The organism is Flavobacterium taihuense (assembly GCF_019351435.1).
GTDB lineage: Bacteria > Bacteroidota > Bacteroidia > Flavobacteriales > Flavobacteriaceae > Flavobacterium > Flavobacterium taihuense.
In genome coordinates, this window is sequence record NZ_JAHWYN010000021.1 from 1 (window position 1) to 57,671 (window position 57,671).

Consider the following 57,671-nt stretch of genomic DNA (forward strand, 5'->3'; position numbering starts at 1 on the left):
AAAAAAGTAGTTTTTAATGAAAAATGGAGGTGGTCATTTTGCTCCGGAATTAGGTGGTCATTTTGAATTGGAATCAGGTGGTCACTTTAAATTGGAATTGGGTGGTCAATATCACTGGAATTTGCACCCTTATCCCATCTACTTTTACTTCCTCCAATTTTTTTTTGTAATTTCCTTTATCGATAATTTGTAATATTTTCTACTAAATTTCTTCAAATTCTACATTTATTATAGAATCAGATTTCTTATACCATTCTCTAATTTTTTCTGACTTATATTGAAAATCCGTAACTTCTTCACTCAATGCCTCTCTACTTTTTAAAGTATTTTCAAAACTAGGAGCAAAGTTTTTAATAAAAGACTCATCATCATTAACATATGATAATAAATGCGCCTTATAGGTATTTAGGTATTTAGTCAATTCTTTTTTTGACTCTTCTAGTTTTTTATTTTTTTTATGTAAATCGTAAGTTTCCCATGCTTCAAAAGCAACAGCTATAAAAGCTAAGCCTCCATTCAAACCTTTCGCAAACTTAGCTGCTCCCCAAGGTTTAAATTTCATACCTGCCTTAATGCCAACTTTACCTAATCCACCTCGTAATAAATTTCTTGAAGCGAGAACAGTAGTGTTGTTTATACCCATTTTTGACAATACTTTAATACCATTCTTAGCATGAGATTGTAAAAAGGATTTATCTAAAGAATCTCTGAAATCAAACTCAGTATTGATTTTATTGTCTAAGGTAATTATAGATGAATTCGTACTTTCTGCATATCTATCAAATAAGGTATTCATTTCTGATTCAATATTAATTCCATCTTCACCTATGTTTCTAGTATAAAACTCTTGAAAAGTTCCTAGGTCTACTGCATTCAACTGTAGCAGCATTCCATCAAAATAAGAAGTTATATCTTCCCTTAATCTTATTTTATTTTCATTAAATTTAGATTTCGTGTTTAAAATTTCTTTGTCAATATCAGAGAGTGCCTCATCTCTACTTTTCAATTGCTTTTCATATAAAGAATAAATCTCGTCAGCTTGTTTAGACTGTTTAATGATGGATTCAGAAATAATGCTATGAGATTGTTTCTTTACAAGAGTTTCTTTTGAACTTTTCAAAAATGACTCCGTTAAATCTTGAAGTTTATTGATACGAGATAATTTCAAATACAACTCTTTGTTACTAAGCCAATTTTCCACACCTCTATTAAAAGGATTAGCAGAAATTCCAATAATTTTTAATTTGTTTTCTTCTATAATATCTAATCCAATTATTGCTTTTAACCTGTCAATTACTGCTTGTTTCTTTATCTTAAACATTTCTTCATAATCTTCATCATCTTCAATATCACAAACAGAATCAAAATGATTTATAATAAAAATAGTGCTGTCTAATTTTTCCAAATCCCTAAACAACCACTTTATCGTTTCTGCGTGACTATCTTTAATTGAATTTACAGGATTTAGGACATATAATACAAGATGTGCTTCGGAAACATATTTTTTAGTTATATCTGAATATTTAATTCCAGCCGAATCTTCTTCTACTTTTTCTTTTGAACCAAATAAGCCCGGAGTATCCACAATTTCACAGTTATCTTCAAATCCTTCTGGTCGATAAATCTCAATACTATCTGAAGATTCTAATGGATCTATCTTCATGTTTTCTACTACTTTGCCTAACCAACTTGCAGCAACGGTCGTTTTTCCTTCTGAAAAAGCACCTACTAATGCAACTTTAATTTTTTCAGATTTCACACCCTCTATTACATCTAATATTTTTCGCTCTGTATCCTCAACATCTAGATCCAAACGTTCTCCTTCTCTTACCCAATGAAGCAATTTTTCTAAATGAGATATAATTTGTTTTTTTTGTTCTGAAAAATTTTTTAATGGTTCCATCTTTAATTTTTAGTTTTTTTTAATTCTTCTAATAATATTTCTAGTTGATTTATTTTTATATCTAATATTGTTTGTACGGTTTTAATGCCATTTATATTGTTATAAAGCATAATTCCAATCTTATTAATTATATTTTCTTTACAATCATCAATAATCGTTTTATTAGAAAATACTAATTTGGCTTTAATTTCAGTTTTTATACTTAACAATTTTTCGTCTATTTGCTTTTTTGCCCTTGATTCAGGAGTCTCTTTATTCATAAACCATTTAATCCCGGCAAATATTATTCCTAAAAGAGCACCAATTGCGACACCCCATGGTCCGAAAGGTAGACCAGCCATTGCTAATCCACCAATTGAAATTACAGAATCACCAATTTTTTCCAAAGGGAAACTAAACAAAATATCAAAACTTCCAATTGTTTGATTTTCAAAATTAGACGAAAATTTAGCCACCGTAATTTGCTCGATATTATTTCGCATTTTATTTATATTGTTTTCCACATTTTTTTTAAATGTAGTAACAGCTTTCTTGGTTGTATCAACATAATCTTGAGATAATTTATCAAAAACATATGTATTATAACATTTTGCAATAAATTCAATCTTTTTCTTTTGGTCGGAATAAAAAGGAGATAGCAATCTTTTTGCATCAGCAACATTCAATTGAGAATTGTTTTCTTTATTATCTACTAAATGGTAAAGTTTTATACGCAAATCTTCTACTACCGTATTTGATAATCTGTATGAAAATTGATTAAGTTCATTTTCTAATTGTCTGTATTCATTATCATTTTTTTCTTTTACTACTCTAATTTCTCTTTCTATATCCTGAATAAATTCATTACTATATTCTGTGCTTCGAATTTCTTGAATATTAGTTTTAAAATCAATTGTAGCGCATATTGCTTTTTGAACATTTGCATTAATGATTTTTCTTTCCATTCCATTGAATTGAGATCGAATCAATTTTTCAACTTTTTCTAATTGTGAAATAGAATAAAGGTTTTCGTGTGTTCCAAATTTATCTAAAAATTTTTTTTGAACTTTAAAATTTCTATCATCTTCTTGAATTTCTGCTTTAGAACAAAAAGCCATCAAACCTTGCAAGGAATAACAGTCTTTATAAAAATCTCCTAATTCATTTTGCATTTGAGTAGAAATATTGGTTCTAAATTCTGCTGCTTTTGAATGCATTGCTTCAAAGCTGGAGTCATTTTCGTAGTTGTAATTATGCTTTTTCTCATTTAGCAAGAAATAAACTTCCGTTTGCTCTTTTAAATATTTTTTGATTTTAGAAACCGTTCCGCTTTCTGGTAATTTTTCCGCTGAACAAACATAAAAAACACAATGTGCCTTAGAAACTGCGTTCATAATTATTTCTTCATATTCATTCTCATCTCCTTCAATACCCGGAACATCAATTAATGTAAATGGTTTTTCCTCTTGATTAAAATAATATTCGACACATGATTGTGTAAAATCTGGAATACCTGTACCAATAATTTTGCCATCAAATAATTTTTCTCTGTCTTTTTTTAGCTCACCTATCTCTTTATAAAACTTTTGAACATCAATATCTTGTTCTGGTATAATCGAATTTATTTCAAAAATTTTTTCTTTGAGTGATTTTATTTTTTTTATAAAAAAAAGTATTGGAAGTAATCCAAACCAAGAGCGAAAAACATTCAACCATTGTACCCAAAAAGTATCTTGCAATCTTTTTGCTCGTTCTTTTTTAATTTCAATTTCAGAAGTTATATCTTCTATTTTTTGTTTTTTAGATGCTTTTTTTGAGATAATAACATTTTCAGATTTTTTACCTAATTCAGAAATTCTTAAATCCAAGGATTGTTTTAAAGAATTGTTTTTCAGCTTTTCAACCTCTTGCATTGAAATTCTCAACGATTCTATAATTGTACTCTTTCCGGCGTTTGTTTCACCAAAAAAAGCAATAGTAAACCGATCCCAAACTGCATTTTTATCTAATTTCTCAATATCATTAATGAAAACATTTCTTATTTCTTTTAATTTAGATTGTGTTTCATTATTTTTTTTCTTTACATCAATATGTTGTATATCAATTTGAGAAATATCATTTAATACTTCGTCAACATTATCTATTAAATTTGAATAAACACTTTTATAATCGGAATAATTAAAATTGTTTTGAGGCCTATCTACACTCAAGGTATCTTTACTCATTGTTTTTTTCTATGAAATTTTCAAAATTATTATTTAAAAGTGTCAATTACTGTCGCTCTAATTTTATTTCACTAAACTCTTAACCATTTTTTCAATCGCATCATCCGCCTTTTTCAAGTTGGCTGCTGTCAATTTTAAATCAATATTATTATTAATAATGTTAGTAGGATTATTTAACCAGTCTTCCATTTTTCTTTTACCCTTGGATTGATTGATACATCTTAAGGTAACACAAACATTTTCGGGACAATTAACAACTAAAGCTATTTGTTCATCTGTTAAACGAGATTTAAATTGAGTATGGATAGCTTCCGAAGAACGCAAATGTTCGTAGTCGTAAGCATCACCACCTCGAAGTGTTTTCCCTGTATAAACATCTATATAAAGTGCTAATCCGTCTCCACCTCTAATTAAGGCAGCCTTTTGCATTAATGCTTTGGTTTTGGTAAAAATTAAATCTATTGCTAAGCGGCTATACGGGCGGTTAGGGTCAATCATATTATTGTTTAAGTTACCTTTTGTGATATTTTTTGCTAAAATAGAATAATTATTTCTTTATAATTAATGATCGAATTAACATAATTAAAAGATTTATCCGTAAAAAAACCAGAAAAAACAAATTATAAATAACACTTTTATTAAAAAAAAATACCCAAAGAAATATAAACAAACTTTTAAAGCTCTTTGGAAAGATAGTTCGTATATTATAGATTTGATAACAAAAAGCGGAGTAAAATAGAAAGGTGGTTTCCTGTACATTATCAAGAAGGCTTTTGATCTTTAGGTACAAGGAAATCCCACCGCGTTTAGAATGTTCGTTAACTAAACTGGAGTAAAGTATCTGTCCGTTCTTAATATACATGGAAACTAGGATCTGGAAATGGTTTGAAATGCCAGATAGATTAACAATGGCCAGCTTAAGATAAATTGTAGAAAATATTAAAGACAATCAAAAAGAAGAAATTAAAAGGTGGTCAATATTGAGCGTCTTTTGTGGACTATATAAAAATTGTGTTTTTCTGGTAATAGAGAGCCATAATGAGCCAAACGTGGACAGTTTTACTTTTTTAATTTCCTCATGAGTTTATTTTGTAATGGTTTGTAAAAACTACCAAAATCTGAGTTAGATATTATTCAATGAAAAAGAGAGAATTATGAATGTGGATCTTATTACCAGGGATGACCTTGATAGATTTAAAAAAGAATTGCTAGAAGAAATCCGAAGATATCAGCAATATCCTCGTAAACAAGGCCAGGAAGCGCGGGTATGGCTCAAGAGCTACGAGGTTCGAAGAGTCTTAAATATTTCAGCTGGCACTCTGCAAAACCTTAGAATAAACGGCACTCTTCCCTATAATAAGATTGGTGGTCTAATGTACTACCGCTATGACGACATTCAAAAACTGATGGATGGAACGAGGAATGTTAGGTGATTTTTTTAGATTCGATGCCCAGATTGGAAACAGTTATAAAAAACAAAGGCACTCCCTCCTATTTAGTCGGGAAAGCCTTCATTCTTTTAAAATGGTGCAGCCAATTTGATGAATCACTCCTCTGTCGTGAATCAACAAAAAGGCTAGTGCTTAAAATTGATAGTATGCACTATCTTTTTTTGCGTCTGGCTTTCTTTTTCATTTGGTTGTCAAATAATCCTTCATCATAGTCATCTCCTTTAGCACTAGGTAATAACCCTCCAAAGACTTCAATAAGACTGTTTTCTTCGTGGCTATAGGACAGATCTTCCTTAACCAAAAAGCCAAACAGATTGTTTGGTTGTTTGAGCTCTTCATTTATAGTGGCATCGTTCTTTGAAGCAAGATTTCCCTGTACAGGCTGCTCAATTTTATTGCCATTATTCCACCAGCCATTGAATACGTTGGCCGAAAAGTTTTTGCCTAATTGCGAACCATTCCACACGGATTTCGAACTATGGTCAACAAAGGTGATTCCGTAAACTCTTCCTTCACTATTTCGTCTTACAACGGTATTAATACCTCGTTCCAACAACCTTTTTTTGAATTCTTTTTCACCCGATGCCGTCTGCAGGGACATCTCAATGGTTGTCTTAAGCAAAACTTTGGATAGCTCATTTTTCAACAATTCTTTGGACTTCCCATAATGTTGTTGAAGCTGAACATATCCTGCCTGTTTACCGAATAGCGAAGCTTTAAAGGGATTGCTTGCTTTTTCTCCCTTGTCATTTAATGCAAAATACACCAGCCCCTTTCTTGGCATTCCATTATATTCGCCCTTGACTTCTTCGGCGGTAATATTGAAAAGGGAAAGCAGGGCATTGTAGGTGCCGAAACCCTCAAATTTATAATACTTTGGCAAATGACGGATTACCGAAGCCATCTGACTCTTTATATCCCCAGTTTTATAATCAACTGGTTTGAATATTTGACTTTGTGGGTTCTGTTTTTTTTCCACAGCTGATATCAGGCAGAATTCTTTTTCTAATTCTCGACAGACGTCCATTGAACGCCTTTTTTCAAATTTATCAGATATTTTTCTTCCCTCTTCATCCACACAAACCGATACGATATGGATATGGGTACGGTCTATATCAGTATGCTTGAATACCAAAAAAGGCTGGTTGCCATAACCCATTTCATGCATATACTTTTGCGACAGTTCTTCAAACTGTTCATCACTTACCTTATCCTTCGGATCAGGATTCAGCGATATATGTAATATTGGTTTTTCAGTCTTTCGATTGGCCAGCAGATACGGTTCAAAAGAACGCACCAACTGGCTGACGGCATAACTGCCATCAGGAGTTTCAATTATTTTATTGGTATACAAAACCTGCCCGTTTTCCTTTTCCACTTTGAGCTGATTATACGCCAATGCACCATATAGATTGCAACCTCTTCCGATTTTCGCTATCATTTTTTCAGGTGTTTTGCTTCAAATTCCTCGGTCAGCTGAATCATTTTTTGACACAATACCGCCATTTCAGCGGTCTGTTTTTCCAGTTTGTAGAGATAGGCTGAAGCTTTCTTTTCAGAAAAATTACGGTACAGTACTTTCACCACTTGGTTGTAATTTGTTCCTACAGCCCTGAACTGTCCGAATAAGGTAGTCAGGCGCATATAGTAATCCATGGCTGCCTTGTCAACCGTTATGGTCGTAATTCCTTTTTGGAAAACACATGCGGTAATAAAATGTGCCATTACACCCATGCGTGAAGCTTCATAGAGGGAAAGAAAAAGGGCATTTTCTTCAGAAGTAAGACTTATGGAATAGCGGTGAACGGCGGGATCTTTCTTGGGATGCCTGCCACCTTTATGCGGGGTGGTTTTGTCGTTGCTTTCCATAACTATTACTACTGGTTTCGTCTAAAGAATTTTAAAACCAATATACTTTATCATTAGTGATGACATCAAAATATTGGTGAATGTGGAAGCACTTGGCGTACTGTTTCTGAATGTGAATTTATACGTCTTGCGACATTCATAGCCTAATACAGCCATGACAGGACAATCTGTAAAAGCCCTCCGCTTTTGGGATTAATTTCATGAAAAACGTGAAATTATGCTTTACAAAGAAACAGTTACCAAAGAGATGTGGGAACTTCTTCAAAGACTCATGAAAGATGAAAAATTGAAAGATTTTAACCTTGTAGGAGGAACAGCTCTCAGCCTAATGATTGGCCATAGATTAAGTATCGATTTGGATCTGTTCACCACGAAAGATTTTGACGAGCAAGCCATACTTACCCATTTAGGAAATCAGCATCCGATAAAAATCAGGCAGATTCTTGAAAATACAATGCTTTTGGATATAGGCAGTGTCAAGGTAGACATTCTCGCCCACAAATATCCATGGCAGGAACCTGTTCAGAATGAAGAAGGAATACGGCTGGTATCTTTATATGACATCGGTGCCATGAAGCTTCATGCAATCTTTCAAAACGGTACAAGGATCAAGGATTTTGTAGATATGTATTTTCTTTTGGAACACCATTCCCTTAAAACCTATTTAAAAGCTTACCAAAACAAATATAATGGAAATCCTGGACTCGCAGCTCATGCATTACTGGATCATAGCAATATAGACAAAGAAGAAAAAGTCAAACTCATCAAAGGAAAAGAAACCAATTGGAACAAAATGACTCAGCGGCTAAAAAAAGCAGTTTTCAATCCTTCCATTTCATTTTCTGAATCAAAAAATCAAATTCCTCTACCCAATAAAGGTCGTGGATTTAGACGGTAAGCGTTTGAATAAGAAGATAAAAAATCGTATATTTACTACATGGTACGAGTTAAAAAAAATAAGGCAATCCCAAATCTAAACCCAGTATTTTTTTGGGATTTCGACATAGATGCAATGGACTTTGAGAGAGCCTATAAAACTATTATTGCCCGTATCGTAGAGCGTGGAGGACAGGAAGAAATCAACGAAATTGTTCGTTTCTATGGCCTTGAAAAGGTGGTAAAAGCGATTCGTGACGAAATTTATTTTCTTCCTAATTATGCCATTGACAAGGCTTTAAAATTGTTTCCTGAACTTAAAAAGGAAGAGATGTACTGCTATCTTAACCGTAAGGATAAACCATACCACTGGATCTAGTTTTTAGACTATAAGCCATTCTTACGAACAAATAAATAAAAAGAAAACGAAGTTAGGCCAGGCATTAAACTTAGCAAAAGACTACGGCATAATGTCTTGCTCGTTCCTCACAAGCCACCCTTACGGGACTTATTCCGTTTCCTTTTGCTAAGTTTACTGCCAGCCCTTTTAAATTGCTTTCTTTTTCTTTTTTACGGTTTTTCTGTTTTCTTTTGAATTTATATTTATGACTTTAAATATGCACATACAGCAATATTTGAAAGCTTAAATATTTACTTATGTCCACATTCATATTTATATGTAAAAGCGTATGTACATAAATACAGTTTTAAAAGCATATGTATATATTTCAATCTGTAGCTATCAACAACCATGCTTACATATTTACTTTTGTAAAGTAGTGCGTGGCTACATAGCTTTATGCTTATGGGTTTACAAGCTTAAATACGTAAATACATAATTAGGTAGGTTTGATCTCCAAACTTGAGTGTGATAAACAATCATAATCCTTATACTTCGATAATTATACTGGTCTGAGATTTGAAATCGAACGCTTTTTAAATTAATTTATTGAATTAATTTTGCTCCCAGTTTAACTATATCAAAAAAAGGGCATCAGCCCTTTCAATTAAAACCATCTGCAATAATATTTTCGCAGGAAAATAGCAAGTTGTGTTTTAAGATGCTTGAAATGAATTCAGCATCTCAAAACTACTTGCCCCTGCAGGGGGCTGAAAAACGCCTCCAAAGTCGGCGTTTTATTAAAATTACAATTGGAAACAGGTTAATTGGAATCACTCTTATTTTTTTCATTTAAATGTTTTAGATAAAGCATATCCAGTAATTCTGACTCTTCCAAAGGGATTAGCATTTCTATTATTCTTAAAAGACTTCCAACATATCTTTCAGTATTTATAGTACTCTCAGTACTGACTTCAATTCCGTCTAAGGCAAATTTTGCTGTTTTAAGTAAATCCATTATCATACAAAACAGGTCTCTATATCCTTGCACATTTATTTCAATAATGTGTATATCATTTCTTGTTTCTAATGCCGGCTTGAGCAATACAAAATAATGCTCTGGATTCTCTATGAACTCATTTAATTTGATTTTATCTTTTTCCATGATTTCTAATTATTTTATTTTATCAGGTTCGTTTTCAACTTCATTTTGTCGATTGATTTCATTTTGAATCAAAATTTCCGCTTGCTTTTTAAAATTTTTACATCTTTCTTCCACTACCTGATAATATAAATAATCAACATCGTTGGCCTTACTAAAGCGTAACGTGTTGGGCTGTTGCTTAAGAAGTTTAAATATGGATTTATCTTCCCGAGTTTGTCGGGGGAAAAAGTCTGTCGTTATGGTCGTAAAGTATTCGCAGAGATTAAATAAATACTCCAATGCAAAATGATTAGGAGTATAGCCTATAAAGACACGGATCAAAGACAAACAGATTTGCTCCACTATTTGATGAAGAGCGGACATTTTTACTTCATCCGAACTAGAAGCATCATCATCATTATATACCCAGCCCCAGATTGTAGCAATATTATTCTTCCTCCATGCTATATAATGAGATGTGGATTTTAAATTTCTTTTTGGAGTTTCGCTAATATTTAAATAAGGAGGCTTGTTAATATCTTGAAATAACAACTCTGCGTTCTGCATGATCTGCCAAAAGAAAAACTGCTGGTCTTGGCAGAGGTCTTTAAGACTCTGTACGTGGTGTATAAGAACAGTAGCGGTCAAAGAACCCTGAGTCTTTGCTTTTATCTTATCACTTATATCACTTCCCGCATTTTCTTTGGTTTCATCTACAAAAACTAAGAGGTATAAATGACTATGTTCTTTTTGCAGTTCTTTATCAGGATAAATTTTCCTGCTCGAACGATAAGTTGTTTCCTGCCTGCCAAAACAATAAACAGCAGATGTTTTAATATGGTCTGAAATTACTTCCTTCAATTCTTTTAGCTGTGAAAATTCAATTGCATTCATAATTTTAAATTTTTAATTAATAATTATCCGAAAAATTGTATTTTTGTTTAGTACATGCAAGTAAATCAGAATGAGTATTGTACCGAATCATTTTGGTCTGTATCATACAGTACTGAATATGTTTTTTACGGATTGCTTATTTTTTTATTCCTAATTATTATCTTTGAACTATGAGCACATTGACAAAAACAAATCATATAGGGCGAAAAATCAGCCGTATTCGTGAACTTCGAGACATGAAACAAGAAGCATTGGCGCAGGCTTTGGGAACAAACCAACAGGCGATATCCGCTATGGAAAATAGTGAAACGATAGATGAAGAAAAACTTATGGAAGTTGCGAAAGCTCTTGGTGTAACACCTGAAGCAATTAAAAACTTTTCGGAAGATGCTGTGATTAATTATTTCAATAATTATTACGACAATAAAGGGCACATATTAAATTCTTGTAGTCATCTTACTTTTAATCCTCTTGAAAAAGTTGTAGAACTTTACGAAAGATTAGTTCAGGCTGAAAAAGATAAAGTCGAGTATTTGGAAAAATTACTAAAAGAAAAATAACCTTTATAGAAGGCAAATTAATTCCAAAATTGAGACTCTAGACAGGGTCTCTTTTTTGTTTCAGAATATTTTTATTTTATGGTGCAACAATAATAAAAAACCAACAAAATGGACAAGACTATTAAACTCCGTGTGAGAAAGGAAATTGGCAACGGTGACGAGCTTAAAGTATTGAAATTAAAAGGCGCATTAATTGCTAAGAAGTACACTGAAATAATTCACATTGCTGATGAAAATGAAGACTTTTATCTTAACTCATTTTCTACTTCTCCTGAGAATAAAAAAGAAGCAGAACATTTTGTTTTGGATTACATTTCAAACCATAATCTTAAAGATACTATTACTCTCATTAGCACAAAGAATTAAACTGTTTTTGAATACGATTATCCCCCAGACATCCAAATCTTCCTTAAAAAGTTAATAATTTTGTTTATTTAAAATATAATTCTTGAATTAGTACGCTTTTCCATATTATTTACAATGGATTGCCAAGCATTTTTATTGTTTAATTTATAGGTTTTTATTTATAATATTTAAGTCCATCTTACAACAATCCATACAAATAACAAAATGGTTTTGGATTACATATTTTATGCAAAAATGCTTCTTTTTATAATTATTGAAAGTCGTGTTATTTTGATATTTAGATAATTTAAATTAGTAAGCTATAAATTTTTAAATGTTCAGTATATTCGCAAAAAAAGAGAAAATCTTACTTAAAAGTTCTGATTAGTGTATTTCACTTTTAGATCTTTATTTTACACCCCACGCATGTGACCTGATTATGATACACAATAAAATTCCGATAATTGATTTATTTGCGGGACCTGGAGGACTAGGAGAAGGTTTTTCCTCTGTGTTTGACAATGATCAAAGAATTTTTGACATTAAACTCTCTATAGAAAAAGATGAAAATGCACATAAAACCTTAGAATTTAGAGGCTTTTTCAGGAAATTCGCCAAAGGACAAACACCCCTAGAATACTATGAGATCCTGCAGGAAAAAAATCTGGACAAAAGAGAAAAATTAATTTCAGCTTTATATGAAAAATATCCTCAAGAAGCACACGAAGCAAAAAAAGAAGCGTGGCTGGCTGAATTAGGAAGTGAAAATTATTCATCAGCTAAGGTCGATAAAAGAATTAAAGAATCTTTAAACGGACAAAAAAATTGGCTTTTAATTGGGGGCCCTCCCTGTCAGGCATTTTCATTAGTTGGAAGATCCAGAGTTGGGGGAATAGATGATGAAGATCACCGCGTTTATCTTTATAAAGAATATCTGCGGATTATCGCAGTTCACCATCCTACGGTTTTTGTAATGGAGAATGTCAAAGGGCTTTTATCAGCTAATCTTAATGGAGAAAAAGTATTTGACTGGATCTTAAATGATTTAAGAGATCCGTCGTCTGTATTTAAAGATACTAATGCCCCTAAATATAAAATTTATTCACTATCTACCGAACCTCAAAGTATTGATCCTTTAGGCAATCCAGCTTACAAAGACGATCGTGATTTTTTAATTCAGTCTGAAAAATTCAGAATACCTCAGAAAAGACACAGAGTTATATTACTCGGCATAAGAGAAGACGTTGATGTAATACCAGGAACCTTGACCCAAGGCCTGAAGGAAACCGATCTAAAAAGTGTAATCGGCGATTTACCAAAAGTCAGAAGCGGTTTAGGCAGATCTATAGTTTCAAGTGAAACAATAAACGGAGCAAAGAAAAGAATTTACAAAAATGAAATCGATTCAGATCTGAATTGGGAACAGAAAATAAACTCCATGAAAGAGGAAATATTTTCGTGGAAAGAATTTAAAACCAAATCACCAATTAAAAAAGTAACAGCCTCTTCTTTTAGTACAGGCTCTGAATATATAGAATGTACGACACCTGACAGCTCAAATCCACTGTTTGAGTGGTATTATGATAAAAATTTGAATGGCGTCTGCAATCATGAAACAAGATCTCATTTAATGGAAGATTTAAGACGATATCTTTTTGCCAGTATCTATGCTGAAAAATTTAAACGATTCCCAAGACTAAAGGATTACGAAGCATACAGTTCAGAATTAATGCCTGATCATGTGAATGCTTTGAGCGGGAAATTCGCAGATAGATTCAGGGTCCAGATGCCGGATTGTGCAGCTACAACTGTAACTAGTCATATCTCAAAAGACGGTCATTATTTTATTCATTACGATATGGACCAGTGCAGAAGCCTTACTGTAAGAGAAGCTGCAAGAATTCAGACATTTCCCGATAACTATTTATTCTGTGGTTCAAGAACAGCACAATATCATCAGGTCGGCAATGCAGTGCCTCCCTTCCTTGCTTACCAAATATCACAAATCGTGTTCAATATTTTTAAAAAAAATAAACATATAAAATCTAAAAACAAGAATCCAAAAAAAGCAGTCACTTATACTAAATAAATCACCAACTTACACTATTAATTGAGCCATCTCTATGACAGATCCCAAAAATATAATAAGTGAAGATGCTTCACCAAATCCTGAATACTTAATTAAATCGATAGCTGAACAAGGTTACAGCCTTGAAACCTCTCTTGCAGACCTTATGGATAACTCTATTTCTGCAAATGCTGATAAAATTGAAGTATTGATCGATGTGGAAACTGAACCGTTTCGATTATTTTTAGCTGATAATGGTGATGGAATGAGTGAAAAAGCACTGATTAAAAATATGCAGTTCCCGAGTAATTCACCCGAAAATAAAAGAGAGGAGGAAGATCTGGGGCGATTTGGATTAGGAATGAAAACTGCTTCATTTTCTCAAACAAGAAAATTTACAGTACTCTCAAAACTTAAAGGCGAAAAAACATACAGAGGCCGAACATGGGATGTTAACTTTTTGAAAGAACATGGATGGAAAATTATAGTTAATTCACAAGTGGAAGTTGACATTCTTGTACTGCAGTACACCCAATTGTCAAATGTACATTACAATGGATTTGACAGTTTTGAAGCAAATACCATTATAATCTGGCACGGGCTTTACAAATTTGAAAAATATCTCGAAGAGAAAAATAGAAATACTGCTATTAAAAAAGAGATTAACGAAGTAACTGCTGATTATCTTGCTCTTGTATTCCACCGGTTTATGGAAAAACCAGTAAATCCTCTTAAAATTAGAATTAATAATTCCCAGGTCACCGCATTTAATCCCTTCCCTGTAGAAGAAAAAGATTTTAGACAAATAGAACCTAAACAAAGTCAATTTAAATCCGATGTGATAAAAATTGAAGGGTATGTTCTGCCCTCACGCAGTATAGAAGAAAGCAGACAGGGATTGTCTAAATGGACAACAAGATATAGAGGTTTAATGGACATGGAAGGGTTATATATTTACAGAGCTGATCGAATTATACTTTTTGGAGGATGGAATGGACTTATAAAAAAAGCCCCAAGGCTGCAGCTTGCAAGGCTGAGGGTTGAAGTAGGAAATAAAGTTGATCATCTTTTGCATTTAAATGTCGCTAAATCCCAAATCTCTGTTCCCCATGAACTGCGGGCAGCGTTTGAAAAATACATCGATGAATTAAAAGGAGAAGCTGAGAGAGAATTCTACAATAGAGGTATTAGAAAATTCTCGGGTGCCAAATCACAAAACAGCAGCCAGTTATTTGAGAGAAGCTCATCCGATAAAGGATCAATTCTTGAGATAAATAATAATTTTCCGCTCTTGAAAATATTGACAAAAACTTTAGATAAAGATCAAAATTCAAAGCTTAATTTAATATTAAGAATGATCAATACCCGTGTAAACAGCATCAGGCAGGTCCACGAAGAAAAAGAGTTTTTAAATATCGAATCTAAAGACGGCATTACTACAGAGGAAATCAGAATAAATATTCTTGAATTATTGAAAAATGGAGTTTCATCAGACATGATCAGGGAAGATATACTGCCGCATCTAGGCTTTAAATTTTCCTCTCTTCCAGATGAAATTAAAGTACTAATTAAATAATTAAGCGCCATAATGAATTATATAGACATATTTAAAAACAGAATTGAACAGGAAGTTTCAAGGACATCTGGAGATAAAAACTTTGTATATCAATTATTTAAAAGTATTAAAGAGGATATCACAAATGCCGGCATTTTAGTCGGACTGCCTCCTGTTGATGAAATCACCCTTAACAGCTACTTTGAGACCGCTAAGAAAGAATATCTTTCCGTTAATCCAATTGATCCCGGCATAAGTCATTCCCTGCAGAAAAAAGGATTAAAATCTTGGCTCAAAGATGACAGAGAAGCGGATTTAAGCTGGGACTATTCAGAAAGATATTTTAAATACCTGTTAAAATCGGGAAGATCTGAAAAAGTAGTTGAGGGAACCAGAAAATCCAGCCTATCGATTTTAAAGAAAATGGCTGATCCTAAATCAAAAAATGCAGTCTATAGAAAAGGACTTGTTGTCGGTGCCGTCCAGTCTGGAAAAACAGGTAACTTTAATGCTGTTATAAACAGAGCAATTGATTCGGGATATGTCATAATTATCGTGCTGTCGGGAATCATGGAAGACCTGAGAAGCCAGACACAAAAGAGAATTGAATCCGATGTAATAGGAGAAGGTGCTGATGATTCTACACAAAATTCAGGAAAAAAAGGTGTCGGTGAAATCAGAAGATTTGGCCAATTGGGAGGATCTGATATCATTCAGGTCAAATCAATAACTTCCGAGCTGAAAGATTTTGGAAAAACAACCAAGGAACTGGACTTTACCCTTAATGACAAATATGTTCTGGTCTGTAAAAAAAATGTCAGTGTCCTTCGGAACCTAATAGTTTGGCTGCATGATTCGCTTGATAAAAACAAAGAAAAGCACAACATTCCACTCTTGATTTTAGATGATGAAGCTGATAACGCGTCATTAAATAATCTGGGATTTAAAGGAAGAGAATATGCAAGTAAAACTAATGCCCAAATCCGTGCTTTGTTAGGCATGTTTAATATAAAAACATATTTAGGCTATACCGCTACACCATTTGCAAACGTACTTCAGGATCGAAACGAAATACCTATTGAAAAATATATAGAAAAATACAAATTTAAGGGTGAAACCGTCGAAAAGGAATTAGCCTTAGTGGACAATATCTTTCCGGATGATTTCATTGAACTGCTGGATCCGCCTTCAAACTATTTAGGAGCCAAGCAGATCTTTGAAACTGTTGCTCCAATTGAAAACAGAACCGATGAAAATGACAAAATCCCACTTGTTGCACCCCCTGTCAATGATTATGTAGAAGATTTTCCTTCCAGAATTTATGAAAATGAGGATGGCGAAATTACTGGAGTCAAAAATATAAGTGAAGATGAATGGTATGAAAAATATGAAAAAAGTGGTTATTTAGGTTTTTTTACATATTCAGACTATAAAACAGGTACATGGGCGGCAAAAAAAGATGATAATTTTCCAAAACATTTACCAGAATCATTAAAAGATGCAGTTAAATGTTTTATCCTTTCCTTAGCAATTCGAGAAAGCCGAATACCTTACATGGAAAAATCAGAATTGTATCAGCGCCACAATACTATGCTGATTCATATTTCGCGATTTACCTCGTGGCAGAATACTACCAAAAAATTAATAACTGAATATGTTGAAGAATTAACATCCAGAATTAATAATGATAATCCTTCCAGTACAGAATCAATATATTTTGAGTTAGAAACCACATGGTATAATTACTATGCACACATCGTTGAAAACATAAAGGATTATCTCCCTAGCGGATATGAAGATGAATTTATGATTCCTATAGTTTTTGATTCAATAAAAAAAATCCTGCCATCCGCCGTTAAAGGCATAGAAGTTAAAGCCATAAATAGTTTCACCAAAGAAAAATTAGAATATCCAAAAAATACGCCTAAGAAAATAATAGCAGTTGGAGGGAATAGATTATCAAGGGGGTTTACTCTGGAAGGTCTGACAATTAACTATTTTATAAGAACAACAAACTACTCTGACGCTCTGCTTCAGATGGGAAGGTGGTTTGGATACCGACCGGGTTATTTAGATTGCTGTAAAATTTTCACAACTCAGGAATCATTAAATAAATTCAACTCTACAACAAAATGTATAGAGGAACTGGAAGCTGAATTTATAAAAATGGAAGAAAAAGATAAAGAGCCCCGCAACTTTGTTTTGAGAGTTAAAACACATCCCGGTACTTTGCAGATTACCCGCCCTTCAATTCTACGAAATGCAAAAGAGGTAAAATGGTCTTATGCAGATCAAATAGAAATGACCACAAGATTCAATGTAAAAAAGGAACATATTGAAAACACTTGGACTAATTTTAAATCAAATATAGCTCCGAAATTTAACGCAAAAAAAGATGGTCTGCCGACATTTTCAGCTACAGGATCTGAAATTATAGAAATACTTTCAAAACAGCCAAATAATTTTCATGCTGATACTGTAACACAAATATCAAAATTCATTGAATTATGCAATGAGAAGAATTTATTAAATGACTGGACTGTAGCACTGAAAATAACAAGTAATTCCAAAAAACCTTTATCTGCCGACCAGCTTAATTTAAATCCGGCCTTAGCTTCAGAAATCAGATTAGCGGAAAGATCTGGCCCAACTACAAACAGTGCAGATGTAAATGCTTTTTTACATGACGGAATTTATAAGGCAAGTGGAAAAAGCGCTAATATTATCTCTGCCAATACTGATTTAGCTATTCTGCTTTCTGAGCCCGAGAAAAAGCAGGCAAGTGAAACATTTTATTTCCATAAAGCTAAAGAACTCAAGAGAAAAGACAAAACACTTTCGGATAGCGATGCCTATGATAATGCTAGAAAATCCAAGACAATTCCAGAAAGATATTATAGAGAAAAGCTGAATGAAAATCAAGGCCTGCTGATTATTTATCTATTTGACTCACAATATGCTTTTAATCAGGCTCAGGAGAATTCTAAAGTTTTAAATCTAAAAGAAGATTTTAAAAATTATATCGACGCTAATAATATTAATTTAGAAATTCCTTTAGTGGGATACGTATTAGGTTTCCCTCCTATGGAAGATGCTCCAGGCGGTATTTATATGGCAGGCGATTATGATCTTGATATAGATGAAGAAGATCAGGAAGACCCAATTGGTGACGATGCTGAAATATTATCTGACGAAAACAACTAGGATATGGAAATAGGTGCTTTAGTTCTAAAGTGGCAAAATTTTGAAAATTTTGAATTAAATAAAGGCTATAAAGCTTTGAGGATTACCAGTGAGTGTACTCCCGAGCTTTACATAGCAATTGATAATGATGGATTCCGATGCTTAATACTTTATTTGCCGCAGAGCATCGATATTAAATTAAAAAACAATGATAAAGAGAAACTGAAACTCTCTTACTTACCACTTGAAAAGATAATTCTTATTAAGTTGAATGATTCTGATTTTATTGACTTATTTAATGATTTGATTGTTTCTCTGTATTTAAAGATTAAAGATTTGACCGATCCTGATTATTATTCAAAAGAGCTGATATATTCTTTTTACAAGTGGGCTGACTTTTTTGATGATAAGTTTAAATCAAAATTAAGTAATGAAGAAATTAAGGGCGTTTTTGGCGAACTGTTTGTCCTGAATGAGTTTCTTAAACAGAGCGATTCTAAAACTGTAGATACTATTTTAGAATCTTGGAAAGGTCCTTATAATACAACCAATGATTTTATTCTTGATGATAAAAATATAGAAGTAAAAACAAAGGATGAGTCAAAACACTTTATAAAAATTTCAAGTGAATATCAGTTAGAAAAAGAGTTTGATAAAACCTTAGAATTATTAGTTGTTTCAGTAAAAATTGATATGATAAAAGGAGTTTCCATTCATGATTTAATTAAGCAGGCAACAATTTACATTAGAAAAAATCTCGGTGATCTGACCATACTCTATCATACACTGGCGCAGATTGGACTTACAATAGAATCTGTAACTGAATATAACAATTATAGGTTTGTTGTCTCAAAAACAAATTTATACGACTGCGAGCAGGAGAATTTTCCAAAATTATCAATTTCAAATATACCAGTGGAAATAACTAAACTCAATTATAATTTAAGGATTGCCGCATTAAATAATTTTATGCTGGAAGAAAAAATATATTAGGATGATTATAGAAGAATATTTTAATTACAGGAGTGAATTACTGGATCAATCCAAAGATGATGACGGCCAACTTTCTGAATCATTATTACTGTCCCAAGTACTGCCGTCAATGCTTGATGCAAAGCTTATAGATTCAGAAGATTATAATAGCTCTTATTTTAAATTAACTGATAAAATGAAAATTAACGCTTACTGCGTTAACGAATCTGGTGAGAGACTGCAATTGTTTTTAATAGATGAATCATCTATTGATCTGACTGCTAAAAAGAAAGATTTGCAGATTTCAACAAAGGCAAGTTACGATGCTCAGTTCAAAAGAGGGACTGCTTTCATTAATAATGCCATTAAAGGACACCTAAATGACGAAATTCAGGATTCAAGTCCAGCCCGAGCTTTAATTTCCCAAATCTCATCATCTGAGGGTGCTGATCAATTTGATGTAATTGAACTGTTTTTAATTTCCGCAACTGCAACTGTTTCATTACAGGGAGCAAAACCGCAACCTAAAAGGATTGAGTTCGAAAATGAAGGCATCACAATCAGCTACAGTAAAAATAAAGAACAAAAGAGCAAGACTTTCTTAATCAAAAAAAGATTAATTGACTTAAATTTTTTATATAATATAATAATATCCCAAGGTAACAGAGAAGCATTAAAAGTTGATTTTGAAGATATGTTTGGTTACTCGCTGCAAGCTATTAAAGCAGCAGATGAAAGTAATTTCGAATCCTATTTATGTGCATTGCCTGCAACAATTATTGCTGATCTTTATAAAGAATTTAGCGGCAGATTACTGGAAAAAAATGTTAGATCATTCCTGCAGCTAACAAATAGCACTAATAAAGGGATTCGGGAAACTATCAGATTAACACCCGAAAAATTTGTAGCCTATAATAACGGTTTGACAATAACGGCAACCAGCGCCGAGATTGTTGAAGAACTGGGGTACAATAAAATTAAATCCCTGACAAATTTTCAAATTGTCAATGGCGGACAGACAACTGCAACAATTTATTTTTCTCAAAAAGACGGTTATAACATTGACAAGGTTAAAGTAATGGCTAAAATCAATGTAGCTAAAGAAACCTCAGATGATGATTTGGAAGAGCTGATTTCTAACATTAGTAAATACTCAAACGCTCAGAGCAGGGTTTCACCAGTTGATCTGCGTTCCAGAAATTCTCAACTGGTAAAAATTAAAGCATTAAGCGAAAGTATAGTAACACCTTCCGGATTAAAATGGTTTTTTGAGAGAGCAAAAGGTGAATATAATACTATGCTAAGAATTGCGGGAGCCAATAAAGCCAGATATAAAAAAGATTTTCCGAATGAGAGAAGATTTTCAAAAGAACAATTAGCAAAATATTACAGCGCTTGGGGTGACAAACCTTACATGGTAAAAAAGGGTGGTGAAAAAGTTTTTAGATATTTTATTGAAGAAATCAGCGGTGAAGGAACTTCAAAAAAAGCAGCAGATATCAACCGAATATTCTACGAAGAATTAATTTCAAAAATTATCATCTTTAAAAAACTGGAAGCTCTATACGGCCAAGGGAAAAACTCTATGGGACAATTACGCTCCGCTGTAGTGCCCTACTCTATATCTGTTTTATATAATTTCACTGACGGCAATAAAAAAGAAATGCCTTTTGATTTACTGAAAATCTGGATGAATGAAGATTTTGAAGATGATCTAAATGCATTTTTTAAAGCTCTTCTTTTACTAATGAATGATTTGATAAAAAAATATTCAAAGAGTGAAGATTTTGGTGAATACTCTAAAAAAATTGAACTGTGGCATGCAATCATTAACAGTGATGAAGTCCAAAAATTTATGACCAGTGATAATTCTTTAAGAATTCTTGAAAAATACTCAAATTCAAAAAAAGATGCAGATAAAAAATTAAAATTAAAGATAAAGGAGGTTGATTTTAAACTGTTGAATAATTGCATTAAAATACATTCCAAAACTCCAGAATTTTATAAAAAGATAAATTCTCTATTATGGGATGTACTGACTGATAACGAAAGAAACAAACTTTCGAATATTGCGGCCTTAATACAGCAGAAGGATGACTTAACTCCAGAACTGGTTTCTTTTGAAGAAAATATAACTACAAAAATAAGAATCAGTCAACCGGAAATATTTGATGATATTCAATACGAAACTAATGCAGTACTAGAAGAAACATTCAATTATATTATAAAAAAATACAACTCAGCGGTCGATAAATCTGAAAATATTATCACCGTATTTGAAAAAGCAGGCACTATTGCTAAACATAAAGGAATAAAATATGATTCTGTTTTCAGCGAAATAGGAAAGACATTAAATGATGGTTTTTCACCGACTACCAAACAGATCTATTATGCATCTTATTACGTTTCTACATTGCGTGTTTAAAGTATTAGATTTGAATTATTACAACAATAAACAAAATGAAATTAATATACAATCAAACTTTTCTAAGTAAAAACAATGATTACATTTCGTATGATATTACAGATGAATCTAATGTTCATATTGGAACAGCCGAAGGATCGGGTAATAAGTATGGTGATTTTGTGAGTATTATAAAAATTTTCAATCCAGAATTTTACAATATGGGACTGGGTCTTCAATTTTTTAAAAAAGTGTTTGACTTTATAAATATACATCATCCGATTTATGTGATAAAAGCAAGCTGGCACAAAGGAGGTGAGTTTAAAGACTTTAAAAATGGCATGTCCAGTAATCTCCTTATATTCAAACAAAACCTCCAGAAATTTACTCCAACTCAAAGCGCTGTTTCAACACCCACAGGACGCTGGGCAGCAAAAATAGGTTTTACGAATTGTGAGATAATCACAAATACAGATGATGAAGTAATTGTACATTTCACAAGATAATTAAAGAAAAGCTTTTTCTGGAATACATCTTAAAAGTCAAAAGATTCTTAGAAAAGAAGCTGATTCGGCCGTCCAATTTTATTTTTTTAACAAATCATCACCAATATGCCAAGTGAAAGACTACGTAGAGCAGCGCTCATAAAATCAAATCTTGAAAGAATTAATCCGCTGGTTGGCGAAATACAGGAATATTTAAGGGAATTAACTTGGCAGGATCTTCCGCTGGAAATAGAAGATTTTGATAACATGACAAGATATTCTCTTGTTTTACCAGCTCATATCGAAAATAATTATTCAACTTTAGTTGGAATTTTAGAAAATGAGACAGATCCAAATATTAAAAAAATATATCACAATACAATTTTTGGTGATCCGCAGGAGAAATTTAACGAACTGACTTTAAGCGTCCAAGCACTTCATCTACATAATAATCGTGTACATTATCCGGGTCCGGGACTGGCTGTAAAATATCGGAATTTAGGTTTAGGAAAAAAAATTTATAAACGTATTATCTATGACCGCGGTCATATTACATCCTATGATACCGACACCTTAGGTGTGTCTGCAGATAACTCAATAGAAAGCGACCTTATCTGGCACAGTTTATATAATGATGATGAAATAGATTGTCAGACCGATGGAAACAAGATAATAGCAATCTTTGCTCAATACCAGCCTGCTTTACAAAGAACAATTAATCAGTATTTTGGCATTGTTCAATAAAAACTTGCCACTATTTAAATAAATTATTTTTTACTCCATTACAGTCGAGGACAAATTTATTTATTCCACTTTAATAATTCAGTTTTCGACAGAGTTTAGTGGCTGGTTAAAATCTATCATATACAATAGTAAAAGTTTAGCACTTTAAAATTATCATTTCCAAATTGAATTATTGATCAAAACAAAGGAAAATTACAAAACAGATAAATTAAATTTATGAAAACATATACAAGAACAGAACTGGCCAAAAGCATTTACACAATAATAAATGACAAATACTCTGATCCGGAGTATTTTTATGGAAAATTAAAAGCAATTATTAAAACAAAAGTAAAATCTGCTACTAAAACCATCCTGTCTGCTGAAGAAGAGAAGGAAAAAGGATTAGGATTCGCAAAATGGATAATTGCGGATTTTCACATGATAACGATTCAGCGTATAGAGCCTAGGTTATCCAATGCAATAATAAAAGAAGCTTCTGACGGCATTGAAATAGAAAAATATGAAGCCTATTGTAAATTAGCAGCAAAAGAAATTATTTCAGAATTTACAAAAGTAAAATACAAAGCTAAAAAAGAAGAAATGAAGAAACGAAACGGTAAAAGAAAATAAAAATTTTCTCACTATAACTGGATAGTATACGATTTTATAAATTAATTCGTTAAATTCGTATCACAGTAAATCAATATCTAGATCTACTGTCATACAGTAATTTTAATATAAACATAAAAGAAACATTATGATAACCAAGATTCTAACAATAGAAGATGTTAAGCAATTTGCAAAACAATTGACTGCCGAGGGATTAAGTTTTCATCCTGATGATGATTTTAATGATTATATTAACTTTACTACAAACACACCTTCTTATAATAAAGAAGATGCTGAGTTGAGAAATGAATTAATGAATGAATGCTTTGATGTATGTGAGAAAGAGGGAGTGGATATATATGAAATTATGATGGAAGAAATGTTACTAGAGTCTGGTTTAGATAAAATTATACCATTAACATCAAAACAATAACTATACCGCAAAGTAATTATAATACCGGTGGGATTAATATAAGGAAAGTCTCTTCTCCGCAAATCATCAAACACCATAGGTGAATTTTGACTATGAATAATTAAAACCTGTCATTACTGGGATTAAAATAAGGTTTGCGGAGCCTCTTTCTCCATAAAAGTAAGCTCCACATACAAATTTTCTTTAGTTTTTTATTTCCATCAGACACGAAATAACAACATCTTAAACTACTATTGTAAACTCTCAAAAAATGTCAATAGAGATATGAAGTGTTCGATTGTAGTCCCATCCATACCAAAAGAAAAATTTAAAAATAAAGTAGAAAAAACTATTTCTTACTTGTGTTTTAATACCATTTTTAATACATTTACGGATATAAAAGTACATTGACTGACTGAGATTAAATCGATCAAGACTACAAAGGGATACAAAGTAAGTCATTTTAAATGAGACCTATTCGGCTGCCCTTTTTGGAAAAGTGTTTGAGAACACCAATAAAATCAACGAATTAAGGAATAGGCGGATAATCCTGCCACCCCGACAAAAAAGCCGAACAGCAATGTTCGGCTTTTTTTGTGGAGTAAATCATTTTATTCACATCATAAAAAAAACTATTTTTACACTCTAAATCATAACAAACCCATTTTATGCTCATCATTGGAATTGCAGGAGGAACAGGATCAGGAAAAACTACAGTCGTACATCAAATTATGAACGAATTACCCGAGGCCGAAGTTGGGATAATAGCTCAAGATTCCTATTACAAAGAAACTCACGATCTGAGTTACGAAGATCGTTCTAACATCAATTTTGATCATCCAAGGGCTATTGATTTTGAATTATTGGTAGCACATCTTAAAGAATTAAAGGCCGGAAATATAATCAACCAACCCGTTTATTCTTTTGTACAACACAACAGAACGGACGATATCGTTGTTACACATCCCAGAAAAGTTATGATTATTGAGGGAATCTTAATATTAACCAATCCAGAATTGAGAAATCTTTTTGATATCAAAATTTTTGTTCACGCAGATTCGGACGAACGCTTAATTCGACGCATGAAAAGAGACATTGCAGAACGTGGTAGAGACATGCATGAAGTTTTAAACCGCTATCAACACACTCTAAAACCAATGCATGAGCAATTTATTGAACCTTCAAAAGCATTTGCTGATATTATAATTCCAAACGACAAATTCAACACCGTTGCCATTGATGTAGTTCGTGCTGTAATTAATCAACGTATTTTATAATTTTGTTGTAATTTTATACGTGCATAAAACACAATAAATCTTTGTTTTTTTTACATAAAAATCAAACTGTTAGAAAACAAACTAAAAATTTTCCATTAAAATAAGGCAAAAAACATTCCCAATGAAAAACCCTTTTAAAGACAAATCTTGGTTTAAATTCTTAAGTAACAAGTACGTTTGGGTCTCGTTATCATTTTTAACTTGGATGGTTTTCCTGGATAATTACTCCTATTTTGAACATCGTTTTTTAGACAAGCAAATTGACGAGCTTGAAGATAATGCCACTTATTATCAAGGCGAAATAAAAAAAGATGAAGAAAACATCAAGCAATTGAAAAACCCTTTGCAAATCGAAAAATATGCTCGTGAAAAATACTATATGAAAAAAGATAGTGAAGATATTTATATCATCGAATTTGATGGTGATACCCTCAAAAAAAAGTAGTCTTATCGCATTACAAAACTAATTACAATTAAAAAATGGCCAAGAATTTATTCGACGATTTCAGCCCTGTTTCCGCTAAACTTTGGAAACAAAAAATTCAATTTGAACTCAAAGGAGCCGATTATAATGAAACTCTGATCTGGAATTCTCCCGAGGACATCAAAGTAAAGCCGTTTTATGACAAAGAAGATTTCACTAAAAGATATTCCATTGACACAAAAGCGACGCAATTCAAAATTTGCCAAAATATCTTTGTTTTTGATATAGAAAAATCAATTGAAAAAGCTTTGGATACCATAAATCGTGGTGCCGAAAGTGTACGTTTTACGATTCCAGAAGAAAGCATAAACATTACTAAATTATTAGAAAAACTTCCTTTAGAAAAAATTACCATTTACTTTCATTTCCAATTTATCTCAATCGATTTCGTTAAAAAGATTGACACTATTGCAAAAACAAAAAAAGCAACTGTTTATTGTCTTTTAGATCCAATCGGACAATTAGCCAAAGACGGAAATTGGTATAATACCCCTGAAAAAAACAACTTTGACACCCTAAACATACTTTCCAAAGAAACGGCATCTCTTTCAATCATAAGTATCAACGGTGGTTTGTATCAGAACGCGGGTGCCAATATGGTTCAACAAATTGCCTATAGCCTTGCACATGCCAATGAATATTTCAACCGAATATCTAATGTAAATCAACCTATTGTTTTCCAAATTTCGGTCGGCGCCAATTATTTTTTCGAAATTGCAAAACTGCGTGCTTTTCGAATATTGTTTAATAGCATAGCTAAAGAGTACAATCACAATTTGGGATGTCATTTGTTGGTTACGCCAACAAAACGCAACAAAACCATTTACGACTATAATGTCAATATGCTTCGCACAACTACCGAATGCATGAGCGCCATTCTTGGCGGAGCAGACGCCATTGCTAATTTACCCTATGATGCGTTGTATCATAAGGACAATGAATTTGGCGACAGAATTGCGCGAAATCAATTGCTGATTCTAAAAGAGGAAAGTTATTTTGACAAAGTGGACAATCCTGCAGACGGTAGTTATTATATAGAAAGCCTAACCAATCAATTAGCCGAAAAAGCACTATCATTATTCAAAGATATTGAAGCCAATGGTGGCTTTTTAAAACAACTCAATGAAGGCATTATTAAAAGAAAAATTCAGGAAAGTGCCAATGCCGAGCAAACTTTGTTCGATTCTGGAAAGGAAACACTGTTAGGGACCAATAAATATCCCAACAAAAATGACAAAATGAAACAGGACTTGGAATTATTTCCTTTTACAAAAATAAAGCCTAGAAAAACATTGATTACTCCAATAATTGAAAAACGTTTGGCAGAAAAACTGGAACAAGAACGACTATCAAATGAGTAATCCGATTGCAATATTAAGTCTTCCGAAAACAATAAAAATCAATTTGGTTTACTAACTAAAGTGATTAAAGACTAAAAAAATGAAAAGAAAAGATTTACAACATATCACACTTAAAGATGATTTTCATACTGCAGAAACTAAATTGCAGACTGAAAATTTCCTCACCGCTGAAGGAATTGAACTCCACAAAACCTACACCGAAAAAGACATCGAAACCATCGAGCATCTTGATTTTGGAGCTGGATTTGCACCAAACTTGCGCGGTCCTTACGCCACTATGTATGTGCGCAGACCTTGGACAATACGACAATATGCAGGGTTTTCCACGGCAGAAGAAAGTAATGCTTTTTACAGACGAAACTTGGCTGCAGGTCAAAAAGGACTTTCCATCGCTTTTGATTTACCCACGCACAGAGGCTACGATTCGGATCACGAACGAGTAGTAGGTGATGTTGGAAAAGCGGGAGTCGCCATAGACTCTGTTGAAGACATGAAAGTATTGTTCAACGAGATTCCGCTTGACGAAATGTCAGTTTCGATGACCATGAACGGTGCCGTTTTACCAATTATGGCTTTTTATATTGTGGCTGCCGAAGAACAAGGTGTAAAACCGGAACAGCTTTCGGGAACGATTCAAAACGATATCTTGAAAGAGTTTATGGTGCGTAACACCTATATTTACCCACCTACTCCATCGATGAAAATCATCGCCGATATATTTGAATTCACAAGCAATAAAATGCCTAAATTTAATTCCATTTCCATCTCTGGCTATCACATGCAGGAAGCCGGAGCTACTGCCGATATTGAATTGGCCTACACACTCGCAGATGGATTAGAATATATTAGAACTGGACTAGCAACTGGAATGAAAATAGATGATTTTGCTCCCCGCCTATCTTTTTTCTGGGCCATCGGAATGAATCATTTTATGGAAATTGCCAAAATGAGAGCTGGAAGAATGATTTGGGCAAAACTGGTAAAACAATTCAACCCAAAAGATGATAAATCATTGGCATTGAGAACGCATTGCCAAACCTCAGGCTGGAGTTTGACGGAGCAAGACCCTTTCAACAATGTTGCTCGAACTTGTATTGAAGCCACAGCTGCAGCTTTTGGAGGAACACAATCCTTACATACCAATGCGTTGGACGAAGCGATTGCTTTGCCTACCGATTTTTCGGCCCGAATTGCCAGAAATACCCAAATCTATTTGCAGGAAGAAACCAAAATTACCAAAACAGTTGATCCTTGGGCAGGCAGTTTTTATGTAGAAAGCTTAACTAATGAAATTGCCGAAAAAGCATGGAAACTTATCGAAGAGGTAGAGGAATTAGGCGGAATGACCAAAGCTATTGAAACCGGGATTCCAAAAATCAGAATTGAGGAAGCAGCAGCCCGCAAACAAGCCCGAATTGATAGTAGCCAAGATATCATTGTTGGTGTAAACAAATATCGTTTGGAAAAAGAAGACCCGTTGCAAATTCTAGATGTAGACAATCAAATGGTTAGACAACAACAACTAGAACAATTAGACCGAATTAAAGCCTCCAGGGATACTGACAAAGCACAAGCATCACTTCGAAAACTAACGCTTTGTGCTCAAACAGGAGAAGGAAACTTATTGGAATTTGCCGTTGAAGCTGCGAGAAATCGTTGCACATTGGGTGAAATTAGTGATGCATTGGAAACTGTTTTCGGAAGATATAAAGCACAAATTAAATCTTTTAGCGGTGTATATAGCAAAGAAATGAAAGACGACAAAAGCTTTGAAAAAGCAAAACAACTAGCAGATGCCTTTGCCAAACAAGAAGGGCGCCGACCAAGAATCATGATTGCCAAAATGGGACAAGACGGTCACGATCGTGGCGCCAAAGTAGTTGCCACTGGTTATGCCGATGTGGGTTTTGATGTGGATATTGGCCCACTATTTCAAACCCCAGCCGAAGCAGCAAAACAAGCAGTAGAAAACGATGTTCATATATTAGGCGTATCCTCACTCGCAGCTGGCCATAAAACATTGGTTCCGCAAGTAATTGAAGAACTAAAAAAATACGGAAGAGAAGACATTATGGTCATTGTGGGCGGGGTCATTCCTACACAAGACTATCAATTTTTATTTGATGCTGGAGCAGTAGCCGTTTTTGGACCTGGAACCAAAATAAGTGAAGCTGCTATTCAAATTTTAGAAATTTTAATAGATTCATAAAATCCACATTTAAAAAATTTACAATCAAAAATCAGGAAATTCATTATTAAACTATCAGTACTTTAAAAACAACTTTAAATACTGATAGTTATGAATTTTAAAAATGTAACTCAATACATTTTATTTTTAAAAATCCTTCCTGAACTTTACCAATAGTTAAAATTTATTTTTGTCTGTTTTCATATAACTTTCAACAATAAATGCAAATCATCAACTTCACTTCAAAATAGCGAACAGCACCAATTTTCGAACCCCAACTATCTTTCTCTATAATCCTATCTTTGGATAATTTTACTCAAAATCACGATGTAATACTTTATAAATCAACATTATAAGTTAAAATCTGAATAAAAAGTCTTTATAAATTAACAATGTAAAAGTAAATAATTAACAATCAATACATTATAATTAACTTACTTTTATATAAAGCTTTTAAAATAAATAAAACAACAAGAAGGGGAAGAAACAACGAAAAACCTTATTTTTATTTTAACTCTTAATTTTCAAATATAATTTTAATTTAAAAAGAATATTATGAAAACAACTATGTTAATAGTGCTGCTTTTAGGAATACAGTTCACCTCTTTTTCTCAAGATAAAACGGACAAATTGAATAGTGAAGGAACTATGAGCACAATAGAGCTCCCAGAAATTGTAATTAAAAATGCAGGAAAGGATTTTTCACTTTACTTGCCAGACAAAAACCCAGACATGACTGTGACTAAACTGGAAAAAGAATTTATAGGTTATGATTTAGGTAAAGATTACGAGGGATACGAAAATTATCTTGTCATTTTATCAATGAAGAAAGGAACATTGTCCGCAACTTATGATATGAACGGCAAACTCACAAGCGTTGTGGAAAAGTATTCCAATACTATGCTGCCTAAAGAGGTTATTTACTCAGTATACAAATCATATCCCGGTTGGAAAATTGTAAATGACAAATATCTTTATACACAGGAAGATGGTGATATTACTAAAAAAGAATACAATTTAAAAATCAAAAAAGGTAACGAAACAATTAAACTAAAAGTAAATCCCAAAGGAGACATTATTAGTAAAAAAGTAATGCCCTTGACCAAAATCTAAACAAAATTAAAATACAACCAAAATTAAAGAGCCGATTTGAAATTAATTTTAAATCGGCTCTTATTAATAATTGAGATTCAGGAAAACTTAAATTAAACTTACAGTACTTTTTGCATTAATACAAATGATATCCATCGAATCAGAAACCTTATTAATGAAGTATTCCCCTTTGAAATTACCTTGTAAAACTGAAACAAGCTCTATATCTTCCTCATAAAGAATAGACGTTGTAAAGAAACTATAATATACGAAATCTCATTTTTTTTTTTACAAATTAACCAATCACTATTTTACAGAATTTCCAGAAAATATTTTTTTTACATAAACTAAATTTTTCAATACATAGCTTTTCCATAATAAAAGTAAATCACCAACGATAGTCGAAACTAGCAACCAACGCCTCTTTTTTATTCAAAATTATGTTTCTATATAATCCTACTTTTGGATAATTATACTTAAAATTTGGGTATACGACTTTAGAACTGAATATTATAACATTCTATCTGAATAAAAGGTGTCTAAAAATTAACACTGCAAAAACAAATACTTAACAATCTGCGCATTACAATTAAATTACTTTTATATGAAGTATCTAAAATAAATAAAACAACAAAAAGGGGAAGCAACAACGAAGAAACCTTGGCATTTATTTTTAAAATAATATTTCAAAATAGAATATTAATATAAAAATAGAATATTATGAAAGCAGTTTTAATTATTGCATTAGTTTTAGGAATGCATATTACCTTATACTCTCAAAATAAGATAGGAGACGTTAATACTGAAGGTAATATGAGTACAGTGGACCTACCAGAGATTGTTATTAAAAATATAGGAAAAGATTTTTCTTATTATTTACCTGACAAAAATCCTGACATTACTGTTAATCAACTTGAGAAAGAATTTGTAGCTTATGATTTAGGGAAAGACTATGAGGGTTATGAAAACTACCTTGTCATTTTATCTACGAAAAAAGGAACACTATCGGCAACTTATGACATGAATGGCAAACTAACCAGTGTTATAGAAAAATATACTGATACTATGTTACCTCATCCTGTTATTTACTCTGTATACAAAGCATATCCGGGTTGGCAAATTGTAAATGACAAGTATCTCTACACACAAGAAAATGGAGATGTTACAAAAAAAGAATACAATTTAAAACTCAAAAAAGACAACGAAACAATTAAATTAAAAATAAATCCGAAAGGAGAAATTATTGCGAATGTAGATTAAAATTTAAGAGGCAGTTTGAAATTAATTTCAAACCACCTCTTAATAATAAATTGAGATTCAAGAAAATTTAAATTACACTTGCTGTACTGTCTGCTACAATAAAGGAAGTATCATAACCTCCAAATCGCACCAAATAACTTCTTAATGAAGTACCATAAGCATCTCTAAAAAACCGCTTCCCTTTATATCTGAAATACTTTTTAACAGAACCCACACCAGCAAGATGCGCCGCTGCCAAAATTCCAGATTCAGTAATACGAGTTCCGTTTAGAACAGTTCCCTCATACTTTTCAATAATCGCTCTTAACTCCCATTTGTTTTTGGATAAAAGAGCAATAAAAGCTTTTTCTTGCATTCGTGGACTGTTAAGGAAAGCGCTACTATTGTGAACACCAATAGTTTTTAAAGTTTCAATACCAAATTGGTATTTTCCTAAATAGCCAAGAGAATTAATTTTTCTGTATTTTCCTTGTGACTCTTTGAAGCCGATTGCTTCTTTATAACCAATAAAAAAGGTTCCAGTATAGGGAATCTCAGAATTGGTATAATCGTTCACATTTAAAGATGGTAATAAGTAGGATGTATCATCTGTTTCGTTAATTAGAAACCATGGGGTAGATTCTAATTTGGAGGGTTTAAATCCGTAGCTTAAAAAAGCTACAACAACAATCAAACCAGTGTAAAAATACCATTTTTTTATCATATTTGGGTTTTCTTCAAAACGCTGTCCCGTTAAGAAATTTCTATGCCCAAAGATACGACTTAAAAAATAAAGCTGAAAATCAAGGCTTTAAACTTATCAACTTTTTAAACTTATGGTTCATAAGTCACTAGTTATGCGGGTGTTCTAGTTTTGAAAATAAAATTAAAAAATTAAAAAAACATAAAATAACAGACCGTTATTTATAAGCTTATTCCTGTTTAAAAAAAGTAAAAACGTCTAGAAAAAGTAAAATAACACTCAAATGATTACAAAATCATCATTTTACGATAACGTTTGAAATAAAAACATAAGAATTATTAAGTAATATATTGATTTTTTAGGCATGACTAGAATCCCGATAGCTATCGGGAGGGCTGTCCATTATATTCCCGATTAACAAAAACTACGGCTAAAAAGCCTTGTTTTTCTAAATCGGGAGATGCCATTTCCATCCCTCATGCAATCTCATTTTCATAACATCATTTTATGTGAAATTTAATTTTACAAGAAAAAAGATAAAGGCAAAAAAAAGCTTCAAAACTGTTCTTAAACAATTTTGAAGCTTTCCTTAAATATTACGATATAAAAAAACTATCGTTCCACTCCCTGACTAATAATCCAGTCTGAATATTTTTTGGCATTTACGTTATGCTCGGCTAATGTAGCCGCAAATTCATGATATCCAAAACGGTCTACACTTGCACAAAAATAGATATAATTGTGTTTTTCTGGGTTCAAAACCGCTTCAAGAGCCGTAATATCAGGCATTGCAATTGGCCCCGGAGGAAGACCAATATTCACATACGTATTATATGGATGCTTCATAATCAAATCATTATAAAAAACTCTCTTGATAACTTGACTAAAATCATTCGATTTCTTTTTCATCGCAAAAATCACGGTTGGATCAGCCTGCAAAGGCATTTCGAGTCTCATTCTATTCAAATAAACACCTGCAATTCTCGGTCTTTCGTCTTTCTTAACTGATTCTTTATGCACTATCGAAGCCAAAATTGTGGCTTGTATTGGTGTTAAACCTTGTGCAGCAGCCTTAGCCGTTCTTTCTTTATTCCAAAATTTACGATATTCTTTAATCATTTTATCTCGAAACTTCTCTGCCGAAGTATTCCAATAAATATCATAGGTATTGGGTATAAACATGACTAGAACATTCTCATCAGTAAAACCATTTTCTTTCAAAAAGATAGAATCTTTAAATGTTTTCAATAATTCCAGACTATCTGGTTCAATTTGAGAACCGACTCTACCAGCAAAATTCTCTAAGCGTTCTTGGTTATTAAAAGCCAGACTTACAGGATCATTAATCCGCATCGTTTTAACCAAATCATAACTGCTCATTCCTTTTTTAAGCAAAAAACGACCTGCTTTTACATTTTCAGGGTAACTAGTTTTACCAGCTACCATTTCAAAACGATCCATATTTGTTACATAAGGAGCAATAATTTTCTTTGCTTGTTCATAATCGGATCCTGTTGGTACATAGACATACAACTCCTTTTCTTCAAATTTTGTGTTCCCACTAAAAATTTGATACATCAAAACAAACCCGTAAACGATTAATATTGAAATTAATGCAACGGATACTAATGATACTATTTTTTTTAGATTCAAAATAAAAAAATTTAAATTACTGCGCCAGTTCGCTGTCGCTCGTGTGATTATTAATTAATTGAAAAATTGCTTCGTCTTTGTAAATTCCATTTACATAGGTCCAATCTTTTTTGACTCCTATTCTTTCAAAACCAAATTTAGTAAAAAGTGCAATACTAGCCTTATTTTTACATCCAATATTTGCATATAATTGATGCAAATTAAGATTATAAAAAGCATACTGAATAAGCATGTCCAATGCTTCCGAGCCAATATTCTGATTTCTATTCTCTTCGCCCTGAATCACAATCCCAACACCTGCTCTATTATTCTTGGGATCAAAATCAAATAAATCAATTAACCCCAAAGCCGGAAAATCTTGACCTTGACAAATTGCCAATCGCAGTTGCTTGGCTTCATAAATATCCTGATGGGCATTTTCTAAATACTGCTTCACCAAAAACCGACTGTAAGGCGTATGCGTGTTGCTTACTTCCCAAATACTCTGGTCGTTTTCTATGGCATAAATAAACTCCAAATCATTGGGTTCAAGTGCTCGGATGTAAATAGTATCGCCTTTTAATGTTTTCATATAAATAATTACGAATTTGAAATTACGAATTACGAATTGACTTCTGAATAAATCCAATTATTTTCAAAAGCTCTTCAACATCTTTCAATAAAAGATCAGATTGTTCAATTGTTAAATAATACGAATCTCTCAAAAGTCTTATCCAATATTTTGACTCTCTAGCCTCTTTATAAGCAATTGCTAATTTTGCAAAAAAATCAGCTTTTGATTGACCTCCTACTAGCTTCTTCAATATTAGCTCCAACTGAAGTTCCTCTTCTCAACAACTGTTTAGACAAAACAAATTCTTTTTTCTCCTGACTTAAGTCTCTATAAACTTTAACAATCCTCAAAGCGAAATCATAACTTTTATTTTGAGCTACAATGTCTGACTTCATTTATATAATTGATTATGGATTTGAAATTACAAATTATGAATTACATAATTTCGTAATTCATAATTAAATATCGATAGTCCCTTTAAACACAAATTCGGCAGGGCCTTTCAAGAAAACATTCGTAAAACCGTTTGGTGTTTTATCAAATGAAACTACTAATTTCCCGCCTTCAACATTAATATTAATGGCAGTGGCATCCGTTTGTCCTGTAGCATTCATGGCGATTGCAACAGCTGTAGCCCCGGTTCCGCAAGCCAAAGTCTCGTCTTCGACTCCTCTCTCGTAGGTGCGAAGTCTAAAAGTGGTATCGTCTATTTTTTTTACAAAATTAATATTGCTTCCTGCCGCGCCGTACAATTCACCATAACGAATCGCAGCACCTTCCTCTTTTATATTGTAATGCTCTAAATCCTCAACCATTTGAACATGATGTGGGGAACCTGTATTCAAGAAAGAGTGGTCTTTTTTAATATCTATAGTTGGAACATCAATCATTTGTAAAGAAACCAATCCATTATCTTCAAATGACGCATGATGCAAACCATCTGTAGCAATAAAAGTCGTTTTATCTTCAATCACTTCCAGATCTTTGGCAAAAGCCACCAAACAACGTCCTCCATTACCACACATCGAACTTTGATTCCCATCGGAGTTGTAATACACCATTTTAAAATCAGTTTCCGTATCATTTTCAAGCAGAATAAGTCCGTCTCCGCCTATGCCAAAACGTCTATCACAAAGATGTTCAATCAATTGCGTATTCTCTTTTGGGAAAAATCCGGAACGATTGTCAATCATAACAAAATCGTTTCCAGCTCCTTGATATTTATAAAATTCTAGTTGCATTTTTATTTCCATTTTAGTCATACAAAAGTACAAACTATTAATGAATTGTTAATCATTGTTAAAGAGCGTTAAACCATATTGCCCGAAAAAAAAAACCTCTTAAATTCGTAATCAAATAACTAATAAAAACGAAAAGAAAAATGAAACAAATTTCAAAATTATTCTTGGTATCCTTGTTGAGTGGAGCAACAACCCTTGGCGCATACAAATTGTTATTTGACAGCAACGGTTATTTTTCTTCAAACAAAACCGGAATTACAACACTTGCTCCTGAATCCTACGGTAGGCAAACAAGTTTAGGCGCCGAAAATGTTGATTTTACAGTCGCCGCAGACAAAACCATTCACAGTGTGGTACACGTAAAAAACGTATCAGTAAGAACGATTTCAAATCCTATAATGGAATACTTTTACGGTTATGGCGGACAGCAACAGCAAGAACAAGTTGGAACTGGATCGGGCGTCATTATTTCTGAAGACGGATATATCGTAACCAATAATCACGTGGTAAAAGACGCTACCGATATTGAAATCACGTTAAACAACAAAAAAACGTACAAAGCAAAACTCATTGGAACCGATTCAAAAATGGACATTGCTCTACTAAAAATTGATGCCGATGAAAAACTGCCTTATTCCACATTTGCCAATTCCGATTCGGTTAAAGTCGGCGAATGGGTGCTGGCAGTTGGAAATCCATATAATCTGACATCGACTGTGACGGCTGGAATCGTTTCGGCCAAAGCCAGAAACCTAGACACAAGAGGAATTCAGTCTTTCATACAAACTGATGCTGCGGTAAACCCAGGAAACAGCGGAGGCGCACTAGTAAACACACGTGGCGAATTGATTGGAATCAATACTATGATTTCGTCAATGACCGGTTCTTATGTAGGATATTCGTTTGCGATTCCATCCAATAATGCTAGAAAAATTATCGAGGATATCATGGAATTTGGAAATGTACAAAGAGGAATTCTAGGAGTTGAAGGTGGTGAACTAAACGGAACTGCATCCAAAGAATTGGGTATTTCACAAACACAAGGTTTTTACATTAACAAAGTAAGCAAAAACTCAGGTGCCTACAACGCTAAATTGCAAAAAGGAGATATCATCATCAAATTAGACAATCAGGACATTTCCACTTTTGCCGACCTTTCTGGTTATGTAAATACCAAAAGACCGAATGATAAAGTGCAGGTAACTATCATAAGAGATGGCAAAAATATAGTTGTTCCTGTTGTATTGAGCAAAAACGAAAACTTTAGCACCGAATTCAAAGGAATCGAACTGGAAAATATTGAAGCTGCCGACAAAAAGAAATTCAAATTGGATTATGGTGTAAAAATCAAATCCATTTCCAATGAAAACTTGGCACAATATACTGATGAACTAGTCGGAAACATCATTTTAAGCATTGACAATGTCAAAGCAACGAATGTAGAAGCGGTTTCTAAACTTTTGAATAATAAAGACGAAAAACAAAGTATCCGTATCGAAATGATAAATAAAAACGGAGAGGTCATGAGAATCATTATCTAAAAAGTTAAAACAATAAATTTAAAGCCGATTTGTAAATACAAGTCGGTTTTTTTTTTATTTCAAAAAAAACTTAAAAAAAGTTACGAAATCGATTGAAATATATACTTTTGCACCAAATTTTAAAAAACTGCATCAATTACCAATACAAATTTTCAACATGAATAACATGGATTTATACGAAAAAGAGGTTTCGTTTCAAGCCGAAAGAAGACGTTCAGGAGTAGAATTAATTAAAATTATTAGTGATTTATGGTACGACAAATCAATTGAATTGGTTTTGTTCCGCAATCAATTAATAGATAGAAACGTAAGCGAAATTATCAACTTACATGAATATGCAGGTAAATTTGTGGGCAAACCGATTTCAGTTTCAGATTCTGTTGAAATCGCCAATGTAATTCTTACTTTGGATTTACCACCATCAAAATTGGATATTGGAAAACTTACTTACGAGTACCGTTTAGAAGATGAAAAATACCCAGACGCAAGACATTTTGTTTTAGACAAATTAAAAGAAGCTAAATTCTCAGAAGAAATCCAACCCAAAGATGTAATTCTTTATGGTTTTGGTCGTATTGGGCGCTTATTGGCACGAGAGCTAATGTCCAAAACAGGAAAAGGAGAGCAAATGCGTTTGAGAGCCATCGTTACCAGAGATAAAAATGATGCTACAAGCCTAGAAAAAAGAGCTTCATTATTACGCTATGATTCCATACACGGAGATTTCCAAGGTTCTGTTGTTGCTGATACTAAAAACAATGCCTTAATCATCAACGGTACTACCGTTCATATCATCACAGCAAACACTCCAGAGGAAATTGACTATACTAAATACGGAATTGACAACGCCTTAGTAATTGACAACACAGGCGCTTTCACAACTAAAGAAGCATTAAGCCGTCATTTAGTTTCAAAAGGAGTTGATAAAGTGTTACTTACTGCTCCAGGAAAAGGAGTTCCAAACATCGTTCATGGTGTCAATCAAAACGAATACAACCCAGACGAAATAGATATTTTCTCGGCTGCTTCATGCACTACCAATGCAATCACTCCAATTCTAAAAGCGATTGAAGACACTTTGGGTGTTGTAAAAGGGCATTTAGAGACAATTCATGCGTACACGAATGACCAAAATTTGGTTGATAATATGCACAACAAATACCGCCGTGGTAGAGCAGCAGCACTCAATATGGTCATCACCGAAACTGGTGCCGGAACAGCAGTTGCCAAAGCATTGCCATCTCTAGAAGGTAAATTAACATCAAATGCCATTCGCGTACCAGTTCCAAATGGTTCTTTGGTCGTGTTGAATCTTGAAGTAAAAAAAGAAACTTCGATAGAAGCCATCAACGCTATTATGAAAAAATATGCACTCGAAGGTGAATTGGTAGAGCAAATCAAATATTCATTGAATAACGAATTGGTTTCGTCTGATATTGTGGGAACTTCGGCTCCTTCAATTTATGACAGCAATGCCACCATCGTTTCCAAAGACGGAAAAAACATAGTTCTTTACATTTGGTACGACAACGAATATGGTTACAGTCACCAAGTTATTAGACTAGCCAAATATATTGCCAAAGTAAGACGCTTTACATATTACTAGCATTTAGATTTACAGGTTGGGTATCGCTCTTTTAGTTTTAATTTTAGTTTTTTAGATAATAAATGTACCCCAGCCTGGATTCAACAGAAATCCGCCAAGTTTTTTAACGAGGCGGATTTTTTATTTTCTCTAAAATCTAAAATCTCTTTGGGCGTGCCCCCGTTGAGAAAAGGAGGCTATTTATCGGAGCGGTTATTCGCCTCCTTTCCTCAACGGCGTCAGGCTATCCGCGCTACTTCGGTAGCTTGCTGCTATCCTTCACGCACTAAGCGACAACTTTTTATCATAAAAGAAGCTCACAATAAAATCAAAATTCAATAATCTAACAATCCAAAAATCTAAATTGGCAAAACCGTCGTACTCTTCACTTCCGAAATAATAAAAAAACTGTTAATCAAAGACACCTCTGGTAAAATAGACAATTTCATTTGATGAAAATGATGATAACTTTCCATATCGGGCAACACAATTTTGAGCATATAATCAAAACTTCCAGAGACAAAATTACACTCTACCACTTCGGGTAAATTTAGTATCGCCTGATTGAAACTATCCGAAATATCAAAAGTTTGTTTCACCAAGGTCACTTGACAGTAAACCGTTAGGTTTTTACCTAGTTTTTTCTTGTTCAAAATAGAAACATATCGTTCTATAATACCCTCTTTTTCAAGACGTTTCACTCGATCATGGACCGGAGTCAACGAAAGATTTATTCGATTTGAAATGTCTTTTAATGTCAAATGCGCATCTTCCTGCAGGAGGCGCAATATTTTTCTGTCGTTTTCATCTAAAATCATAACAAAAAGAGGTTTAATAAAATTGATTTATAACAAAATAATCCGATTAATTTTCTTTTTACAAATAAAAAAAGCATCAAAAAAAGAAATATTTCATGCTAAATTACTAAATAAAAATAATATTTTCCTATTTTCATTTACTACGAACAAAATTTTTCTTTATCTGCTAAATTTGTAATTGAATTTTAAATCAATCACTAAATACAACAGTTATGATAATCGGTGTACCAAAAGAAATTAAGAATAACGAAAATCGTGTTGCTCTAACTCCAGCAGGTGTTGCTGAGATGAAAAATAACGGTCATAGTGTTTATGTTCAAGCAACTGCAGGTGAAGGAAGCGGTTTTGCTGATGAAGAATATGCTGCAGCCGGAGCTGTAATCTTACCTACTATCGAAGAGGTATACGGTATCGCTGAAATGATTATCAAAGTAAAAGAGCCAATCGCTTCAGAATACCCACTTATTAAAAAAGATCAATTACTTTTCACATACTTCCACTTTGCATCATCAGAGCCATTAACTCATGCAATGATTGAGCGTCAGGCTATCTGTTTGGCATACGAAACTGTTGAAAAAACAGACCGTAGTTTACCATTATTAGTTCCAATGTCTGAAGTAGCAGGTCGTATGTCTATTCAAGAAGGTGCAAAATACTTAGAAAAACCATTAAAAGGAAGAGGAATTCTTCTAGGTGGTGTTCCAGGTGTTCCTCCTGCTAAAGTATTAGTACTTGGTGGTGGAATCGTAGGAACTCAAGCTGCGAAAATGGCTGCTGGTTTAGGAGCTCAAGTTACTATCATGGACGTGAGTTTGCCACGTTTACGTCAATTAGATGACATTATGCCTGCAAACGTTATGACTCAAATGTCTAACGACTATAACATCAGAAAAGCAATTTTAGATACTGATTTAATTGTTGGTGCTGTATTAATCCCAGGAGCAAAAGCACCTCACTTGATTACTCGTGATATGCTAAAATTAATGCGTCCAGGAACAGTTCTTGTTGACGTAGCAGTAGACCAAGGAGGTTGTATCGAAACTTGTACTCCTACAACTCACGAAAACCCAACTTTCATCATTGACGATATCGTACACTACTGCGTGGCTAATATGCCAGGTGCAGTACCTTATACTTCAACTTTAGCACTTACAAATGCTACTTTACCTTATGCTGTACAATTAGCAAACAAAGGATGGCAAAAAGCTTGTGCTGAAAACGAAGAATTAAAAAAAGGATTAAACATTGCTAACGGAAAAATCCTTTACAAAGGAGTAGCCGAAGCTTGGAATCTTCCTTTTAATGAAGAGTTAGTATTAGAAAACGCTGTTTGCTAATATTAAATAAGTGCTTACTACACTAGAAAAACCCGTTTTGTTCATCAAAACGGGTTTTCTGTTTTATAAAACAAAAAAAATCCGCCTCGTGGGAGACGGATTTTCTTTAAACATCATTTAAGTATCTTAATTCAATATTCTCCAGAATTCTGAGTACTGCAAACTGCTATCTGAATTCTGTGTTCTGAATTCTGTGTTCTGAAATCTGAAATCTGAAATCTGAACACCTATTCCTTAGATTTAGTCAAATAATAAATCGGAATTCCAATCAACATTATAAAAACACCCCAACCGCAAGTGCTGGGTTTTGTGTATAACAAAGCAATACTAATGGCACTGGCAATAAGAATATAAAGTGCTGGCAAAAACGGATAACCAAAAGCCTTATATGGTCTTTCAGCATCTGGCATTTTCTTGCGAAGAATAAAAATTCCGTAAATTGTCAGAATGTAAAACACCAAAACGATAATCACAACAAAATCCAACAAATCACCATATTTTCCAGTCAAACACAAGGCCGAAGCCCAAATACACTGCGCCCACAATGCCCAAGCCGGTACGCTTGCCTTGTTCAAATGAGAAGCTTTTTTAAAAAACAAACCGTCTTGTGCCATCGTATAATAAACCCTTGCTCCAGTCATAATCAAACCATTATTGCAGGCAAAAGTCGAAATCATAATCATCAAGGCGATAATTAATGTTCCGATATTTCCGAAAATATTTTGTGATGCCACAACAGCCACTCTATCAGATTCTGCCGTAGCAATATCCTGCAAAGGAACCACCGCCAAATACATTATATTGGCCAAAATATAAATACAACTTACAATCAAGGTTCCTAGAAACAAACTCAATCCGACATTGCGTTTTGGATTTTTGATTTCGCCAGCGATAAAAGTCACACCTTCCCATGCCACACTAGAAAACAACGAACCCACCAATGCCGCCGACATTGCCGAAATCAAGGCCACTCCACTAATTGGGAGCCAAGAACCCGTTTCGACATCCAATGATTGAGAAGTCCAGGCATTCGCCCAGTTGGCGTGCCAAACTTCTGATTTGGCAGCCACGAATCCGAAAATAATCAATCCAAAAATCGAAGCAATTTTAATAACTGTCAAGACAGTTTGCAAAATCTTGCTATTTTTCACACCACGACTATTGATATAACTCAATAAAATAATGGTGATTATCGAAACGATTTGGGCAGCACTCAGTTTGAAATCGCCCAATTCATAAATAATATTTTTTTCGCTCACAGGAGAATACAAATAAGCGGCGAATTTCGAGAAAGCCACACCCACAGCAGCAATTGTACCTGTTTGTATCACGGCAAAAAAGCTCCAACCATATAAAAACCCAATCAGTTTTCCGTAAGCTTCTTTTATGTAAACATATTGCCCGCCAGCTTTGGGAAACATCGCGCTCAACTCGCCATAACTAACGGCGGCAATCACGGTAATAAATCCAGTAAGCACCCACATTGCAATCAGCCAGCCGGCAGAACCCAATTGACGCACCATATCCGAGCTCACAATAAATATCCCTGATCCAATCATTGATCCAACGACAAGCATTGTTCCGTCTAGTAATCCGAGTTCTCTTTTAAATTCTTCTGGTTTGTTTTCTTCCATTTTTATAGGTTTATTTTTTGGTTGGCTAAAGATATACTTTTTTTTGAAAATGGCTAATAATACTCTTTACACCGAGATATTAAATAATAAAAAAACTCCTAAGTTTCCTTAAGAGTTCCATTAAATTATTCTTTTTATAAGCTATTTGATTACTCGATTGACCTGTGCAAAATTTCGTTGATAATAAGGCTCTTTGGTAGAAGAAATAATCACTCCTGAGTGTGTAGACGAATGAATAAATTTAATTTCATCATCTACAACATCAATAACCATTCCCACATGATTAATATGACGTCTGCCATTGGTTTTAAAGAAAATCAAATCTCCTTTTTGTACCTTCTCCGTTTCTACTTTTTCGCCAAAACTTGATTGTTCAATTGAAGATCGAGGTAATTTTATATCAAAATTCCCAAATGTAGAACACATAAACCCAGAACAATCAAATCCAGCAGTTGTGGTTCCTCCGCTTCTATATCTTGTCCCTATTTTATCGGATGCAGTCTGTATCAACTGATCGATCAAATCTACATTTGACACATTAAATGTTGCATTTATTGTATCCTTAAGCTCTGAATTCACTTGAGATTCTACCACGTCAATTTTACTCGGTTGTACCAATTTATCATTAGGCACTTGAATACTCAATTTTGAACCTACCAATAATTTTTGTTTAATAGTGGGATTTTGCTTTTCTAATTCTGCTACAGTGATTCCGTATTTCTTGGCAATACCATATTTAGTCTCCTTGGTCAAAACCTCATGAAAAATTTCTGTTGTTTGAATTTGAGAATCTGTTTTTACTTCTTTTTCTTTCGTACCACTTTCAGCAACAGCAGAAACAGTTACTTTATTCTCTGCAACATTATTTTCTTTTGATTTTGACTTATTTTCTTCAACGACAATTTCATCTTGAGGTGCTTTTCCATTACTTGGAATCACAACTGTCTGCCCAATGCTTAACCCCTTCTTTCCGATCTCTGGATTGGCATTTTGGATTTCTTTTAATGAAATACCATACTTTTTGGCAATTACATACAACGATTCTTTAGGCTTTACTTGGTGCGTCAAAGGAGTTGTCGCTGATTCTACTGTCTCAACTACCTCTTGAGTTTTTGCATTTGACAGACTTGCTATTTCTTTTTTGGTCAAACTCGATGGGATAACAATCGTTTGTCCAACTTTTAATCCTTCAGCTTCTAATTGTGGATTGGCTTTATAAAGCAGTTCTGTAGTAGTTTTGAATTGCTTGGTAATTCCGTATAATGTTTCTTTTGGTAATACTTGGTGATTAATTTCTGTTGCTTTTTCAGAATCAATAACTACTAAATCATTCGTTTTTTTAGATTCAGAATTTGGAATTAATAAAACCTGATTGAGTTGTAATGTCTTTTTAGCTTTGGGATTTAGCTTATAAATAGAAGCAATGGAAACATTATATTTTTGAGCAATACTAGAAATTGTTTCTCCTTTCTCTATTGAATGCTTAATGTTTTTTTCTTGAGAAAAAACACTAACACTACAAAAAACAAACGCTAAAACAATTACTTTTATAAACTTCATACTTATTTATTTTTACCTCAATTTTTTAACATTACGTACGATTTCAAGGTAATTTATTGAATTTTTCCGTATTTCATCCCTGAAAAAAGTATTTTTATCGGGATTTACAAATATAAGTTATTTGTTAGATTAGAAAGTTAAAGGATTACTAAAATTTAAAAAAATGTTAAAATAATATTCTTTACGGTCGATATTGTTAATTATAAAAGACAGTTTACAAACTTTCCAAAATAGCTACATAGTGAAATACGGTACCTAAAAGCACAAAAAAATGCCAAACAGTATGAAAGTAGTTTTTATGTCCTTTTACATAAAAATAAACGCCTACAGTATAACTCAATCCTCCAGCAAGTATCCACAAAAAAATCGATAAAGGAATAACTCCCCACAACGGCTTTATCACAAAAACGATCATCCAGCCCATCAATAAATAAAACAAAACAGAAAGAAACTTAAAACGATCAACGTAAAAAATCTTAAAAAAAGTTCCCAGCAAAACTATTGACCACATTATTCCCAGAAAAACCAAAGCCGTTTCTTTATTCAAATAAATAACCATCAATGGTGAGTATGTTCCGGCAATTAGATAGTAAATACTGATGTGATCTGCAATTTTAAGCAACTGTTTCGTTTTCTCTTTTTGTGCCAAATGATACAAAGACGAAAAGGAATACACCAATAACATTCCTATTCCAAAAACAATAACGGAAGATTCGGTAATTAAATTGTGCTGTCCGCTTGATTTCATAAGAAGGAATGGCATTCCGATTAAACAAAAAAGCACACCAAGAGCATGTGAAATTCCATTGGCTAGTTCTTCGTTACGCGTTTGTATTCTTACTTCCATTACAGTCTGATTTAATAGTTTTTATTTCATTAAAGATACGATTTCATTACCAAATTTTCAACCATTTCGAGGAATTCACTTCCACAATCCAATTCCCCCAATATTGTCATCTCGACAGAGGAGAGATCTCCGCAATCCACTTCCACGATCTTGGTTATTCCAACTAGTGAAGCAATCCTAATTAAAAAAAATGCAATTATAATAGGCTTGTCGAGCCACTTATGGAGATCCCTCGTTCCTCGGGATGACAATATTGCGGAAATTCTCTATGGTAATCCTTTGCGATTAATTTTTTATATTTCTCGGTATTTCTCATACCACCTCCATAAACCACTTCTGCAATAAAAAACTCACTATTCAAAACTACCACAATAGTACTTTACCTATATATTTAACAAAATACACAAATAATGAAAGAAAAACACTATGTAAAAAAGTAAGAATTATTTAGCTTTGATTTTGTAATCCATTATTACAATAACCAATAAAAAAACTATTTATGTCAAATTTGCTTAACAATCGCGTAAACGCAACTGCTACGGCAGCACAGGTAACGGCAGTCAAAGCCGCTTTCCAAACTATTCTAACCAATCTTCCTTTTTTGGTGGGTTTAACTGCCGATGAGAGAAAATCATTAATCACTATTGATGTCAGCAACAAGGCGTTTACCGAAGATGCTATTAATGCGGGTGTCAACAACCCCACACTAGTTCCGTCTTATCTTTCGGTGGCGAATATGCAAAGTGATTTAACACTTTTTACGCAACTGGATGAAATCTCGGGATTGGCAAACCAGCTTTGTGAGCGTATTGAAGACACTAAAATGCTGGCAGGAAGTGAGGCCTACAGTGTGGCACTCGCATTGTACAAATCCTTTGGGTCGGCAGCCGATGCCGGAGTTCAGGGTGCCGACAGCATAGTCGAGCAACTCAAAAAACGTTTCCCAAGCAATAGCAGTACAGGAACTACTGCAGCACCTCCTGTACCCGTGCAATAACAACCGTTGCAATGCTAAACTGGCCCCATTATGCTATGGGGCTTTTTTTACCGAAATAGTGAATCAAAAAACGACCTATGAGGCGTGTTTTCCAGTACTAATAAGGGTGCTTTAGGGTAATAGTACACCCACAAAAACACCCTTTGCCCCCTACAAATAAGGGTCAAACTTCCCTCATTTAGGGAGTATAGTCCCTCTTTTAAGGGAGCAACACCCCTACTTTATAGTACCCATACACCCTATAAATAGCAGTATAGGTACTGCTTTTAGGGAGTATAGGGGTGCATAATGGGGTGGTTTGATCACTATTATCGGGTATAAACTATTTAAAAAATGACTATAATGACAGACAATAATAAAAAACACAGCCTCGACAGGGGCGATCAGTACCCGCAGGTGGGGAATTTTATCAATTACCACATTTCACAGCAGCTTGTAACCAAAGCAGATGTAGCCAGAGCACTGAACATACGCCCCAAAGGACTGACAGCCTATTGCAAAAGAGATACGCTGCAGTTTGCCGTTTTATGGAAACTAAGCCTGGCATTGAAACACAATTTTATCGCTCAATTGGGCGAATATCTGCCCTATCGTTTTGAAACCATTCGCGAAAAAGCCCTAAAAGAAGAACTTGCCCAGAAAGAGGCCATCATACAAAAAATGGAAATCCAGATGGAGACTATGAGGGAATTGATTAAAAAATAATAACGAATTGAAATTGTGAGAAAATCAATTATATTTGGTTCTATAAAAAGTGTGTATTATATCACATTTATACACTCGCTTTTGGGTGAGAATATGTGTGATAGTGTTACACATATATACTAGTTAACTGCTATAATAAAAAACCGAAGGTAAATTCAAAAATTTAATATGTCAATTTCTGATAAAATAAAAAAATCTAAAGAAGAAATCAAATACTCTCAAAAATTAAATGTGAGTTCTGAAATTTATAATCTTATTTCAGATTTAGAAAATAGAAAAAATGACAGAGAATTTCTAATGACAATTCCAATAAACATTGTCGCTTCTAATGAAAGCTTTTTTAAAGAAACTATTTCTTCATTGATTGATTTTGACGAAAAATATTTAAATAATTCAAAATCGTTGATAAAAAGAAATAATGTAAAAATTGACCTTGAAGATATATTTCATATCACAAAAGAAAAATTTTCATTAGGCGATTTAATCGCTTATTCTTTTAAATATTCCTCAATCGAAAGTCTATATAAAACTTTCACTGAAGTTTCGGATATAGATATATTTAAAAACACAGTAGAATTAACCAAAACTATAAATGAAGGTTTTGAATTGGAAGAAGTTATAAATGAAAATAGACCAATTGACAAAAATCGTATCTTTAAAAACCTTGTTGAAGCTTATGAAATAAGAAATGTAATATGTCACGATTTCTTATCCGCAACACATAAATTAATTTTGGACCCAGAAAAATTGAAAGATTTTTTAATGGACACTTATGTTCTTCAAGAAATTATTACAATTGAAATTTCAGAAAAAATATATTCCAAAAATATACCTAATAATTTTCCAGACCAAATTCAACATTACAATTCGATTATAGAAGAGAAAAAACAAACACTAAATAATTTATACAAGGTTTTAGAAAATAGTTTTAATTCAGAAGAGCAATTCATAAACTTAAACAAAAACAAACAAGAATTTGAAGAGTTTTTAAAAAATGATTCAAAATATGTAACAAGTAACTTTAAAGATTATGAAATAGACTTATTTCCCTTTGAAGTACTTACACAAACATATAGTATCAAATTAATTGAACAAAGAATTAAAAATTTAACCGAAGAGATAAATTACAGCAGTTAACAGCCACTACAACGGATTTGGGCATTAGACTTAATGGAAAGTTGGTTTTGTATTTGGAATATTTGGCAAATCCGAAGAATGGGCTTAATTTAGTCCCAAACCCGCTGTAGTACCGGAACGTTGTAGCTAATTATAAAAAAAAATGGAAGATATGAAAAGGAATTCTGTTGACATATTTGGGCTTTCACCATATGGAGAAGCAATCAAAATTAGTGTCGAAAAAAGTTTTGATGCTGCCCAATCAGTTTTAAGTAGAATTTGTCTACCAGCTGCAGAAGAACTAGGTTTAATGTTTCAGGACAAAGTTAGATATTGGAGGTTAAATAATATTATAAAAATCATTCAAAAAAGCGAAGGAATAATGGGCTTTGAAGGTGAAAAGTTAAAATTATCAGCTCATCCAAGAGTAATTAAAGAAATTATGGAAAATGGTTCATGGTGTGATAATGACACACTACAAGATATGTGGGCCGGTTTAATTGCTTCTTCATGTGATAAAAACAATGGGGACGATATAAATATATTATTTGTAAATACTTTAAAAAATCTAACTTCAAATCAAGCAAAAATCCTAAATTTCATTTGTGAAAATTGTAAAATCAAAATAGATAAAAATGATTTTATAATTGCTGAACATATAGATTTAAATTTAGTGCAATTACAAGAAATAATAGGTGTTTGCGACATTCACAAATTGGACATTGAATTTGATAATATGTCAAGCTCTGATTTACTAAATGGAGGACCTTTACAAGGTCATTCCCGTGGTTTCTTATTTGGCGCAGAAGAACTCAAAGCGCAACTTGAACCTTCTCCATTTGCAATTGCTTTGTACATAAAATCTAAGGGATTCAAAGGAAGTCCGAAAGAATATTACAATTTAAAACATACTAAAACCTTTATATGACGAGAATAACTAGCTGCAACACTTGCTATTAGTGATTTGGGCAAATGGCTTAATTTAAAAATGGTTTTGTACTTGGGATGTTTAGGCAAATCCGAAGATAAGGCATAATTAAACACCAACCCGATAGCGCGGATTTGCAATCCGTGCCCGACACAATAAGACAATAAGCCACAATAAAAATCATATATAAATACAATCCACATTTATTTTGATATACGTTGTCGGCACGGATTGCAAATCCGCGCTATCGGTACCTAATCTGCTTCTAAGCTACTGACGAAAATCGAGCGGAATTAATTGCATACAACGGGTTTAAGTATATTATAAAACATTAATTATGAGTGATATTCAAGATTTAAATATAAAAAAAGAAGTATTACCTATTTTTGATTATTCTCTAAATTCATTCACTAGAAATAAAATCCTTAATTTATTAGAAACATCTCTTATAAGCGAAAGTCAAATTATTGAACGGCAAGATATTCTTAAAAGTTTCATTACTAATATAGAGCTATTTAAAAAATATTCATATACTGTTCTATATTTAAATGAAGTTCATTTTTTTCTAAATAATTTTAAAATCGAGCAGGTTGAAAGGAAATACCTTTTGTTTTTTAACCCTAGTACAGACGAGATATTATTGAACAATAAAATCCATCAATTAATATTGTTTTTCCATAGGCTTGAATCTATTTGCTTTTTAAGACTTAATTTAAGAGATTTCCCTGAAACATATAGAACCGATTTAAAAAGAATTTTAACTTTTCTTTCTTTTTTCCAGTTAAATAAATATGAAAAAATTATTAAAGAGAAGAAGTGGAAAAATAAGGATAGTAAAGAAATAATAGCTATAATTTTAAAACTAAAGTCAGAAAATAGGATCGAAACTTTTTGGAAAGATCTTTTTTTGTTTGAAAGCTATTTATCTATTAGTAGAGCTATTGTCGATAAGAACTTTGTTTTCCCTACTTTTGAAAAAAACAGTATAACTCTTACTGATTTTTATCATCCAATAATTAAAAATCCGATTAAATATAGCTTTACATCTTCCACTAATGTTATTATATTGAATGGACCAAACATGTCAGGAAAATCAACTTTCTTGAAATCTGTTAGCTTATGTGTATATTTAGGAAATCTTGGTTTTGGAATTCCAGCATCAACAGCGAAAATTCCATTTTGTACTGATTTTTCAATAGGAATTAGTAAGCGTGATGATATTTTAAGTGGTTACAGTCTTTTTATGACAGAAATCATGAGTCTTAAAAATATTCTTTTGAAAGCAGTCGAAGGAAAAAGATGTTTTGTTGTTTTTGATGAACTTTTTAGCGGAACAAATATTGAAGATGCCTTGGAAATATGCACCACCACAATAAATGGTGTTAGTTTTTATTCTAATTCATTTTTTTTTATTTCTACACACATTCAAGAACTAAAAAATCTTACTAGTGCTAATATTTCAACTTATTATTTAGACTGTGAAATAATTAGTAATACACCTACTTTTACATATAAACTAAAAAAAGGGTGGTCAGAAATTAAGGTTGGAAGAATTTTATTTGAAAAAGCAGGTTTAAATAAACTATTAAATTCTAAAATTTAATCTATAATTTAATTTGAATTCATTGTTGTCCGATAAAAAATTTCAGAAGGTTAATTTTTCTATATATTTAAGTGCTTAACTATTTTGTCACAACAATCGCTAACATACGCTACAAGCAATTTGGGGATTTGGCTTAATTTAAATACGGTTTTGTATTTGGAAGATTTGGCAAATCTGCTATCAGTGCCTATCGATGCCTCTTTTTAGGTTTTCCACAAACTGATGTTGGCCAAATCAAAACAAAAATATCATTATGAAAACGAATGCCCTAGCCCTGATGGAAGTGGAAAGCCTTGTGAAGTAGCCTTGAATTTTTTCTAAGATATAAAAGAGCGACCAGAGGAAGCTCCTTTTATATCTTAGAAAAAATTCAAGGCTACAAACAAGCTTGAAATGACAGCAGGATTAGCTCCTTATTATAACAATATCTAAACAAAAAAACTCCCAAGTTGCCTTGAGAGTTTTTTTTATGTGAATTTTTAAAAACTTATGAGTTAGCTTCAGCCGCAATTAGGTTCAATGCAGAACCTGCAACAAACCAACCAATTTGACTTGCATTATAAGTATGGTTGGCCAAGATGATATCTTTGCTTCCATCAGCGTGAACGAATTCTATACTTAATGGTTTTCCTGGAGCAAAATCAACTAAATCAATGAAGTTGATAGTGTCATCTTCCTGGATTTTGTCATAATCGGCTTCGTTAGCAAATGTCAATCCCAACAGACCTTGTTTTTTAAGATTCGTTTCGTGGATACGGGCAAATGATTTAACCAATACTGCTTTTACTCCCAAGAAACGAGGTTCCATAGCCGCATGCTCGCGAGAAGAACCTTCACCATAGTTGTGATCTCCCACAACAATAGAAGGTATTCCGGCCGCTTTGTAAGCACGCGCCACAGCAGGAACTGCCTCATAAGCACCTGTCAATTGGTTTTTAACCGAATTTGCGGTTTGATTGAATGCATTGACAGCACCAATCAGCATATTGTTTGAAATGTTATCTAAATGTCCACGGAAACGCAACCATGGTCCAGCCATAGAAATGTGGTCTGTAGTACATTTTCCGAAAGCTTTGATTAATAATTTAGCACCTGTAATGTTTTTACCATCCCATGGATCAAATGGAGCCAATAACTGTAAACGATCTGAAGTTTCGCTTACTACAATCTTAACACTTGATCCATCTTCTGCCGGCGCTTGAAAACCTGCATCTTCAACATCAAAACCTCTTTTTGGTAATTCGTCACCAAACGGAGCGTTTAATTTTACAGCTTCGCCATTATCATTCATTAAAGTATCTGTCAATGGATTGAAATCCAATCTTCCTGAAATAGCTAATGCAGCGACCATTTCTGGCGAAGTTACAAAAGCGTGCGTATTTGGGTTACCGTCTGCTCTTTTGGAGAAATTACGATTGAAGGAATGCACAATAGTATTTTTCTCTTCTTTATCTGCTCCTGCTCTATCCCATTGTCCGATACAGGGTCCACAAGCATTGGTGAATACCTTAGTTCCCAGTTTCTCAAAAGCAGCAATCATTCCATCTCTTTCGATAGTGTAACGAATTTGTTCCGATCCTGGATTGATTCCGAATTCCGCTTTTGGAGTGATTCCGTGCTCAACAGCTTGGTTCACGATTGAAGCTGCACGAGCCATATCCTCGTAAGAAGAGTTGGTACAAGAACCGATTAATCCCCATTCTACTTTAATTGGCCATCCATTTGCAGCAGCTTCCGCTTTCATTTTAGAAACTGGAGTTCCGCGGTCTGGCGTGAAAGGTCCGTTGATATGTGGCTCTAATTCTGATAAATTGATTTCGATAAGTTGGTCAAAATATTTTTCCGGATTAGCATAAACTTCTGGATCTGCAGTCAAGTAAGAAGCTACTTTATCGGCAGCATCAACAACATCCTGACGATCTGTAGCCGTTAAATATCTACGCATAGAATCATCATAACCAAATGTAGATGTTGTGGCCCCAATTTCGGCACCCATATTACAGATAGTTCCTTTTCCTGTACAAGACATTGAAGTAGCACCTTCACCAAAATATTCAACTATAGCTCCTGTTCCTCCTTTTACGGTAAGAATATCAGCCACTTTTAGGATAACGTCTTTTGGAGCTGTCCAACCCGATAATTTTCCGGTTAGTTTTACTCCAATTAATTTAGGGAATTTCAGTTCCCAAGACATTCCAGACATTACGTCCACAGCATCGGCACCACCAACACCGATAGCCAACATTCCCAATCCACCTGCATTAACAGTATGCGAATCGGTACCTATCATCATTCCACCTGGGAAAGCGTAGTTTTCTAAAACAATTTGATGAATAATTCCAGATCCCGGTTTCCAGAAACCAATTCCATATTTATTAGAAACTGATGATAGAAAATCAAAAACTTCTTTAGACTGAGTATTTGCTACCGCTAAATCAGATTTAGCACCGTTTTTTGCTAAAATCAAGTGATCACAGTGAACCGTAGTTGGTACTGCAACTGTTTTCTTTCCTGCATGCATAAATTGCAGCAATGCCATTTGAGCCGTTGCATCTTGACAAGCCACTCTGTCTGGAGCAAAATCAACATAATCAACGCCTCTTCCATAAGCTTGGGTAGCAACTCCATCCCAAAGGTGACTGTACAAAATCTTCTCCGTTAAAGTAAGCGGACGACCAACTACCTCACGTGCTGCATCAACACGAGCTGTCATGTTGCTGTACACTTTTTTAATCATTTCGATATCAAATGCCATAAGATTTATATATAATTGTTACTATTCCATTAGAATCATACAAGATACAAAAAAAATAGAGTATAAAAAAAGCCTGAATCATAAGAATCAGGCTTTTAAACTATAATTAACTAATTATGTGAATTATTTAACTAATAACTTATGAGAAGGTGCAAACTTAGTTAGATTGATTCCTTCTACTGCAGTTTTATATTCTTCAATAGTTGGAGTTCTACCAAGGATTGTAGACAAAACTACAACTGGTGTAGAAGAAAGCAATGATTCTCCTTTTTTACCCTCAGTATCTTCAACAACTCTTCCTTGGAAAAGACGAGTAGATGTTGCCATAACCGTGTCTCCTTTTGCAGCTTTTTCTTGGTTACCCATACAAAGGTTACAACCTGGACGCTCAAGATACAACATGTTTTCATATGAAGTACGCGCTGCAGCTTTAGGAACATTATCGTCGAATTCGAAACCAGAATATTTTTGTAAAATTTCCCAGTCACCTTCTGCTTTTAATTCATCAACAATATTATAAGTAGGAGGAGCTACAACTAGTGGCGCTTTAAACTCTACTTTACCTTCTTGCTCATCAATATTTTTAAGCATGTGAGCTAGAATTTTCATATCTCCCTTGTGGACCATACAAGAACCGATAAATCCAAGATCTACTTTTTTAACCCCTCCGTAGAAAGATAAAGGTCTGATGGTATCGTGAGTATATCTTTTAGAAACATCCGCATTATTAACATCTGGATCTGCAATCATTGGCTCAGCAATCACATCAAGATCTACGACTACTTCAGCGTAATACTTAGCGTTTGCATCTGGTCTTAGCGCTGGTTTTTCACCTGATATAATCTCAGCGATTCTCTTATCAGCTATTGCAATTAATCCTTTAAGAACTTCATTTTTATTATCCATTCCTTTGTCGATCATAATCTGAATTCTACCTTTCGCCATCTCTAATGATTCGATCAAAGTATAATCTTCAGAAATACAGATAGAAGCTTTTGCTTTCATTTCTGCAGTCCAGTCTGTAAACGTAAACGCCTGATCCGCATTAAGAGTTCCTAAGTGAACCTCAATAATTCTTCCTTGGAATACATTCTCTCCACCAAATGTTTTAAGCATCTGAGCTTGTGTAGCATGAACCACATCACGGAAATCCATATACCCTTTCATATCTCCTTTGAAAGTTACCTTTACTGATTCTGGAATTGGCATTGAAGCTTCACCAGTAGCCAATGCAAGTGCAACAGTTCCTGAGTCTGCACCAAAAGCAACACCTTTAGACATTCTTGTATGAGAGTCACCACCGATGATGATTGCCCACTCGTTTACAGTAATATCGTTAAGTACTTTATGAATTACATCTGTCATCGAATGATAAACGCCTTTCGGGTCACGAGCTGTGATCAACCCGAAGTCGTTCATGAATTTCATTAATCTCGGAATATTTGCCTTAGATTTATTATCCCAAACTGAAGCAGTGTGACAACCCGATTGGTAAGCACCGTCAACAATTGGAGAAATCACAGTAGCAGCCATAGACTCTAATTCCTGAGAAGTCATCAAACCAGTTGTATCTTGTGAACCAACAATATTCACAGTAACACGAACATCTGAACCAGCATGTAAAATTTTACCTGGAGTTGTTCCAACCGCATTTTTATTAAATATTTTTTCTACAGCTGTTAGACCTTGTCCTTCAACAGAAACCTCTTTTGACGGAGCGTATACAGGAACAATATCAATACCTAAAGTCTTTGAAGCAAATGTTTGCAATTTTTTCCCAAAAACAATAGCATAAGATCCACCTGCTTTTATAAATTCAATTTTCTGAGGCGTGAATGCCTTAGAAATATCTATTAATTCTTTATCGCCGTTATAAAGCTTTTTTGTTTTTGTATTGATAGTAAGAACTGTACCAGTAGCTACAGAGTAAACTTCTTCTAAAATAGGATCTCCACTTTCATTACGAACAACGTTACCATTTTCGTCAAGCTTTTTTACCCAGTTTTTAAGATCAAGACCAATACCACCAGTAACATCAACAGTTGTTAGGAAAATCGGAGAAATACCGTTTGTTCCTGCAACGATTGGAGCAATATTAATAAATGGAACATATGGACTTGCTTGTTTTCCACTCCAAAGTGCCACGTTATTTACACCCGACATTCTTGAAGAACCAACTCCCATAGTGCCTTTTTCAGCAATTAACATTACGCTCTTATCAGGATTCACATCTGCCAATGCTTTAATTTCAGCTTGTGCTTCAGGAGAAATTAAACATTTACCATGAAGTTCACGATCTGAACGAGAGTGCGCTTGGTTTCCTGGAGAAAGTAAATCGGTTGAAATATCTCCTTCACCAGCAATAAAAGTAACTACCTTAATTTCTTCTGCTATTTCAGGTAATTTAGTAAAGAACTCAGCCTTAGCATAGCTCTCTAGAATATCCTTAGCTATCTCGTTACCACTTTTGAAAGCTGCTTCTAAACGATCTGTATCTGCCTCATAAAGAAAAACTTGTGTTTTTAAAACTTCTGCAGCTTGTTTTGCAATAGCAACATCATTACCTAAAGCTAAATCAAGTAATACCTTTATAGAAGTCCCACCTTTCATATGTGATAACAATTCTAAAGCAAAAGCAGGAGTAATTTCAGCAACTACTGATTGACCAAGAACGATTTCTTTTAAAAAATTAGCTTTTACATTAGCGGCAGGAGTAGTTCCTGGAACAACATTATAAATAAAGAATTTAAGAGAATCCTCTCTGTACTCGTTATTCAAATCTTTAATTTGTTCAATGATTTCGCTTAGCAATTCGGAACCATCAATTGGCTTCGGGTTAAGCCCTTGGTTTTTTCTTTCTTCAATCTCTTGAATGTAATCCTTATAAGTCATAACAGAAGTCTTTTATAGGTATTTTTATTTTTTGTACGCAAATTTAGGAATTAAAGATGATAATTTAAAGAAATTTAATAGAACTCACCTTTTGAAAAATTATTATTGCAAAATAATCATTTTTCATGAATTATATTAAAACAAAACCGAAATTACGCCATTAAAATGCGAATACAATAATATAGAATCCTTTTTATAACAAAACTACAACGATTGATTATAAAAAAATACCGCATTCGTTTCAGAAAGCGGTATTTATTAAAAAACGGTACAGTAAATACTTATATCAATTTAGCTATTATCATTTCCTCGGTAATTCCCTCGGCATCAGCTTTGTAATTTTTGATGATTCTATGTCTTAAAATTCCGATTGCAACGGCTTTTACATCTTCTATATCCGGAGAAAACTTACCATAAAAAGCAGCATTGGCTTTCGCCGCCAAAATTAAATTCTGCGAAGCTCTTGGGCCTGCACCCCAGTCCAGATAGTTTTTCACAAAACCATTGGAAAGCGCATTATCAGGACGAGTTTTACTTACTAGTGTTACGGCATATTCTACCACATTATCAGCAACAGGAATTCGACGAATCAAATGCTGGAAGTCAATAATTTCCTGAGCCGTAAACAATGCATTTACTTTTGTATCAAAATCTGCAGTTGTACGTTTCACTACTTGCACCTCTTCCTCAAAAGAAGGATACTCCAGTTTTATGGCAAACATAAAACGATCCAATTGCGCTTCAGGCAAAGGATAAGTCCCTTCTTGTTCAATTGGATTTTGCGTAGCCAACACAAAATAAGGCAAACTTAACTTATGGTTTACTCCAGCAATAGTAACCGAACGCTCTTGCATAGCTTCTAATAAAGCAGCCTGTGTTTTTGGCGGAGTTCTATTGATTTCATCTGCCAAAATAATATTCGAAAATATTGGTCCCTTTATAAATTTAAACTGTCTGTTTTCATCTAATATTTCACTACCTAATATATCCGATGGCATCAAATCTGGGGTAAATTGAATTCTTTTAAAATCCAACCCCAAGGCTTGCGCCAAAGTATTCACTAACAAAGTCTTTGCCAACCCAGGAACGCCCACCAACAATCCATGACCTCCAGAAAAAATACAAAGCAAAATTTGATCTACAACCGCTTCTTGACCAACAATGATTTTGGCAATTTCTCTTTTTAATTCGTTACGTTTTTTAACTAAATTCTGTATCGCTATTACATCCGACATTTTTCTATTTTTTTTTAAAATTAAAAAAGAGTTAGCACTATGAAAACATAAAACTAACTCTTTTTGTCTATTTAATGAAAATTATTTTTTAACCCAATTATTAGTAAAAGGACAATCTTTATATTCATCAACTATCTTAATGTAAGTATCTTTTATTTTAGTATCAAACCATTTTGCAATTGCTTTAATTTGCTTTTCTTTCAAAGCTAAATCTTTAATCTTGATGTAATCCTTAGCATAATCAGCAGTGTGCGAATCTATTCTATTGGTCACAATCATAATTTTATAATCTTTCTTCCCTTGAACATCTTCCAGAAAAGGCATCGA

At 33.4% G+C, this 57,671-nt stretch carries 48 protein-coding genes and 1 pseudogene (1 of these 49 running past the window's edge); 29 read left to right on the forward strand and 20 right to left on the reverse strand.

Features of this window, described 5'->3' with window-relative positions:
* The first annotated feature begins 16 nt into the window (after nucleotides 1-16).
* Entirely contained in the window at nucleotides 17-193 is a 177-nt protein-coding gene (locus KZH69_RS17545) for a hypothetical protein (protein WP_219318785.1), read from the forward strand.
* A gap of 9 nt (nucleotides 194-202) precedes the next feature.
* On the opposite strand, the gene KZH69_RS17550 is transcribed toward KZH69_RS17545, so the two are convergent.
* The 3 genes from KZH69_RS17550 to KZH69_RS17560 all read right to left on the reverse strand — a co-directional run bounded on the left by KZH69_RS17550 (nucleotide 203) and on the right by KZH69_RS17560 (nucleotide 4,605).
* Complete coding sequence (locus KZH69_RS17550; protein WP_219318786.1) at nucleotides 203-1,903, reverse strand: LeoA/HP0731 family dynamin-like GTPase; 1,701 nt, start codon at nucleotides 1,901-1,903, stop codon at nucleotides 203-205.
* 2 nt (nucleotides 1,904-1,905) lie between these two features.
* Complete coding sequence (locus KZH69_RS17555; RefSeq protein WP_219318787.1) at nucleotides 1,906-4,107, reverse strand: GTPase; 2,202 nt, start codon at nucleotides 4,105-4,107, stop codon at nucleotides 1,906-1,908.
* A gap of 63 nt (nucleotides 4,108-4,170) precedes the next feature.
* On the reverse strand, nucleotides 4,171-4,605 hold the full coding sequence (locus tag KZH69_RS17560; protein WP_219318788.1) for a hypothetical protein: 435 nt from the start codon (nucleotides 4,603-4,605) through the stop codon (nucleotides 4,171-4,173).
* A 656-nt stretch (nucleotides 4,606-5,261) separates the two neighbouring features.
* Between KZH69_RS17560 and KZH69_RS17565 the strand changes: the two genes are divergently transcribed.
* Nucleotides 5,262-5,540, forward strand: coding sequence for a helix-turn-helix domain-containing protein (locus KZH69_RS17565; protein WP_219318789.1), 279 nt, complete (start codon nucleotides 5,262-5,264; stop codon nucleotides 5,538-5,540).
* A 169-nt stretch (nucleotides 5,541-5,709) separates the two neighbouring features.
* On the opposite strand, the gene mobB is transcribed toward KZH69_RS17565, so the two are convergent.
* Together mobB and mobA are read right to left on the reverse strand one after the other, a co-directional pair.
* Nucleotides 5,710-6,999: a conjugal transfer protein MobB gene (gene mobB / locus KZH69_RS17570; RefSeq protein ID WP_219318790.1), complete on the reverse strand. Its 1,290-nt coding sequence runs from the start codon at nucleotides 6,997-6,999 to the stop codon at nucleotides 5,710-5,712.
* Nucleotides 6,996-7,427, reverse strand: a complete 432-nt coding sequence (gene mobA / locus KZH69_RS17575; protein ID WP_219318791.1) for a conjugal transfer protein MobA — start codon at nucleotides 7,425-7,427, stop codon at nucleotides 6,996-6,998. Before mobA ends, mobB begins: the two co-directional genes overlap by 4 nt.
* Before the next feature lie 217 nt (nucleotides 7,428-7,644).
* On the opposite strand from mobA, the gene KZH69_RS17580 reads away from it, so the two are divergent.
* Both KZH69_RS17580 and KZH69_RS17585 read left to right on the forward strand, forming a co-directional pair.
* A complete protein-coding gene (locus KZH69_RS17580) occupies nucleotides 7,645-8,325 on the forward strand; it encodes a nucleotidyl transferase AbiEii/AbiGii toxin family protein (protein WP_219318792.1) in 681 nt (226 codons plus the stop codon).
* Between the two features lie 39 nt (nucleotides 8,326-8,364).
* Entirely contained in the window at nucleotides 8,365-8,682 is a 318-nt protein-coding gene (locus tag KZH69_RS17585) for a DUF6922 domain-containing protein (RefSeq protein WP_219318793.1), read from the forward strand.
* 784 nt (nucleotides 8,683-9,466) lie between these two features.
* Here the strand turns inward: KZH69_RS17585 and KZH69_RS17590 are convergent.
* Nucleotides 9,467-9,808, reverse strand: coding sequence for a hypothetical protein (locus KZH69_RS17590; protein ID WP_219318794.1), 342 nt, complete (start codon nucleotides 9,806-9,808; stop codon nucleotides 9,467-9,469).
* Nucleotides 9,809-9,817: 9 nt separating this feature from the next.
* Nucleotides 9,818-10,681, reverse strand: coding sequence for a hypothetical protein (locus KZH69_RS17595; RefSeq protein WP_219318795.1), 864 nt, complete (start codon nucleotides 10,679-10,681; stop codon nucleotides 9,818-9,820).
* 170 nt (nucleotides 10,682-10,851) lie between these two features.
* On the opposite strand from KZH69_RS17595, the gene KZH69_RS17600 reads away from it, so the two are divergent.
* From KZH69_RS17600 to KZH69_RS17680, 17 genes are all read left to right on the forward strand, one after another.
* Nucleotides 10,852-11,241 carry a helix-turn-helix domain-containing protein gene (locus tag KZH69_RS17600; protein ID WP_219318796.1) on the forward strand — a complete coding sequence of 130 codons (390 nt, stop codon included), beginning with the start codon at nucleotides 10,852-10,854 and terminating at the stop codon, nucleotides 11,239-11,241.
* Between the two features lie 108 nt (nucleotides 11,242-11,349).
* Nucleotides 11,350-11,607: a hypothetical protein gene (locus tag KZH69_RS17605; RefSeq protein ID WP_219318797.1), complete on the forward strand. Its 258-nt coding sequence runs from the start codon at nucleotides 11,350-11,352 to the stop codon at nucleotides 11,605-11,607.
* A gap of 418 nt (nucleotides 11,608-12,025) precedes the next feature.
* A complete protein-coding gene (locus KZH69_RS17610) occupies nucleotides 12,026-13,675 on the forward strand; it encodes a DNA cytosine methyltransferase (protein ID WP_219318798.1) in 1,650 nt (549 codons plus the stop codon).
* A 34-nt stretch (nucleotides 13,676-13,709) separates the two neighbouring features.
* Nucleotides 13,710-15,230 (forward strand): ATP-binding protein, encoded by a 1,521-nt coding sequence (locus tag KZH69_RS17615; protein WP_219318799.1) that lies wholly within the window; start codon nucleotides 13,710-13,712, stop codon nucleotides 15,228-15,230.
* A 12-nt stretch (nucleotides 15,231-15,242) separates the two neighbouring features.
* Nucleotides 15,243-18,413: a Z1 domain-containing protein gene (locus KZH69_RS17620; RefSeq protein ID WP_219318800.1), complete on the forward strand. Its 3,171-nt coding sequence runs from the start codon at nucleotides 15,243-15,245 to the stop codon at nucleotides 18,411-18,413.
* A 3-nt stretch (nucleotides 18,414-18,416) separates the two neighbouring features.
* Nucleotides 18,417-19,385 carry a PD-(D/E)XK motif protein gene (locus KZH69_RS17625; protein WP_219318801.1) on the forward strand — a complete coding sequence of 323 codons (969 nt, stop codon included), beginning with the start codon at nucleotides 18,417-18,419 and terminating at the stop codon, nucleotides 19,383-19,385.
* A 1-nt stretch (nucleotide 19,386) separates the two neighbouring features.
* Entirely contained in the window at nucleotides 19,387-21,789 is a 2,403-nt protein-coding gene (locus tag KZH69_RS17630) for an AIPR family protein (protein ID WP_219318802.1), read from the forward strand.
* A gap of 35 nt (nucleotides 21,790-21,824) precedes the next feature.
* Nucleotides 21,825-22,274, forward strand: coding sequence for a hypothetical protein (locus KZH69_RS17635; protein WP_219318803.1), 450 nt, complete (start codon nucleotides 21,825-21,827; stop codon nucleotides 22,272-22,274).
* Nucleotides 22,275-22,379: 105 nt separating this feature from the next.
* Complete coding sequence (locus KZH69_RS17640) at nucleotides 22,380-22,997, forward strand: hypothetical protein (protein WP_219318804.1); 618 nt, start codon at nucleotides 22,380-22,382, stop codon at nucleotides 22,995-22,997.
* Between the two features lie 216 nt (nucleotides 22,998-23,213).
* Complete coding sequence (locus KZH69_RS17645) at nucleotides 23,214-23,609, forward strand: hypothetical protein (protein ID WP_219318805.1); 396 nt, start codon at nucleotides 23,214-23,216, stop codon at nucleotides 23,607-23,609.
* Nucleotides 23,610-23,736: 127 nt separating this feature from the next.
* Nucleotides 23,737-24,021, forward strand: a complete 285-nt coding sequence (locus KZH69_RS17650; protein ID WP_219318806.1) for a hypothetical protein — start codon at nucleotides 23,737-23,739, stop codon at nucleotides 24,019-24,021.
* Nucleotides 24,022-24,668: 647 nt separating this feature from the next.
* Nucleotides 24,669-25,277: a uridine kinase gene (udk, locus tag KZH69_RS17655; RefSeq protein ID WP_219318807.1), complete on the forward strand. Its 609-nt coding sequence runs from the start codon at nucleotides 24,669-24,671 to the stop codon at nucleotides 25,275-25,277.
* 121 nt (nucleotides 25,278-25,398) lie between these two features.
* The gene (locus tag KZH69_RS17660; protein ID WP_219318808.1) at nucleotides 25,399-25,722 is read left to right on the forward strand and encodes an FtsB family cell division protein; all 324 of its coding nucleotides are present in this window, start codon (nucleotides 25,399-25,401) and stop codon (nucleotides 25,720-25,722) included.
* A 35-nt stretch (nucleotides 25,723-25,757) separates the two neighbouring features.
* Complete coding sequence (locus KZH69_RS17665) at nucleotides 25,758-27,122, forward strand: methylmalonyl-CoA mutase subunit beta (RefSeq protein ID WP_219318809.1); 1,365 nt, start codon at nucleotides 25,758-25,760, stop codon at nucleotides 27,120-27,122.
* Nucleotides 27,123-27,201: 79 nt separating this feature from the next.
* Nucleotides 27,202-29,331, forward strand: a complete 2,130-nt coding sequence (gene scpA, locus KZH69_RS17670; RefSeq protein WP_219318810.1) for a methylmalonyl-CoA mutase — start codon at nucleotides 27,202-27,204, stop codon at nucleotides 29,329-29,331.
* Between the two features lie 534 nt (nucleotides 29,332-29,865).
* Nucleotides 29,866-30,423 carry a hypothetical protein gene (locus tag KZH69_RS17675; RefSeq protein ID WP_219318811.1) on the forward strand — a complete coding sequence of 186 codons (558 nt, stop codon included), beginning with the start codon at nucleotides 29,866-29,868 and terminating at the stop codon, nucleotides 30,421-30,423.
* Nucleotides 30,424-31,122: 699 nt separating this feature from the next.
* Nucleotides 31,123-31,662 (forward strand): hypothetical protein, encoded by a 540-nt coding sequence (locus tag KZH69_RS17680; protein ID WP_219318812.1) that lies wholly within the window; start codon nucleotides 31,123-31,125, stop codon nucleotides 31,660-31,662.
* Between the two features lie 67 nt (nucleotides 31,663-31,729).
* Here KZH69_RS17680 and KZH69_RS17685 read toward each other — a convergent pair whose 3' ends face one another.
* From KZH69_RS17685 to dapF, 5 genes and pseudogenes are all read right to left on the reverse strand, one after another.
* Nucleotides 31,730-32,365: a peptidoglycan-binding protein LysM gene (locus KZH69_RS17685; RefSeq protein ID WP_219318813.1), complete on the reverse strand. Its 636-nt coding sequence runs from the start codon at nucleotides 32,363-32,365 to the stop codon at nucleotides 31,730-31,732.
* A gap of 591 nt (nucleotides 32,366-32,956) precedes the next feature.
* Nucleotides 32,957-33,997 carry an endolytic transglycosylase MltG gene (gene mltG, locus KZH69_RS17690; RefSeq protein ID WP_219318814.1) on the reverse strand — a complete coding sequence of 347 codons (1,041 nt, stop codon included), beginning with the start codon at nucleotides 33,995-33,997 and terminating at the stop codon, nucleotides 32,957-32,959.
* A 16-nt stretch (nucleotides 33,998-34,013) separates the two neighbouring features.
* Complete coding sequence (locus tag KZH69_RS17695; RefSeq protein WP_219318815.1) at nucleotides 34,014-34,568, reverse strand: GNAT family N-acetyltransferase; 555 nt, start codon at nucleotides 34,566-34,568, stop codon at nucleotides 34,014-34,016.
* A 22-nt stretch (nucleotides 34,569-34,590) separates the two neighbouring features.
* Nucleotides 34,591-34,945 (reverse strand): annotated as a pseudogene (locus tag KZH69_RS17700) (four helix bundle protein).
* Between the two features lie 63 nt (nucleotides 34,946-35,008).
* Entirely contained in the window at nucleotides 35,009-35,791 is a 783-nt protein-coding gene (gene dapF / locus KZH69_RS17705; RefSeq protein ID WP_219318816.1) for a diaminopimelate epimerase, read from the reverse strand.
* 140 nt (nucleotides 35,792-35,931) lie between these two features.
* Here dapF and KZH69_RS17710 point away from each other — a divergent pair, with 140 nt between their 5' ends.
* Nucleotides 35,932-37,332 carry a trypsin-like peptidase domain-containing protein gene (locus KZH69_RS17710; RefSeq protein ID WP_219318817.1) on the forward strand — a complete coding sequence of 467 codons (1,401 nt, stop codon included), beginning with the start codon at nucleotides 35,932-35,934 and terminating at the stop codon, nucleotides 37,330-37,332.
* A gap of 157 nt (nucleotides 37,333-37,489) precedes the next feature.
* Nucleotides 37,490-38,938, forward strand: a complete 1,449-nt coding sequence (locus tag KZH69_RS17715; protein ID WP_219318818.1) for a glyceraldehyde-3-phosphate dehydrogenase — start codon at nucleotides 37,490-37,492, stop codon at nucleotides 38,936-38,938.
* A gap of 338 nt (nucleotides 38,939-39,276) precedes the next feature.
* On the opposite strand, the gene KZH69_RS17720 is transcribed toward KZH69_RS17715, so the two are convergent.
* Nucleotides 39,277-39,735 (reverse strand): Lrp/AsnC family transcriptional regulator, encoded by a 459-nt coding sequence (locus KZH69_RS17720; RefSeq protein WP_077370209.1) that lies wholly within the window; start codon nucleotides 39,733-39,735, stop codon nucleotides 39,277-39,279.
* 212 nt (nucleotides 39,736-39,947) lie between these two features.
* Here KZH69_RS17720 and ald point away from each other — a divergent pair, with 212 nt between their 5' ends.
* Complete coding sequence (gene ald / locus KZH69_RS17725; RefSeq protein WP_219318819.1) at nucleotides 39,948-41,072, forward strand: alanine dehydrogenase; 1,125 nt, start codon at nucleotides 39,948-39,950, stop codon at nucleotides 41,070-41,072.
* Nucleotides 41,073-41,299: 227 nt separating this feature from the next.
* Here the strand turns inward: ald and KZH69_RS17730 are convergent, their stop codons facing one another.
* From KZH69_RS17730 to trhA, 3 genes are all read right to left on the reverse strand, one after another.
* A complete protein-coding gene (locus KZH69_RS17730) occupies nucleotides 41,300-42,706 on the reverse strand; it encodes an APC family permease (RefSeq protein ID WP_219318820.1) in 1,407 nt (468 codons plus the stop codon).
* A gap of 141 nt (nucleotides 42,707-42,847) precedes the next feature.
* Complete coding sequence (locus KZH69_RS17735; protein WP_219318821.1) at nucleotides 42,848-44,266, reverse strand: C40 family peptidase; 1,419 nt, start codon at nucleotides 44,264-44,266, stop codon at nucleotides 42,848-42,850.
* Nucleotides 44,267-44,480: 214 nt separating this feature from the next.
* On the reverse strand, nucleotides 44,481-45,113 hold the full coding sequence (gene trhA, locus KZH69_RS17740) for a PAQR family membrane homeostasis protein TrhA (protein WP_111411223.1): 633 nt from the start codon (nucleotides 45,111-45,113) through the stop codon (nucleotides 44,481-44,483).
* 499 nt (nucleotides 45,114-45,612) lie between these two features.
* Here trhA and KZH69_RS17745 point away from each other — a divergent pair, with 499 nt between their 5' ends.
* From KZH69_RS17745 to KZH69_RS17765, 5 genes are all read left to right on the forward strand, one after another.
* A complete protein-coding gene (locus KZH69_RS17745; protein ID WP_219318822.1) occupies nucleotides 45,613-46,110 on the forward strand; it encodes a hypothetical protein in 498 nt (165 codons plus the stop codon).
* A gap of 342 nt (nucleotides 46,111-46,452) precedes the next feature.
* Complete coding sequence (locus tag KZH69_RS17750; protein WP_173503759.1) at nucleotides 46,453-46,815, forward strand: hypothetical protein; 363 nt, start codon at nucleotides 46,453-46,455, stop codon at nucleotides 46,813-46,815.
* 168 nt (nucleotides 46,816-46,983) lie between these two features.
* The gene (locus tag KZH69_RS17755; protein ID WP_219318823.1) at nucleotides 46,984-47,952 is read left to right on the forward strand and encodes a hypothetical protein; all 969 of its coding nucleotides are present in this window, start codon (nucleotides 46,984-46,986) and stop codon (nucleotides 47,950-47,952) included.
* A gap of 142 nt (nucleotides 47,953-48,094) precedes the next feature.
* On the forward strand, nucleotides 48,095-48,859 hold the full coding sequence (locus KZH69_RS17760; protein WP_219318824.1) for an Abi-alpha family protein: 765 nt from the start codon (nucleotides 48,095-48,097) through the stop codon (nucleotides 48,857-48,859).
* Nucleotides 48,860-49,196: 337 nt separating this feature from the next.
* Nucleotides 49,197-50,462 (forward strand): MutS-related protein, encoded by a 1,266-nt coding sequence (locus KZH69_RS17765; RefSeq protein WP_219318825.1) that lies wholly within the window; start codon nucleotides 49,197-49,199, stop codon nucleotides 50,460-50,462.
* A gap of 487 nt (nucleotides 50,463-50,949) precedes the next feature.
* Here the strand turns inward: KZH69_RS17765 and KZH69_RS17770 are convergent, their stop codons facing one another.
* The 4 genes from KZH69_RS17770 to KZH69_RS17785 form a co-directional block, all read right to left on the reverse strand.
* A complete protein-coding gene (locus KZH69_RS17770) occupies nucleotides 50,950-53,217 on the reverse strand; it encodes an aconitate hydratase (protein WP_219318826.1) in 2,268 nt (755 codons plus the stop codon).
* Nucleotides 53,218-53,340: 123 nt separating this feature from the next.
* Nucleotides 53,341-56,109 (reverse strand): bifunctional aconitate hydratase 2/2-methylisocitrate dehydratase, encoded by a 2,769-nt coding sequence (locus tag KZH69_RS17775; RefSeq protein WP_219318827.1) that lies wholly within the window; start codon nucleotides 56,107-56,109, stop codon nucleotides 53,341-53,343.
* Nucleotides 56,110-56,390: 281 nt separating this feature from the next.
* Nucleotides 56,391-57,344: an AAA family ATPase gene (locus KZH69_RS17780; protein ID WP_219318828.1), complete on the reverse strand. Its 954-nt coding sequence runs from the start codon at nucleotides 57,342-57,344 to the stop codon at nucleotides 56,391-56,393.
* Between the two features lie 81 nt (nucleotides 57,345-57,425).
* Nucleotides 57,426-57,671 carry the end of a peptidylprolyl isomerase gene (locus KZH69_RS17785; RefSeq protein ID WP_219318829.1) on the reverse strand. 1,185 nt of this gene lie beyond the right edge of the window, so the window shows 246 of its 1,431 coding nt (coding positions 1,186-1,431); its start codon lies beyond the right edge, outside the window; its stop codon occupies nucleotides 57,426-57,428.

Bases quoted from the DNA above. Each gene is read 5' to 3' on its own strand.
- KZH69_RS17545 (WP_219318785.1), top strand. From the start codon at position 17: ATGAAAAATGGAGGTGGTCATTTTGCTCCGGAATTAGGTGGTCATTTT.
- KZH69_RS17550 (WP_219318786.1), bottom strand. From the start codon at position 1,903: ATGGAACCATTAAAAAATTTTTCAGAACAAAAAAAACAAATTATATCT.
- KZH69_RS17555 (WP_219318787.1), bottom strand. From the start codon at position 4,107: ATGAGTAAAGATACCTTGAGTGTAGATAGGCCTCAAAACAATTTTAAT.
- KZH69_RS17560 (WP_219318788.1), bottom strand. From the start codon at position 4,605: ATGATTGACCCTAACCGCCCGTATAGCCGCTTAGCAATAGATTTAATT.
- KZH69_RS17565 (WP_219318789.1), top strand. From the start codon at position 5,262: ATGAATGTGGATCTTATTACCAGGGATGACCTTGATAGATTTAAAAAA.
- mobB (WP_219318790.1), bottom strand. From the start codon at position 6,999: ATGATAGCGAAAATCGGAAGAGGTTGCAATCTATATGGTGCATTGGCG.
- mobA (WP_219318791.1), bottom strand. From the start codon at position 7,427: ATGGAAAGCAACGACAAAACCACCCCGCATAAAGGTGGCAGGCATCCC.
- KZH69_RS17580 (WP_219318792.1), top strand. From the start codon at position 7,645: ATGCTTTACAAAGAAACAGTTACCAAAGAGATGTGGGAACTTCTTCAA.
- KZH69_RS17585 (WP_219318793.1), top strand. From the start codon at position 8,365: ATGGTACGAGTTAAAAAAAATAAGGCAATCCCAAATCTAAACCCAGTA.
- KZH69_RS17590 (WP_219318794.1), bottom strand. From the start codon at position 9,808: ATGGAAAAAGATAAAATCAAATTAAATGAGTTCATAGAGAATCCAGAG.
- KZH69_RS17595 (WP_219318795.1), bottom strand. From the start codon at position 10,681: ATGAATGCAATTGAATTTTCACAGCTAAAAGAATTGAAGGAAGTAATT.
- KZH69_RS17600 (WP_219318796.1), top strand. From the start codon at position 10,852: ATGAGCACATTGACAAAAACAAATCATATAGGGCGAAAAATCAGCCGT.
- KZH69_RS17605 (WP_219318797.1), top strand. From the start codon at position 11,350: ATGGACAAGACTATTAAACTCCGTGTGAGAAAGGAAATTGGCAACGGT.
- KZH69_RS17610 (WP_219318798.1), top strand. From the start codon at position 12,026: ATGATACACAATAAAATTCCGATAATTGATTTATTTGCGGGACCTGGA.
- KZH69_RS17615 (WP_219318799.1), top strand. From the start codon at position 13,710: ATGACAGATCCCAAAAATATAATAAGTGAAGATGCTTCACCAAATCCT.
- KZH69_RS17620 (WP_219318800.1), top strand. From the start codon at position 15,243: ATGAATTATATAGACATATTTAAAAACAGAATTGAACAGGAAGTTTCA.
- KZH69_RS17625 (WP_219318801.1), top strand. From the start codon at position 18,417: ATGGAAATAGGTGCTTTAGTTCTAAAGTGGCAAAATTTTGAAAATTTT.
- KZH69_RS17630 (WP_219318802.1), top strand. From the start codon at position 19,387: ATGATTATAGAAGAATATTTTAATTACAGGAGTGAATTACTGGATCAA.
- KZH69_RS17635 (WP_219318803.1), top strand. From the start codon at position 21,825: ATGAAATTAATATACAATCAAACTTTTCTAAGTAAAAACAATGATTAC.
- KZH69_RS17640 (WP_219318804.1), top strand. From the start codon at position 22,380: ATGCCAAGTGAAAGACTACGTAGAGCAGCGCTCATAAAATCAAATCTT.
- KZH69_RS17645 (WP_219318805.1), top strand. From the start codon at position 23,214: ATGAAAACATATACAAGAACAGAACTGGCCAAAAGCATTTACACAATA.
- KZH69_RS17650 (WP_219318806.1), top strand. From the start codon at position 23,737: ATGATAACCAAGATTCTAACAATAGAAGATGTTAAGCAATTTGCAAAA.
- udk (WP_219318807.1), top strand. From the start codon at position 24,669: ATGCTCATCATTGGAATTGCAGGAGGAACAGGATCAGGAAAAACTACA.
- KZH69_RS17660 (WP_219318808.1), top strand. From the start codon at position 25,399: ATGAAAAACCCTTTTAAAGACAAATCTTGGTTTAAATTCTTAAGTAAC.
- KZH69_RS17665 (WP_219318809.1), top strand. From the start codon at position 25,758: ATGGCCAAGAATTTATTCGACGATTTCAGCCCTGTTTCCGCTAAACTT.
- scpA (WP_219318810.1), top strand. From the start codon at position 27,202: ATGAAAAGAAAAGATTTACAACATATCACACTTAAAGATGATTTTCAT.
- KZH69_RS17675 (WP_219318811.1), top strand. From the start codon at position 29,866: ATGAAAACAACTATGTTAATAGTGCTGCTTTTAGGAATACAGTTCACC.
- KZH69_RS17680 (WP_219318812.1), top strand. From the start codon at position 31,123: ATGAAAGCAGTTTTAATTATTGCATTAGTTTTAGGAATGCATATTACC.
- KZH69_RS17685 (WP_219318813.1), bottom strand. From the start codon at position 32,365: ATGATAAAAAAATGGTATTTTTACACTGGTTTGATTGTTGTTGTAGCT.
- KZH69_RS17695 (WP_219318815.1), bottom strand. From the start codon at position 34,568: ATGAAAACATTAAAAGGCGATACTATTTACATCCGAGCACTTGAACCC.
- dapF (WP_219318816.1), bottom strand. From the start codon at position 35,791: ATGCAACTAGAATTTTATAAATATCAAGGAGCTGGAAACGATTTTGTT.
- KZH69_RS17710 (WP_219318817.1), top strand. From the start codon at position 35,932: ATGAAACAAATTTCAAAATTATTCTTGGTATCCTTGTTGAGTGGAGCA.
- KZH69_RS17715 (WP_219318818.1), top strand. From the start codon at position 37,490: ATGAATAACATGGATTTATACGAAAAAGAGGTTTCGTTTCAAGCCGAA.
- KZH69_RS17720 (WP_077370209.1), bottom strand. From the start codon at position 39,735: ATGATTTTAGATGAAAACGACAGAAAAATATTGCGCCTCCTGCAGGAA.
- ald (WP_219318819.1), top strand. From the start codon at position 39,948: ATGATAATCGGTGTACCAAAAGAAATTAAGAATAACGAAAATCGTGTT.
- KZH69_RS17730 (WP_219318820.1), bottom strand. From the start codon at position 42,706: ATGGAAGAAAACAAACCAGAAGAATTTAAAAGAGAACTCGGATTACTA.
- KZH69_RS17735 (WP_219318821.1), bottom strand. From the start codon at position 44,266: ATGAAGTTTATAAAAGTAATTGTTTTAGCGTTTGTTTTTTGTAGTGTT.
- trhA (WP_111411223.1), bottom strand. From the start codon at position 45,113: ATGGAAGTAAGAATACAAACGCGTAACGAAGAACTAGCCAATGGAATT.
- KZH69_RS17745 (WP_219318822.1), top strand. From the start codon at position 45,613: ATGTCAAATTTGCTTAACAATCGCGTAAACGCAACTGCTACGGCAGCA.
- KZH69_RS17750 (WP_173503759.1), top strand. From the start codon at position 46,453: ATGACAGACAATAATAAAAAACACAGCCTCGACAGGGGCGATCAGTAC.
- KZH69_RS17755 (WP_219318823.1), top strand. From the start codon at position 46,984: ATGTCAATTTCTGATAAAATAAAAAAATCTAAAGAAGAAATCAAATAC.
- KZH69_RS17760 (WP_219318824.1), top strand. From the start codon at position 48,095: ATGGAAGATATGAAAAGGAATTCTGTTGACATATTTGGGCTTTCACCA.
- KZH69_RS17765 (WP_219318825.1), top strand. From the start codon at position 49,197: ATGAGTGATATTCAAGATTTAAATATAAAAAAAGAAGTATTACCTATT.
- KZH69_RS17770 (WP_219318826.1), bottom strand. From the start codon at position 53,217: ATGGCATTTGATATCGAAATGATTAAAAAAGTGTACAGCAACATGACA.
- KZH69_RS17775 (WP_219318827.1), bottom strand. From the start codon at position 56,109: ATGACTTATAAGGATTACATTCAAGAGATTGAAGAAAGAAAAAACCAA.
- KZH69_RS17780 (WP_219318828.1), bottom strand. From the start codon at position 57,344: ATGTCGGATGTAATAGCGATACAGAATTTAGTTAAAAAACGTAACGAA.